The organism is Kribbella sp. NPDC104740 (assembly GCF_055583505.1).
On record NZ_JBVJNV010000002.1, the window covers coordinates 804,337 to 859,054 of the forward strand.

The 54,718-nt window shown below is 70.2% G+C and carries 59 protein-coding genes and 1 pseudogene (1 of these 60 cut by a window edge); 27 read left to right on the forward strand and 33 right to left on the reverse strand.

Annotated elements, in window-relative coordinates; genetic code table 11:
- The first annotated feature begins 33 nt into the window (after positions 1-33).
- From nadC to ACZ6Z4_RS13370, 4 genes are read left to right on the forward strand one after another with little or no spacing between them, the layout of a single operon-like run.
- Positions 34-906, forward strand: a complete 873-nt coding sequence (gene nadC, locus ACZ6Z4_RS13355) for a carboxylating nicotinate-nucleotide diphosphorylase (protein WP_465562380.1) — start codon at positions 34-36, stop codon at positions 904-906.
- Positions 907-922: 16 nt separating this feature from the next.
- The gene (gene nadA, locus ACZ6Z4_RS13360) at positions 923-1,894 is read left to right on the forward strand and encodes a quinolinate synthase NadA (RefSeq protein WP_465562381.1); all 972 of its coding nucleotides are present in this window, start codon (positions 923-925) and stop codon (positions 1,892-1,894) included.
- Positions 1,891-3,393 carry an L-aspartate oxidase gene (gene nadB / locus ACZ6Z4_RS13365; protein WP_465562382.1) on the forward strand — a complete coding sequence of 501 codons (1,503 nt, stop codon included), beginning with the start codon at positions 1,891-1,893 and terminating at the stop codon, positions 3,391-3,393. The genes nadA and nadB overlap by 4 nt, the downstream gene beginning before the upstream one ends.
- Positions 3,394-3,421: 28 nt before the next feature.
- Positions 3,422-3,841, forward strand: a complete 420-nt coding sequence (locus ACZ6Z4_RS13370) for an NUDIX domain-containing protein (protein WP_465562384.1) — start codon at positions 3,422-3,424, stop codon at positions 3,839-3,841.
- Here the strand turns inward: ACZ6Z4_RS13370 and ACZ6Z4_RS13375 are convergent.
- From ACZ6Z4_RS13375 to ACZ6Z4_RS13400, 6 genes are all read right to left on the reverse strand, one after another.
- The gene (locus ACZ6Z4_RS13375) at positions 3,838-4,728 is read right to left on the reverse strand and encodes a M56 family metallopeptidase (RefSeq protein WP_465562386.1); all 891 of its coding nucleotides are present in this window, start codon (positions 4,726-4,728) and stop codon (positions 3,838-3,840) included. The two genes, ACZ6Z4_RS13370 and ACZ6Z4_RS13375, sit on opposite strands and share 4 nt — an antisense overlap.
- Entirely contained in the window at positions 4,725-5,102 is a 378-nt protein-coding gene (locus tag ACZ6Z4_RS13380; RefSeq protein WP_465562388.1) for a BlaI/MecI/CopY family transcriptional regulator, read from the reverse strand. Before ACZ6Z4_RS13380 ends, ACZ6Z4_RS13375 begins: the two co-directional genes overlap by 4 nt.
- A 64-nt stretch (positions 5,103-5,166) precedes the next feature.
- Positions 5,167-7,851, reverse strand: a complete 2,685-nt coding sequence (locus tag ACZ6Z4_RS13385) for a phosphoesterase (RefSeq protein WP_465562390.1) — start codon at positions 7,849-7,851, stop codon at positions 5,167-5,169.
- Between the two features lie 85 nt (positions 7,852-7,936).
- The gene (locus ACZ6Z4_RS13390; RefSeq protein WP_465562392.1) at positions 7,937-9,286 is read right to left on the reverse strand and encodes an ABC transporter permease; all 1,350 of its coding nucleotides are present in this window, start codon (positions 9,284-9,286) and stop codon (positions 7,937-7,939) included.
- The gene (locus ACZ6Z4_RS13395; protein WP_465562394.1) at positions 9,283-10,215 is read right to left on the reverse strand and encodes an ABC transporter ATP-binding protein; all 933 of its coding nucleotides are present in this window, start codon (positions 10,213-10,215) and stop codon (positions 9,283-9,285) included. The genes ACZ6Z4_RS13390 and ACZ6Z4_RS13395 overlap by 4 nt, the downstream gene beginning before the upstream one ends.
- A 93-nt stretch (positions 10,216-10,308) precedes the next feature.
- Positions 10,309-11,166 (reverse strand): helix-turn-helix transcriptional regulator, encoded by an 858-nt coding sequence (locus ACZ6Z4_RS13400; protein WP_465562396.1) that lies wholly within the window; start codon positions 11,164-11,166, stop codon positions 10,309-10,311.
- A 165-nt stretch (positions 11,167-11,331) separates the two neighbouring features.
- On the opposite strand from ACZ6Z4_RS13400, the gene ACZ6Z4_RS13405 reads away from it, so the two are divergent.
- From ACZ6Z4_RS13405 to ACZ6Z4_RS13415, 3 genes are read left to right on the forward strand one after another with little or no spacing between them, the layout of a single operon-like run.
- Positions 11,332-12,117 carry an SDR family oxidoreductase gene (locus tag ACZ6Z4_RS13405; protein WP_465562398.1) on the forward strand — a complete coding sequence of 262 codons (786 nt, stop codon included), beginning with the start codon at positions 11,332-11,334 and terminating at the stop codon, positions 12,115-12,117.
- A gap of 49 nt (positions 12,118-12,166) precedes the next feature.
- Complete coding sequence (locus tag ACZ6Z4_RS13410; protein ID WP_465562400.1) at positions 12,167-12,742, forward strand: helix-turn-helix domain-containing protein; 576 nt, start codon at positions 12,167-12,169, stop codon at positions 12,740-12,742.
- A complete protein-coding gene (locus ACZ6Z4_RS13415) occupies positions 12,732-13,952 on the forward strand; it encodes an MFS transporter (RefSeq protein ID WP_465562402.1) in 1,221 nt (406 codons plus the stop codon). The genes ACZ6Z4_RS13410 and ACZ6Z4_RS13415 overlap by 11 nt, the downstream gene beginning before the upstream one ends.
- Before the next feature lie 87 nt (positions 13,953-14,039).
- Here the strand turns inward: ACZ6Z4_RS13415 and ACZ6Z4_RS13420 are convergent, their stop codons facing one another.
- The 5 genes from ACZ6Z4_RS13420 to ACZ6Z4_RS13440 form a co-directional block, all read right to left on the reverse strand.
- On the reverse strand, positions 14,040-14,615 hold the full coding sequence (locus ACZ6Z4_RS13420) for an Asp23/Gls24 family envelope stress response protein (RefSeq protein ID WP_465562404.1): 576 nt from the start codon (positions 14,613-14,615) through the stop codon (positions 14,040-14,042).
- 1 nt (position 14,616) lies between these two features.
- Positions 14,617-15,147 (reverse strand): DUF6286 domain-containing protein, encoded by a 531-nt coding sequence (locus ACZ6Z4_RS13425; RefSeq protein ID WP_465562406.1) that lies wholly within the window; start codon positions 15,145-15,147, stop codon positions 14,617-14,619.
- Positions 15,144-15,536, reverse strand: a complete 393-nt coding sequence (locus ACZ6Z4_RS13430) for an Asp23/Gls24 family envelope stress response protein (RefSeq protein ID WP_465562408.1) — start codon at positions 15,534-15,536, stop codon at positions 15,144-15,146. Before ACZ6Z4_RS13430 ends, ACZ6Z4_RS13425 begins: the two co-directional genes overlap by 4 nt.
- Complete coding sequence (locus ACZ6Z4_RS13435; protein ID WP_465562411.1) at positions 15,523-15,705, reverse strand: hypothetical protein; 183 nt, start codon at positions 15,703-15,705, stop codon at positions 15,523-15,525. Before ACZ6Z4_RS13435 ends, ACZ6Z4_RS13430 begins: the two co-directional genes overlap by 14 nt.
- Positions 15,706-15,883: 178 nt before the next feature.
- Complete coding sequence (locus tag ACZ6Z4_RS13440) at positions 15,884-16,372, reverse strand: Asp23/Gls24 family envelope stress response protein (RefSeq protein ID WP_465562413.1); 489 nt, start codon at positions 16,370-16,372, stop codon at positions 15,884-15,886.
- 204 nt (positions 16,373-16,576) lie between these two features.
- Here ACZ6Z4_RS13440 and ACZ6Z4_RS13445 point away from each other — a divergent pair, with 204 nt between their 5' ends.
- Genes ACZ6Z4_RS13445 through ACZ6Z4_RS13455 form a run of 3 tightly spaced genes read left to right on the forward strand, consistent with a single transcriptional unit; the run spans position 16,577 to position 18,134 of the window.
- Positions 16,577-17,194 carry an RNA polymerase sigma factor gene (locus ACZ6Z4_RS13445; RefSeq protein ID WP_465562415.1) on the forward strand — a complete coding sequence of 206 codons (618 nt, stop codon included), beginning with the start codon at positions 16,577-16,579 and terminating at the stop codon, positions 17,192-17,194.
- Positions 17,185-17,754 carry a hypothetical protein gene (locus ACZ6Z4_RS13450; RefSeq protein WP_465562418.1) on the forward strand — a complete coding sequence of 190 codons (570 nt, stop codon included), beginning with the start codon at positions 17,185-17,187 and terminating at the stop codon, positions 17,752-17,754. Before ACZ6Z4_RS13445 ends, ACZ6Z4_RS13450 begins: the two co-directional genes overlap by 10 nt.
- Positions 17,751-18,134 (forward strand): hypothetical protein, encoded by a 384-nt coding sequence (locus tag ACZ6Z4_RS13455; RefSeq protein WP_465562420.1) that lies wholly within the window; start codon positions 17,751-17,753, stop codon positions 18,132-18,134. Before ACZ6Z4_RS13450 ends, ACZ6Z4_RS13455 begins: the two co-directional genes overlap by 4 nt.
- Positions 18,135-18,473: 339 nt before the next feature.
- Here the strand turns inward: ACZ6Z4_RS13455 and ACZ6Z4_RS13460 are convergent, their stop codons facing one another.
- Positions 18,474-20,234 carry an ATP-dependent metallopeptidase FtsH/Yme1/Tma family protein gene (locus tag ACZ6Z4_RS13460; RefSeq protein ID WP_465562422.1) on the reverse strand — a complete coding sequence of 587 codons (1,761 nt, stop codon included), beginning with the start codon at positions 20,232-20,234 and terminating at the stop codon, positions 18,474-18,476.
- Between the two features lie 114 nt (positions 20,235-20,348).
- Positions 20,349-20,576 carry a hypothetical protein gene (locus ACZ6Z4_RS13465; protein ID WP_465562425.1) on the reverse strand — a complete coding sequence of 76 codons (228 nt, stop codon included), beginning with the start codon at positions 20,574-20,576 and terminating at the stop codon, positions 20,349-20,351.
- A gap of 169 nt (positions 20,577-20,745) precedes the next feature.
- Between ACZ6Z4_RS13465 and ACZ6Z4_RS13470 the strand changes: the two genes are divergently transcribed.
- The 3 genes from ACZ6Z4_RS13470 (at position 20,746) to ACZ6Z4_RS13480 (ending at position 22,847) form a co-directional block, all read left to right on the forward strand.
- Complete coding sequence (locus ACZ6Z4_RS13470; protein WP_465563763.1) at positions 20,746-21,240, forward strand: hypothetical protein; 495 nt, start codon at positions 20,746-20,748, stop codon at positions 21,238-21,240.
- 121 nt (positions 21,241-21,361) lie between these two features.
- Entirely contained in the window at positions 21,362-22,009 is a 648-nt protein-coding gene (locus ACZ6Z4_RS13475; RefSeq protein ID WP_465562427.1) for a P-loop NTPase family protein, read from the forward strand.
- Positions 21,996-22,847 carry a phosphotransferase gene (locus ACZ6Z4_RS13480; protein WP_465562429.1) on the forward strand — a complete coding sequence of 284 codons (852 nt, stop codon included), beginning with the start codon at positions 21,996-21,998 and terminating at the stop codon, positions 22,845-22,847. The genes ACZ6Z4_RS13475 and ACZ6Z4_RS13480 overlap by 14 nt, the downstream gene beginning before the upstream one ends.
- Here the strand turns inward: ACZ6Z4_RS13480 and ACZ6Z4_RS13485 are convergent.
- On the reverse strand, positions 22,776-24,353 hold the full coding sequence (locus ACZ6Z4_RS13485; RefSeq protein WP_465562431.1) for a serine hydrolase domain-containing protein: 1,578 nt from the start codon (positions 24,351-24,353) through the stop codon (positions 22,776-22,778). The genes ACZ6Z4_RS13480 and ACZ6Z4_RS13485 overlap by 72 nt on opposite strands.
- Before the next feature lie 24 nt (positions 24,354-24,377).
- A complete protein-coding gene (locus ACZ6Z4_RS13490; protein WP_465562433.1) occupies positions 24,378-25,361 on the reverse strand; it encodes an alpha/beta fold hydrolase in 984 nt (327 codons plus the stop codon).
- Between the two features lie 53 nt (positions 25,362-25,414).
- Here ACZ6Z4_RS13490 and ACZ6Z4_RS13495 point away from each other — a divergent pair, with 53 nt between their 5' ends.
- Positions 25,415-26,017 (forward strand): TetR/AcrR family transcriptional regulator, encoded by a 603-nt coding sequence (locus ACZ6Z4_RS13495; RefSeq protein WP_465562435.1) that lies wholly within the window; start codon positions 25,415-25,417, stop codon positions 26,015-26,017.
- A 30-nt stretch (positions 26,018-26,047) separates the two neighbouring features.
- Here the strand turns inward: ACZ6Z4_RS13495 and ACZ6Z4_RS13500 are convergent, their stop codons facing one another.
- Complete coding sequence (locus ACZ6Z4_RS13500; RefSeq protein ID WP_465562438.1) at positions 26,048-27,160, reverse strand: winged helix DNA-binding domain-containing protein; 1,113 nt, start codon at positions 27,158-27,160, stop codon at positions 26,048-26,050.
- Between the two features lie 39 nt (positions 27,161-27,199).
- The gene (locus tag ACZ6Z4_RS13505) at positions 27,200-28,159 is read right to left on the reverse strand and encodes a helix-turn-helix transcriptional regulator (protein ID WP_465562440.1); all 960 of its coding nucleotides are present in this window, start codon (positions 28,157-28,159) and stop codon (positions 27,200-27,202) included.
- Positions 28,160-28,221: 62 nt separating this feature from the next.
- Between ACZ6Z4_RS13505 and ACZ6Z4_RS13510 the strand changes: the two genes are divergently transcribed.
- A complete protein-coding gene (locus ACZ6Z4_RS13510; RefSeq protein ID WP_465562442.1) occupies positions 28,222-29,367 on the forward strand; it encodes an epoxide hydrolase family protein in 1,146 nt (381 codons plus the stop codon).
- A 103-nt stretch (positions 29,368-29,470) separates the two neighbouring features.
- On the opposite strand, the gene ACZ6Z4_RS13515 is transcribed toward ACZ6Z4_RS13510, so the two are convergent.
- The 4 genes from ACZ6Z4_RS13515 to ACZ6Z4_RS13530 form a co-directional block, all read right to left on the reverse strand.
- Complete coding sequence (locus ACZ6Z4_RS13515; RefSeq protein ID WP_465562444.1) at positions 29,471-30,427, reverse strand: TIGR03557 family F420-dependent LLM class oxidoreductase; 957 nt, start codon at positions 30,425-30,427, stop codon at positions 29,471-29,473.
- Between the two features lie 118 nt (positions 30,428-30,545).
- A complete protein-coding gene (locus ACZ6Z4_RS13520) occupies positions 30,546-31,439 on the reverse strand; it encodes an SDR family oxidoreductase (protein ID WP_465562446.1) in 894 nt (297 codons plus the stop codon).
- Positions 31,440-31,635: 196 nt separating this feature from the next.
- Positions 31,636-32,388 carry an ANTAR domain-containing protein gene (locus tag ACZ6Z4_RS13525; RefSeq protein WP_465562448.1) on the reverse strand — a complete coding sequence of 251 codons (753 nt, stop codon included), beginning with the start codon at positions 32,386-32,388 and terminating at the stop codon, positions 31,636-31,638.
- A gap of 87 nt (positions 32,389-32,475) precedes the next feature.
- Complete coding sequence (locus tag ACZ6Z4_RS13530; RefSeq protein ID WP_465562450.1) at positions 32,476-33,033, reverse strand: hypothetical protein; 558 nt, start codon at positions 33,031-33,033, stop codon at positions 32,476-32,478.
- Between the two features lie 147 nt (positions 33,034-33,180).
- Here ACZ6Z4_RS13530 and ACZ6Z4_RS13535 point away from each other — a divergent pair, with 147 nt between their 5' ends.
- Positions 33,181-33,975 carry an SDR family NAD(P)-dependent oxidoreductase gene (locus tag ACZ6Z4_RS13535; RefSeq protein WP_465562452.1) on the forward strand — a complete coding sequence of 265 codons (795 nt, stop codon included), beginning with the start codon at positions 33,181-33,183 and terminating at the stop codon, positions 33,973-33,975.
- Between the two features lie 12 nt (positions 33,976-33,987).
- Here the strand turns inward: ACZ6Z4_RS13535 and ACZ6Z4_RS13540 are convergent, their stop codons facing one another.
- The 3 genes from ACZ6Z4_RS13540 to ACZ6Z4_RS13550 are packed head-to-tail and all read right to left on the reverse strand — an operon-like array spanning position 33,988 to position 35,622.
- Positions 33,988-34,596, reverse strand: a complete 609-nt coding sequence (locus ACZ6Z4_RS13540; protein WP_465562455.1) for a DUF3618 domain-containing protein — start codon at positions 34,594-34,596, stop codon at positions 33,988-33,990.
- Positions 34,572-34,976 (reverse strand): phage holin family protein, encoded by a 405-nt coding sequence (locus ACZ6Z4_RS13545; RefSeq protein WP_465562457.1) that lies wholly within the window; start codon positions 34,974-34,976, stop codon positions 34,572-34,574. Before ACZ6Z4_RS13545 ends, ACZ6Z4_RS13540 begins: the two co-directional genes overlap by 25 nt.
- A gap of 1 nt (position 34,977) precedes the next feature.
- Entirely contained in the window at positions 34,978-35,622 is a 645-nt protein-coding gene (locus tag ACZ6Z4_RS13550) for a hypothetical protein (protein WP_465562460.1), read from the reverse strand.
- A gap of 134 nt (positions 35,623-35,756) precedes the next feature.
- Here ACZ6Z4_RS13550 and ACZ6Z4_RS13555 point away from each other — a divergent pair, with 134 nt between their 5' ends.
- The gene (locus tag ACZ6Z4_RS13555; RefSeq protein ID WP_465562462.1) at positions 35,757-36,590 is read left to right on the forward strand and encodes a sigma-70 family RNA polymerase sigma factor; all 834 of its coding nucleotides are present in this window, start codon (positions 35,757-35,759) and stop codon (positions 36,588-36,590) included.
- Positions 36,591-36,663: 73 nt separating this feature from the next.
- Here the strand turns inward: ACZ6Z4_RS13555 and ACZ6Z4_RS13560 are convergent, their stop codons facing one another.
- A complete protein-coding gene (locus ACZ6Z4_RS13560) occupies positions 36,664-37,095 on the reverse strand; it encodes a hypothetical protein (protein WP_465562464.1) in 432 nt (143 codons plus the stop codon).
- A 157-nt stretch (positions 37,096-37,252) separates the two neighbouring features.
- Here ACZ6Z4_RS13560 and ACZ6Z4_RS13565 point away from each other — a divergent pair, with 157 nt between their 5' ends.
- The 5 genes and pseudogenes from ACZ6Z4_RS13565 (at position 37,253) to ACZ6Z4_RS13585 (ending at position 40,368) form a co-directional block, all read left to right on the forward strand.
- On the forward strand, positions 37,253-37,957 hold the full coding sequence (locus ACZ6Z4_RS13565; RefSeq protein ID WP_465563766.1) for a GAF and ANTAR domain-containing protein: 705 nt from the start codon (positions 37,253-37,255) through the stop codon (positions 37,955-37,957).
- A 105-nt stretch (positions 37,958-38,062) separates the two neighbouring features.
- Positions 38,063-38,611, forward strand: coding sequence for a GAF domain-containing protein (locus ACZ6Z4_RS13570; RefSeq protein ID WP_465562466.1), 549 nt, complete (start codon positions 38,063-38,065; stop codon positions 38,609-38,611).
- Between the two features lie 208 nt (positions 38,612-38,819).
- Positions 38,820-39,509, forward strand: a complete 690-nt coding sequence (locus ACZ6Z4_RS13575; RefSeq protein WP_465562468.1) for a hypothetical protein — start codon at positions 38,820-38,822, stop codon at positions 39,507-39,509.
- 406 nt (positions 39,510-39,915) lie between these two features.
- Positions 39,916-40,158, forward strand: a pseudogene (locus ACZ6Z4_RS13580) (GAF domain-containing protein); the annotation flags it as partial.
- A complete protein-coding gene (locus ACZ6Z4_RS13585) occupies positions 40,138-40,368 on the forward strand; it encodes an ANTAR domain-containing protein (protein WP_465563769.1) in 231 nt (76 codons plus the stop codon). The pseudogene ACZ6Z4_RS13580 and the gene ACZ6Z4_RS13585, both read left to right, overlap by 21 nt.
- Before the next feature lie 101 nt (positions 40,369-40,469).
- Here ACZ6Z4_RS13585 and ACZ6Z4_RS13590 read toward each other — a convergent pair whose 3' ends face one another.
- Together ACZ6Z4_RS13590 and ACZ6Z4_RS13595 are read right to left on the reverse strand one after the other, a co-directional pair.
- Entirely contained in the window at positions 40,470-41,462 is a 993-nt protein-coding gene (locus ACZ6Z4_RS13590) for a ferritin-like domain-containing protein (protein ID WP_465562470.1), read from the reverse strand.
- 361 nt (positions 41,463-41,823) lie between these two features.
- Complete coding sequence (locus tag ACZ6Z4_RS13595; RefSeq protein ID WP_465562473.1) at positions 41,824-43,059, reverse strand: Nramp family divalent metal transporter; 1,236 nt, start codon at positions 43,057-43,059, stop codon at positions 41,824-41,826.
- Between the two features lie 170 nt (positions 43,060-43,229).
- Here ACZ6Z4_RS13595 and ACZ6Z4_RS13600 point away from each other — a divergent pair, with 170 nt between their 5' ends.
- The 5 genes from ACZ6Z4_RS13600 to ACZ6Z4_RS13620 all read left to right on the forward strand — a co-directional run bounded on the left by ACZ6Z4_RS13600 (position 43,230) and on the right by ACZ6Z4_RS13620 (position 46,440).
- Positions 43,230-43,934, forward strand: coding sequence for a class E sortase (locus ACZ6Z4_RS13600; RefSeq protein WP_465562475.1), 705 nt, complete (start codon positions 43,230-43,232; stop codon positions 43,932-43,934).
- Positions 43,935-44,014: 80 nt separating this feature from the next.
- Entirely contained in the window at positions 44,015-44,674 is a 660-nt protein-coding gene (locus ACZ6Z4_RS13605; protein WP_465562478.1) for a ferritin-like domain-containing protein, read from the forward strand.
- Positions 44,675-44,686: 12 nt separating this feature from the next.
- Entirely contained in the window at positions 44,687-45,316 is a 630-nt protein-coding gene (locus tag ACZ6Z4_RS13610; protein WP_465562481.1) for a ferritin-like domain-containing protein, read from the forward strand.
- A 214-nt stretch (positions 45,317-45,530) separates the two neighbouring features.
- Positions 45,531-45,857, forward strand: a complete 327-nt coding sequence (locus tag ACZ6Z4_RS13615; protein ID WP_465562483.1) for a hypothetical protein — start codon at positions 45,531-45,533, stop codon at positions 45,855-45,857.
- A gap of 73 nt (positions 45,858-45,930) precedes the next feature.
- A complete protein-coding gene (locus ACZ6Z4_RS13620; RefSeq protein WP_465562485.1) occupies positions 45,931-46,440 on the forward strand; it encodes a hypothetical protein in 510 nt (169 codons plus the stop codon).
- Between the two features lie 100 nt (positions 46,441-46,540).
- Here the strand turns inward: ACZ6Z4_RS13620 and ACZ6Z4_RS13625 are convergent, their stop codons facing one another.
- The 6 genes from ACZ6Z4_RS13625 to ACZ6Z4_RS13650 form a co-directional block, all read right to left on the reverse strand.
- A complete protein-coding gene (locus ACZ6Z4_RS13625) occupies positions 46,541-47,059 on the reverse strand; it encodes an anti-sigma factor family protein (RefSeq protein WP_465562488.1) in 519 nt (172 codons plus the stop codon).
- Entirely contained in the window at positions 47,056-47,589 is a 534-nt protein-coding gene (locus ACZ6Z4_RS13630; RefSeq protein ID WP_465562490.1) for a sigma-70 family RNA polymerase sigma factor, read from the reverse strand. The genes ACZ6Z4_RS13625 and ACZ6Z4_RS13630 overlap by 4 nt, the downstream gene beginning before the upstream one ends.
- Positions 47,586-48,101, reverse strand: coding sequence for a DUF4394 domain-containing protein (locus ACZ6Z4_RS13635; RefSeq protein ID WP_465562491.1), 516 nt, complete (start codon positions 48,099-48,101; stop codon positions 47,586-47,588). Before ACZ6Z4_RS13635 ends, ACZ6Z4_RS13630 begins: the two co-directional genes overlap by 4 nt.
- A 247-nt stretch (positions 48,102-48,348) precedes the next feature.
- Positions 48,349-49,083, reverse strand: coding sequence for a thioesterase II family protein (locus ACZ6Z4_RS13640; RefSeq protein WP_465562493.1), 735 nt, complete (start codon positions 49,081-49,083; stop codon positions 48,349-48,351).
- Positions 49,073-54,268 carry a type I polyketide synthase gene (locus ACZ6Z4_RS13645; RefSeq protein ID WP_465562495.1) on the reverse strand — a complete coding sequence of 1,732 codons (5,196 nt, stop codon included), beginning with the start codon at positions 54,266-54,268 and terminating at the stop codon, positions 49,073-49,075. The genes ACZ6Z4_RS13640 and ACZ6Z4_RS13645 overlap by 11 nt, the downstream gene beginning before the upstream one ends.
- Positions 54,265-54,718: the 3' portion of an SDR family NAD(P)-dependent oxidoreductase gene (locus tag ACZ6Z4_RS13650; protein ID WP_465562497.1), read on the reverse strand. The gene runs 7,652 nt beyond the window's last position; 454 of the gene's 8,106 nt are visible here — the last part of the coding sequence; its start codon lies beyond the right edge, outside the window — the gene reads right to left on this strand; the stop codon is at positions 54,265-54,267. The genes ACZ6Z4_RS13645 and ACZ6Z4_RS13650 overlap by 4 nt, the downstream gene beginning before the upstream one ends.

Below are 54,718 nucleotides of genomic sequence, written 5' to 3' on the forward strand. Positions count from 1 at the left end.
CAGGCGAAAACATGATCGAGATCGGAGTACGCCGTGCAGCCAACGATCGAGACGGTCCGGACCGCGGTGACGGCCGCCCTGGCCGAGGACCAGGCGGTGGACGACGTCACGACGCGGTGGAGTGTCCCGGCCGAGCTCCAGGTCGAGGCCACGGTGGTCGCCAAGCAGGCCGGTCGCGTGGCCGGCCTGCCGCTGCTGGAGGGCGTGTTCGCCGCGATCGACCCGACCGTCACCGTGCGGCCGGCGGTCGCGGACGGCGACCTGGTCCGGCCGGGACAACAGCTCGCGTCGATCAGCGGCGCGGCCCGCTCGATCATCACCGGCGAACGGGTGGCGCTGAACTTCGTCCAGCGGATGTCCGGCATCGCGACCCTCACGGCCGCCTTCGTCGCCGCGATCGGGGCGCGCCCGGTCCGGCTGCTCGACACCCGCAAGACGGCACCCGGCCTGCGGGCCCTGGACAAGTACGCCGTCGCCTGCGGCGGCGATACGAACCACCGGCTCGACCTGGCCGCCATGGTCCTGCTCAAGGAGAACCATCTCGCCGCGGCCGGCGGCATCCTCCCCGCCGTACGCCGGGTTCGCGACGGCATGGCCGCGGAAGGCCGGACGCCGGCCATCGAGGTCGAAGTCACCACCGCGGCGGAAGCCCAGGAGGCGCTCGACTGCCAGGTCGAGTGGATCCTGCTGGACAACATGCCGGCCGCGGAGATGGCCCGGATCGTCGAGCGGCGCAACCACTCCGGGTCCGCCGCACGGCTCGAGGCCTCCGGCACCGTCACGCTCGACACCGTCGCGGACGTCGCCGCCACCGGTGTCGACGCCGTCTCGGTCGGCGCGCTGACCCACTCCCCCACGGCACTCGACATCAGCCTGCTGGTCGCCCGCGACCACGGCGCCAACTGAGGAAGAAGGAACCGTTGTGACCATCGGTCAGACGACTTGGCAGGACGAGGTCCGCCACCTCGCCGCGGAGCGCGACGCGGTGATTCTCGCCCACAACTACCAGGAGCCGGCGATCCAGGACGTCGCGGACCACGTCGGCGACTCCCTCGCCCTGTCGCGGATCGCCGCCGAGACGGACGCCTCCACCATCGTGTTCTGCGGTGTGCACTTCATGGCCGAGACCGCCAAGCTGCTCAGCCCGGACAAGACCGTGCTCATCCCCACCGCCCAGGCGGGCTGCTCACTGGCCGACACCATCGACGCCGACCAGCTCCGGGCCTGGAAGGCCGAGCACCCCGACGCCGCGGTCGTCGCCTATGTCAACACCACCGCGGCGGTGAAGGCCGAGGCCGACGTGTGCTGCACGTCGTCCAACGCGGTCGAGGTGGTGAACTCCATCCCGGCGGACCAGCCGATCCTGTTCCTCCCCGACCAGTTCCTCGGCGCCCACGTCCGCCGGCAGACCGGCAGGGACAACATCGAGGTGTGGATGGGCGAGTGCCACGTGCACGCCGGCATCAGCGCGGCCGACCTGCGCGCGCAGGTGGCGGCCGATCCCGAGGCCGAAGTCCTGGTCCACCCCGAGTGCGGCTGCGCGTCGTCCGCGATCTGGCTGGCCGGGGTGGGTGACCTGCCGGCCGAGCGGACCCACATCCTGTCCACCGCCGGCATGCTGGACACGGCCCGCGACCTGACCGCGAAGACGGCCCTGATCGCGACCGAGATCGGCATGCTGCACCAGCTGCGCAAGGTCAACCAGCAGACGAACTTCGTGCCGGTGAACCCCAAGGCCTCGTGCCGCTTCATGAAGATGATCACCCCGGAGCTGCTGGTGCGGTGCCTGCGCGAAGGCCGCGACGAGATCCAGCTGCCGCCCGAGGTCGTCGAGCGGGCCCGCCGCTCGGTCGAGCGGATGGTTGCCATCGGCAAGCCTGCGGGTGCTCGATGACGCGCACCGTCGACGTGGTCGTGATCGGCTCCGGCGTGGCGGGCCTGTCGGTGGCGCTCGGTCTCGCCGCGACGCGCGACGTCCTGGTGCTGAGCGCGGGCGACGGCAGTACGCCGTGGGCGCAGGGCGGCGTCTCGGCGGCGTACGGCGAGGACGATCCGCTCGACCACGCGCGCGACACCGACATCGCCGGCGCCGGATTCTGCGATCCCCGCACCGTCCGGGCGCTGGTCGAGGAGGGGCCGCAGCGGCTGGCCGAGCTGATCGCCCACGGGGCGCGGTTCGACCGCAACGCCGACGGATCGCTGTCGAGAACGCTGGAGGGCGGCCACAGCCGGCCCCGGATCGTGCACGCCGGCGGCGACGCGACCGGAGCGGAGGTGCATCGCGCGCTCCTGGCCGCCGTACGGCGAACCGGTGTCGAGACGATGACCGGCCGGACCGTCGGCCTGCTCCGGTCGGACTCCGGAAGCGTCGTCGGCGTGCTCGCCGAAACGGGCGGCCGGCTCACCCGGATCGGCGCGCGCGCCGTCGTCCTGGCGACCGGCGGGATCGGCAACGCCTACCTGGCGAGCACCAACCCGTCATCGGTGCGCGGTGACGGCATCGCCCTGGCCTTGCGCGCCGGCGCATCGCTGGTGGACATGGAGTTCGTCCAGTTCCACCCCACGGCGCTGCACACCGGTGAGACGAGCGGGCAGCTGCCGCTGGTCACCGAGGCCGTCCGCGGCGAAGGTGCCGTGCTGCGCGACGCCCAGGGCCGCCGGATCATGGACGGACTGCACCCGCGCGCCGATCTGGCGCCGCGGGACGTCGTCGCACGGGCCATCGAGGCGACCATGCGCCGGGACGGGTCCGACCACGTCTGGCTGGACGCCACGCGGGTCGCGCCCGACCTGCTTCGGCGGCGGTTCCCGACCGTGCTGGCTTCCTGTGCCCGCATCGGCGTCGACCTGGTCTCCGAGCCGATCCCGGTCGCGCCGGCCGAGCACTTCCTGTGCGGCGGCGTACGGACCGACCGCGACGGCGCCACCGACGTACCAGGCCTGTACGCCGTCGGCGAGGTCGCCGCGACCGGTGTGCACGGCGCCAACCGGCTCGCGTCGAACAGCCTGCTGGAGGGACTGGTCTTCGGCCGGCGCGTCGCCACGGCGTTGACCCTCGACCTTCCGCCCGCGGACCACGGCCGCTCGCACGAGATCACGCTGGGCGAGGACCGCGAACCGGAACGGATCCGCACGATCCTGAGCCGGTACGCCGGCCTCCGCCGCGACGCCGCCGGCCTGCACGCCGCCGCCGACGAGCTCGCCACCGCGGGCACCGGACCGCTCGCGACGGTCGCGCGGTCGGTCGTCGTCGCCGCGACCACCCGCCAGGACAGCCGCGGTTGCCACTGGCGCTCCGACCATCCCCACCCCGACGACCGCTGGGACGGCCACGTCGTCGTACGCCTCGACGAGGAAGGCCGGCCGACGACCCGCGAGCTTCAGCCCTCGTAGTGTCGGCGCCGGTCGCTACGGTTCGTCCGTGGCTGCCACCGAGGTTCCCCGGATCCAGATCGCGACCGCCGTCCTCGTGCGCGACGGCCTGCTCCTGCTCGCCCACCGCCACCCCCGGCGTCACGCGTACGCCGACCGCTGGAGCTTCGTCGGCGGCCACGTGGACCCCGGCGAGTCACCCCGGCAGGCGGTCGCCCGCGAATGCCTGGAGGAGATCGGCGTCCACATCCACGACCCCGCGCCCTTCCCGATGACGGTCGACAACCCCGCCCTCCAGATGCACGCGTTCGTCGTCACCCTCTGGACCGGCGAACCGGCCAATGCCGCCCCCGAAGAGCACGACGACCTGCGCTGGTTCCACCCGAGCGTGCTCGCCACCCTGCAGATGGCCCACCCGGAAACCGTCCCGGCCGTCCTGGACGCCGTCCAGCAGGGTCGTACGACCTAGCGAAGGAGCATCCCCAGCCAGGCCTGCGCCACCGCGACGAACTCGTCGACAGCGAGCGCCGTGACCAGCACCATCCCGACGCTCAGCGTCAGCACTCCGGCGAGGCCCTGCCAGCGGCTGGTCGGCTGCGGCCCGGCGATGGCGGCGACTCGCTCGACGACCTTCGAGCCGTTCAACCCGAGCGCCGGGCTGCGACCCGAAGCGACCAGCGAAGCCTTCGCCACCGCGCGGGCAACGAGCTCGCGGTTGCCGATCTCGTCGGCGGCATCCTCGTCCGCGGCACGCTCGACCAGGAACACGACGAGCGTGGCGAGCTTGCCCAGCAGCGGATTCACCGCGGCCGCGTACGCCGCGACAGCCACCAGCCGGTGGTGCCGCCGGTCGAGATGCGAGTGCTCGTGCGCCAGCAACGCCCGCCGCTCGGCACCGTCGAACAGTTGCAGCATCCCGGACGTCACCAGCACATGCCCCGGACGCCCCGGAACCGCCACAGCGAACGGCTCCGGCAGATCAGCAACCGCCAGACCAGCCCGCGGTACGCCGATCGCACGCAGCTCCCGCACCACCCGGTGCCGACGAACGACCTCCCGCACGAACCGGATCGCCCCACCCAGCAGGATCAGAGCGGCAATCGACGCCAGCCAGTCCGGCACCGGCTCGGGCAGGCCGAGCTCGGGCCGTTCGTCGAAGGCCGAAAGCGGCGGCAGGTCGTCGAAGAGCGTCAACGACAGCAGCGTCAAGCAGCAAGTGGAGGTCAGTGCCGCAACCACAGCACCGAGGGTCGCCAGTCGCGCCGCGGCGGTCGGCCGCAGCATCATGGCCATCCTCCGCGCGGCCGGCGGGACCAGCACACCCAGGACCAGCGGCAGGTAGACCCAGACCCTCACGACTCCTCCTTCGGCCGGTTCGCCAACCACTGCCGCAGGATCTGCGCCTCGTCGTCGTCCAGTACGGCGGCGAACTCACGCAGGACCTGTTCGCGGTCACCGACTCCGCTCAGCGTCGTCCGCAGCTGCGCGGCCACCGACGCGGCCTCGTCCTTCGTCGGCCAGTACACGTGCGCCCGCCCCCGCTCGGCGCGTTCGACGACGCCCTTGGCCGCGAGCCGGGTCAGGATGGTCTGGACGGTGTTGTAGGCGAGCCCGTCGCCCACCTGCGCCTGCACCTCGGACGCCGACAGCGGCGTACGGGACGCCCACAGCGCCGCCATCACCTGGGCCTCCAGCTCACCGGCGCCCCGGCGGCTGCCCTTTTCAGTCACGACGAAGCCCACCTCTCGGCCCGGCGCCAGGCCCTGGAGCCTGGCGCCGGACAGCTGCGAGTCGTCAGCCGTCGTTCTCTGCTGACGGGATCACGGAACCCGGTACGTCAGCCGGCGCGAAGATCCGGCTCTCACCCGGGTACGGCGTGGACCAGTCGTGCGCCTCGTACCAGTCGAAGTGGTTCAGCTGGGCAGGGTTGGCGAAGTCGGCCCGGGCGTCCGGACCGGTCAGCTTCTGCTGCGTCTTCCAGCTGTCCCACTGCGCCGCGACCGCCTGCTGAGCCGCCGGTACGACGGCCTGCGGCGCGGGAGCGGCGTTCGGGTTCTGCGCCGCCGGGGTGTCGGCACCGCACGACGGCGGCGTCGGCAGGCCCGCGGTCAGCGAGGTCCGGTTCGGCACCGCGTTGTACGGCGTGAAGTTCGGCGCCGTGGTGAACGCGCCGGTCATCGGCGTCGCCGCGGTGTCCTTCTGGTTCATCGGCTTGATCCCGAGGATCTGCTCGATGGTCCGGATCATCGTGATCTGCGTGTAGTACCGGCTGTCCACCACGCCCCGCCGGGCGTACGGGCTGATGATCTGGATCGGCGCCCGGTGCCCGTCGACGTGGTCCAGCCCGGCCTGGGAGTCGTCCTCGACGACGAAGATCGCGGAGTCCTTCCAGTACTTGCTGTGGGTGATCTGGTCGACCATCTTGCCGACCGCCAGGTCGTTGTCGGCGACCTGCGCGGCGCCGTTCGGCGGGCCACCGGTGTGGTCGCTGGACAGCCAGAACATGTTCAGGTTGGCCGGCCCGTACTTCGCGAAGTCCCGCTTCCAGATCTCGTAGCGGTACAGGTCCGGCACCGCGGTGTCGAACTTCGGGAAGGTGTGCACCGACACGTTGTTCAGCGACGGGATCGGCGACGACGACACCAGCGGGTACGCCGTGCTCTGCCCGGTCGCAGCCATCGCCAACGTGTCGCAGTACAGGTTCTGCCAGGTCGCCCCGGCGGGCTTGGTCAGGAACTGGTGGAACTCGCCGAAGTCGCGCACCGACTTGCCGGCCGCCTGCGCGCCGGTCCAGATGAAACCGGTCTGCTGGTGACCCAGCGCGTCGTCCTCGGTGTCGTAGCTGCGCAGGTACTCCCCCGCCGACGACTCGGTGTACTCCGGGTTGTCGGCCTGCATCAGCCAGTTGTGCCCCTCGGCGGAGTTGGTGCCGATGTCGTAGGTGTTGTCGTACAGCCCGAACTGGCGGGTCAGCTCGTGCTGGTTCGGCGTCACGTTCTCGCCGTACTGCGCGAGTGCCGGGTCACCGTTGCCCTCGGCAATGTCACCGAAGAGCTGGTCGTAGGTGCGGTTCTCCTTGACGATCAGGAACACGTGCTTGATCGTCGACGGGTCGCCGAGCTTGACCGGCACCGGGACCGGCTTCGGCTTCGGCTTGCCCTTCTTCGCGGCCTGGGCGGCGTTCGGGGTCCAGCCGTTCTGCTGGAACACCTTCTCGGTGCCGGCCTTGATCGCGTGGTCGTCCGGCAGCCGGAACCTGGTCAGGCTGGACGTCGTGTCGTGCGTCCCGTGGCCGGCCGCGGTGGTCTCCCGCCGGGCGTCGACGCCGCGGGTGTTGGAGACGATCACGTCCTTGCCGACGGTGGTGATCTCGGCCGGGAAGTAGTCGGTCGGGATCAGGCCGACGTAGCTCACCGGCTCGAGCGCGTTGCGGTACTTGTAGACCGCGACGGCGTTCGCGCGGCCGAGCGTGACGAGCAGGTGCCCGTCGTCGGTCAGCGTGACACCGTTCGGCTCGTAGCCGACCGACGCCTCGGTCCACGGCTGGGTCGCGATCGTCTGCAGCACCTTGTCGCGCTTGGTGTCGATCACCGACACCGAGTTGGTCGCGGTGTTGGTGACGAACAGCGTGCCCTGCTTGGCGTACAGCGCGGTCGGGTGCAGCCCGACGGTGATGCTGCCCGGGACCGCGGCCGGCTTGGCCAGGTCGATCACACTGACCGTGCCGGTCGTGGTCGCGGCGGTGATCTGCGACGCGAGCACCTGGGTGCCGTACGAGTTGATCGTCGGCTCGCCGACCTTCGCCGGCCGGCCGCCCTCGTTGCTGACGTACAGCTTCGAGCCGACCTGCAGCAGGTCGCGCGGGGCGTTGCCGACCGCCCAGCTCTGGGTGATCGCGCCGGTCGCGGTGTCGATCGCGACGACGCGGTTCTGGCCGTTGACGGCCGAGTAGACGGTCGCGCCGTCGGCCGAGAAGACGGCCTCGCCGACCAGCGCGTGCTTCGCGCCGTCCGCGGCGATCGGGACGAACGTCGGGTTCGTGAGCGACCCGTCCGGCTGCACGGAGAACCGGCGGTAGCCGTCGGCCTGCCCGAGCCAGAGCTGGGTGCCGTCGGGCGAGTACGTCGGGCCTTCCTGGCCGACGTCGTTGCCCGGGATCTTCAGGTCCGCGGCGGCGTTGTTGCCGGCGTACTGCTGGACCTTCCAGGTCTTGAGGTCGATGATCGCGAGCGCCATCCCGCCGTCGGTGACCGACGCGGCGAGGTGGGTGCCGTCGGGGCTGACCGTCGACGACATGATCTTCCCCTTCTGGAGGAGAAGGCGGTCACCGAGTGGCGCGATGTACTGGTCGCTGGAGACGACCTGGCCGTCGCCGGTGACCTGACCGACGCGGTCGGTGCCGAACTGCTGAGTGGAGGCGACGGCGGTCCCGGCCAGGGCGGCGGCGAGTGCCGTCGTCCCTGCCGTGACCACGGTCACCCGTCGGCCGGTGCGCCGGCCGAGGAGGGTTAGCGGACCCTCCTTGGCACGCCTGCGGCGTGTTACCTGCATGGGTTGGTTCCCTTCAGGGAGTGGACGGAAGCAGTTCGATCAAGCCGTCGAACTGCCAGAGCGGGTTCGGCTCGTCGCCGGCCGGCGTGCGGACCAGGAAGTAGCCGTTGACTTCCTTCGGCCCGTCGCCGTCGGCGACGTACCGGCCGACGGGGTTGATGTCGAGCTGGTAGATGGCCGAGCCGGCGGCCTCGACACCGGGGACACGCCAGCTCACGACGCAGCGCCAGTCGTTGCCGGGTCCCTGCGCGGCGACCTGGTCACCGCCCTTGGTGCAGGCCACGGAGGTCTGCAGCTGGTCCTCGGCGACGGCCGGGCGGTTGAGCTGCTGGGTCTGCAGCCGGTAGAGGTGCGCGAACTCGGTGGCCAGCGCGCGCTGCACCTTGTCCTGGTCGATCCCGGAACCGGTCGCTCCGGCTGCTGGGCCGACGACCAGGCTGGTCAGGCCGAACAGTACGACGAGCGGCAGCGCTCCGGCGACCAGCGCCAGCTGGCCGGAGCCGTCGTGCGACGGGTTGGTGAAGTCACGGCGTACGAAGAGGAAGTAGGCGAGCGCGGTCGCGACGACGGCCCAGACCAGGCTGACCACGATGCCGATCACCAGCGGACCGACCTGGCCGGGACTCGTGAACAACCCGTTCCAGCTGATGAACGCGTACCCCGGCAGGGCGAGGCGGACGGCGACCGGCACCGGGAGCATCTGGATGATCTGCATCGCCAGCGCGACGAGGGCCGGGAGCAACAACCCCATCGGCGACCGCCCGAGCGCGACCGACCCGAGCAGACCGATCGCGGCCAGCGCCAGCGTCGGCGCGAGCGCGCAGGCCCAGGCGAGCAGCACCCGCCCGGCGGCGTCACCGGGTGACAGCACCCCGCCGTCCAGGCCGATCAGCGAACGGTTGCCTACGACAACAACTCCGGCGATCGCGCTCGACACCACCAGCCCGGCCACGAGCAGCAGGATCACGGTCAGGCTCGCGAGCGACTTGGACACGAAGATCCGCCGCGGCGACCGTACGGCGACCAGCAGGTGCCGCCAGGTCCCGAGCCGGTCCTCCGACGCGAACACGTCACCGGCGACCAGCGAGGTCAGCAGCGGCAACGCCCACGAGCCGGAGAAGCCGAGCAGCACCAGCGGACCGGCCCAGCCGGTCGCGTGCATCCACCGGCCGAACAGGGTGTCGACCGGCAGCGACGCCTGCTGGCTGACCACGGCGACGAACACCGCAGGCGCGAGCCAGCACGCGATCACCAGCAGCCGCACACGCCACTGCGAGAGCAGCTTGACCAGCTCGAACCGGTAGCCGCGGCCCACCGAGACCTGGTGGACAACGGGCGGTGCTCCAACCACGGCGGCGGTCATCGGTCGATCTCCTGGTCCTGCTCGGTGAGCGCGAGGAAGGCGGCTTCGAGCGGCGACACCACCGGCGCCAGCTCCCGTACGGCGACGTCGGCGTGCACCAGCCGTCTCACCAGCTCGTCGAGAGCGGCGACCAGGCCGGACACGACCAGAACCCCATCCCCTTGCTCGGCGGCGACCCGGATCCCGTCGACGTCAGCCGCGACCTTGCGCGCGGCGTCCTGGTCGGAGGTGACGATCCGGTAGTCGAGCTCGCTGTTCTCGTTCGCGAGCTTGCCGAGCGGCCCGGAGAACGCGACCCGGCCGGTGGACAGGATGGTGACCTCGGAACAGAGCGCCTCGACGTCGTCCATCCGGTGACTGGACAGCACGACGGCGGTGCCCTCGGCGGCCAGCCGCGTCAGTACGCCGTACACGTGCTTCTTGCCGGCCGGGTCGAGACCGTTGGACGGCTCGTCGAGGATCAGCAGCCGCGGCCGGGTGAGCAGCGCGGCCGCGAGACCGAGGCGCTGCCGCATGCCGAGCGAGAAGCCGCGGGTCCGGTCGTTCGCGACATCGGTGAGGCCGACCTGGGCGAGCACGTCGTCGATGGTCTTCGCCATCGCGTCGTCGCCGCGCAGCGCGGCCAGCGCGGCGAGGTTCTGGCGAGCGGTCAGCGACGGGTAGAGCCCAGGCCCGTCGACGAACCCGGAGACCCCGGCGGGGACAGCGAGCGCGCGGCCGACCGGCGTACCGAGGATCTTCAGGGTTCCGCTGTCGGCGACGGCCAGACCGAGCAGCAGCCCGAGCAACGTGGTCTTCCCGGCCCCGTTCGGGCCGACCAGCCCGTGGATCTGCCCGGCCGGAACGGTCAGCTCGACCCCGTCCAGGGCGACGACCTCACCGAACGTCTTCTGGATCCCTCGAGCGTGGACAGCGAGCGGTGCGTCCATGGTTCCCTTCCCGGGCGAATGCCTGACCAGAAAACATTAGGCACTGATACATCCCCCGCCGGGAACGGGAAGTTGAACGATCGAAGAACACCCCTACACCGTGTAGGTGGAGCAGGGTGCTCCGATCGAGGTGATGAGCTTCAGGGCGTGCTCGGACGGCGAACCGGGCTTGGCGAGGTAGACGAACAGGACCTGGTCGGGATCGCCGGGGAAGGTGACGACCTCGGACTCCAGCGTGAGGTCGCCGACGACCGGGTGGTGCAGGTGCTTCGTGTGGTGGCTGAACTCGACGACCTTCTGCTCGGCCCACCACTTGCGGAAGTGCTCGCTCTTGATCGACAGCTCGCCGACCAGCTCGGTCGTCTTCGGGTCGTCGGGGTGACGGGCCGCGTCCATCCGGAGCGCGCCGACGAGCTCGGCGACGATGCGCTCCCAGTCGTCGGCCCACAGCAGCCGCGCCGCTTCGTCGAGCAGCACCCAGCGGACCGCGTTGCGGTGCCTGGCCGGCATCGACGGAAAGTCGGCGAGCAACGCCCGCGCCGAGCGGTTCGCGGCGAGAACGTCCGTACGACGACCGAGCACGTACGCCGGCGCATCCCCCAACTGCTCGATCAGCGCGAACACTCCCGGCCTGACCACCTGCCCCGACCGCGGCGTACGGCCGCGTGCAGGCCGGGCCCGTACGGCGACAGTCTCGAGATAGTTGCGCTCGGCCCGATCCAGCTGCAGCGCGCCCGCGATCGCATCCAGTACGGCGTCCGACGGCTCGATCGGCCGCCCCTGCTCGAGCCGCGTGTAGTAGTCGACACTCACCCCCGCGAGCTGAGCCAGCTCCTCGCGCCGCAGCCCGGGAACCCGTCGCTTCTGCTCGTCGAGGATCCCGAGCGCGGCCGGATCGAGCGCCGCCCGCCGTGCCCGCAGGAAGTCTCCCAGCTCTTCGTTTCGGGTCATGTCGCCATCATCCTCCGCCGGCCGCTCGTCGACCGGCGTGTGCCTGGCCCTCCGCGTCCTAGGCAGCGCCAACCCAGGACGCAGCGGGCTCACTCCGACGCCCAACAGGGCCGTCCCGCCGCTTTGACTGGATGCCATCAGCAACCATCGTGAAGGAGATCCACCATGTCCACCTGGCTCATCACCGGCGCCACCTCCGGCTTCGGCCGCCTCGTCGCCGACCGCGTCCTGGCCACCGGCCACCACGTGATCGCCATCGGCCGCCGCCGCGACCGCCTCGACTCGCTCGCCGATTCAGCACCCACCGGCCAGGTCACCGCACTCCCCCTCGACGTCACCGACGACTCCGCCGAACAGGTCATCACCGACGCCGTCCGCACCGCGGGCGGCCTGGACGTCGTCGTCAACAACGCCGGCTACGGCCTCTTCGGCGCAGTCGAGCAAACCGACGCCAACACAGCGAAGGCGATCTTCGACACCAACGTCCTCGCCAACCTCGCCGTACTCCGAGCCACCCTCCCCGCGATCCGCGCCTCCAAAGGCCGCATCATCCAACTGTCGTCACTGCTCGGTTCCTTCTCCTGGCCCTCATCCGGCCTGTACTCCGCCTCGAAGGCCGCCGTCGAAATGCTCAGCGAGGCCCTCGCCCACGAACTGGCCCCAACCGGCGCAAAGGTCACCGTCATCCAGCCCGGCACCTTCGCCACCGAGTTCGTCGGCACGGCGCACGTCGTACCCCCGAACGAGACCTACCAACCCACGGTCGGCGCGTTCCTCGAGCACATCTCGCAACTCCCCACCGAGTCCCTCGGCGACCCCAACACCGTCGCGGACACCATCCTCACCGTCGCCACGATGGACAACCCACCTCTGCGCCTCGCCGTCGGCCAGGACGCGATCGACGCCATCCGCACCGCCCTGCAAACCCGCCTGGACGATCTGCCGGAGTGAAACCCAGAAGAGTTCTTCGCGAAGAACTCTTCTGGGTTAGGCTGTGCCCATGAGCGATCGGGAGCCGGCAGGTGACGTCGTCCTGGATGTGGCTGCATTACGGGTGCTGGCGCACCCGATGCGGCTGACGTTGCTGGAGCACCTGCGGCAGCGTGGTGCTGCGACGGCGCGACAGCTCGCCGAGCACTACGAGATCGACTCTGGTGCAGCGAGCTATCACCTCCGGCAGTTGGCAGCCGGGGGTCTGATCGAGGAGGACACCCAGCGGGGCACCAGGCGCGATCGCTGGTGGCGGGCTCGGCACCGATCGTCGGTGCACGATCCTGCACGCGGCGGTCCAGACGAGCGAGAGGACAGTCGTGGCTACCTGCACGCGGTGCTGCTCGCGTACAGCGAGCAGCTGCGACGGCTGGCGTACACCGCACCGCTTCTGCCCGACGAGTGGTACGAGGCGTCGACGTTCAGCAACTACACGCTGCGCTTGACTCCGGACGAACTGAACGAGCTGAAGTCAGAGCTCGCTACGGTGATCAACAAGTACCACCGCCGCGACGACGCAGCTGGATCGCCAGTGGCCCTGCAGCTTCACGGGTTTCCACTGCTCGAACCGGACGATGACATATAGCCGCGCAACGCCAACGGCTGCCTACCGGGACCGCAACGTCCTGCGCTGGGCGGCGGCGTACACCGCATCGGTCAGCGGCGACATCGTCTTCTTCCTGACCCTGTCCTGGGCGGTGAGCCAGGTCGCCGGACCGGCGCAGGTCGGCGCGGTGCTGGCCGTCGGAGCCATTCCCCGGGCGCTGCTGATGCTGGCCGGCGGAGTGGTCGCCGACCGGTACGGCCCGCGCCGAGTGGTGATCGGCAGCGACTTCGCGCGCTGCGTGATCATCGCCTGCGCTGCCGCGCTGGCGCAGTTCACCGCGGGCGGACTGCCATTGCTGTACGCCGTCGCGCTGGTCTTCGGCGTGATCGACGCGCTGTTCATGCCGGCTGTGGGGGCGCTGGCGGGCCGGCTCACCGATCCAGGACAACTCGGCCGGGTGCAGGGACTGCGGGTGCTGGCCGTCCGGGTCAGCAACGCGGTCGGTCCGATGATCGCCGCGATCGTGCTGGCTGCCGCCGGAGTCGCCGCAGGCTTCGGTCTTGCCGGGCTGCTGTTCAGCCTGTCCTTCGGTCTCCTCCTGGCGGTCCGGATCGATCGAGGACAGACCATCGAGCCTTCGACCGGCTCACCGTTGGACGATCTCCGCGCCGGGCTGCGCTACCTCTGGAGCAACCGTCAACTGGCCCGCCTCGTCGTGGTGGTCGGATTGAGCGAGCTGTGCTTCAGCGGTCCGGTCGGAGTCGGTCTCGTTCTCCTGACCGCCGAACGGCAATGGAGTCCGGCCGTCCTCGGCTGGGCCCTGAGCGTGTTCAGCATCGGAGGTGCACTCACCGGAGTTTTGCTCACCGCGCTGCCCCGCGTCCCACGAGCGGGCGTCGTGCTCGTCGCGAGTCTGCTTGCGACCGCCGTACTGGTCGGCGCCTTGGGCCAGGTCACCTCGACCGAAGCCCTGATCGCCGATTCGGCCGCCCTCGGAACGATCAGCGGCGCAGCGATGGCCATCGCCAACGCTCTCCTCCAGCGTTCGACCGAACCCCGGTATCTCGGCAGGGTCGGATCGGTCGCCTCCCTGTGCACCCTCGGCCTGAGCCCTCTGCTCTACCCGATCACCGGCCTGGTCACGGCCGCTTGGGGCACCGGCGTCTTCTTCGCCGGTTGCGCCTTGGTGTGCGTGCTGGCCGCACTCACCGCCGCGACGGCCAGAGCCATCCGCAACTCCGAACTCTGACGCCACCGATCTGCGCCGCCGCGCAGCCGGATCCAACCACGGGCTCAGACACAACTGACAGTCAGACCCGACCGCCGGCTGTGCGGGCTACCGAACCCGGGCCACGCCCGACGGCTTCGTCGTACGGGCCACACGGAGCTCGACGCGGTGCCGGAGATCATCGCGCCCGATGGCGTCGTAGAGCTGACCGGCAGTGTCCTCCGCCGCCGCGCGGACCGTGTCGAGGTCGGCGGTAGGTTCGAGGGTTGCGGTGAGCTGGGCGACGAGCTCGCCGCGGTCCAGCGCGATCCGGCCGGTCGCGGCGCGCACGCCAGGAGTCAGCGCGAGGGCGTTGCCTGCGGCGCGTACGGCGGCGTTCGCGTCGACGGTGAGCCGGCCGGTGGAGTCGCTGCCGGGGAGGCGGAGTTGACCGGTGCCGCGGCGTGGGAGGTGTCGCGCGAGCCAGGTCAGGCCGGCGACGAACAGCAGGGCGCCTGCACCAGCGGTTGCCCAGGGCCACCAATCTGTGGTGGGCAGCTCGGCGAGGCCGGTGATCTCGATCCGCTCGGGGGCGCTGGGCAACAAGTCGTAGCGCCAGGCGAGCGCGGCGGCACCGGCCGCGAGCAGGGTGATCGCGAGGACGACGGCGGCGAGGCGGTCGAAGGCGATGAGTCCGCGGCGCACGTCAGTTCTCCTCGACAGTGACCCGGGTCCGGACCCGGAGATTCGGTACGACGGCCCGCAGCCGCTGGTCGATCGCCGCGGTCAGGTCGTCGTGGACCCGGGGCTCCGCGCTGATCGCGGTCGCGACGACCCGCACCGAGCGGCGCCCGGCCTTGGTGGTGGCCGCGGTGACGGAGTCGATCGTGGTCGCCGTGTCGGCCGCCAGACGGGCAGCGTCCGAGCCGCGGATCCAGACTCCGCCGTCGCCGACGGCCAGGTGGGTCGCCCTGCGGGGCTTGACGGCCGCGATCAGGATGCACAGCCCGGCGACGAGCGCGACGATCCCGGCCGGGATCATCCAGTCGACGGGCTTCAGCACCGCGGCCTTCCCGATCAGCCACTCCAGCCACGGTTCACCGGTGACGGCACCGGCGGACACCAGAGCTTCCCGTACGCCGACCGCGCCGAGGGCTGCGGTGGCGAGGGCGGCAACGATCCCGACGGTCGCGACAGCCGGTGCCGCGACCGGCTTCTTCGCAGGTGTGCTCGTCATACGACCCTCCGCGGACGCTGTCGGTCGGGGCTGGGCAGCTCGACGGCGGAGATGTCGACGCTGACGCTGTCGACTCCCAGGCCGGCCAGATCGGTGATGGCCCGCGCCGCCTGCTCGCGGACCTCGGCGGCCAGGTCAGCCAGCCGGTAGCCCCACTCGGCGGCGATCTCGACGCCGACCTGGACGCACCGCCCGGCCACCTGGGCTTTCGCCCTGGGCAGGCCACGTCCGAAGGTCGAGTCCTGGCGGACGACTCCCGCGACCCGGAGCGCGGTGATCTCGGCGATCCGCTCGACCGCCCGCGGGCTGATCTCCAGCGTGCCCCGGTTCGCCGCGTCCACCACCGGCGCGTCGGCCGGCGCGAGGGTGGCGAGGTCAGCCACGGCCACGGCGGGACATCAGGTCGTCGAGGCCCTTGCTGCCGTCGGACAGGTAGCGCCCGGCGACGAACCCGACCGCGCCGAGGACGAGCGCGAGGAGGAACCCGGCGAAACCGCCGGCCGCGGCGGCGATCGCGATCAGCAGGCCGGCGAACAGGCCGATGGTCGAGGTGCTCACGAGGTCTCCTGGAGAGTCGGTCCGGGCACGGGCGCCGGCGCGTTCGGGGAGCGAGAACTTCGGTGCTGCAGGCAACCGCCCGGGTCCGGCCGGCGCCGGTCCCGCCGCGCCGCGACCCCTTGCGCCGCGCGACCGTGCTGAAGCAGGCGCGGATCGAGGTCCTGACCGCGTACGACGGTCACCGGACGCGGCGTTCGACCGGTTCGGCGTCGAGGTCGGCGGTGTCGTCGTCCTCGCCCTCGAGGTGGATGTCGTTGACGGCGATGTTGACCTCGGTGACCTCGAGCCCGGTCATCCGCTCGACCGCGCCGATCACGTTCTGGCGGATCGCGGTGGCCAGCTCGGCGATGCTCACGCCGTACTCGACGATGATCTGCAGGTCGATCGCGGCCTGGGTCTCGCCGACCTCGACGGTGACGCCCTGGGACAGGTTGGTCTTGGAGCCGGGGATCCGGTCGCGGATCATGCCGACGGTCCGGGCCGCCGTACCGCCCAGGTCGTGCACGCCGCCGACCTCGCGGGTCGCGATCCCGGCGATCTTGGAGACCACCTGGTCGGCGATCGACGTCCGGCCCTGCGCACCGGTCAGGTTGCCGTCGGCAACGTCGACCGGGGCGGCCGACTTGAGCGTCTTGCCGGTCGCGGCGGTGGTGCTGGTCTGCGTCATCGTGTCGTCCTTCGGTTCGCTGGGTTCGACTGCGTGGTCTTCGGTGTGACGACGGCTCCGGATCGTTCGTCACGTTACGCTCGGTGTGATCAGCCTCACGCGACGCATCGCGGGCGGAACCGTGACTTCCGTGCGATTGCCGTCGTCTGTTCAGCAACGCACCCGGGCCACGGGCGCGCGGACGAGACCCGGAGGAGGACATCGGTGAGTGCGGCAGGACCGGACGCCCCGCGGGCACTTCCTGCGCCGTCAGCGGCCGGCGTACGAGCGGGTCTGGCCGAGCTCGACGAAGCGACGCTGGTCGCCCGCGCGCGCAACCGTGACCCCGCCTCGTTCGAGATGCTCGTCCGCCGGTACCAGCGCCGGATCTACGTGTTGTGCCTGCGGATGCTCAACGGCGCCAGCGGCGAGGCCGAGGACGTCGCCCAGGAGGTCTTCGTCACCGCCTGGCGGCGGCTGCCGGAGATCCAGTACGACGGCGCCTTCGGCAGCTGGCTCTACCGCACGGCCACCAACAAGTGCCTGACGATCCTGCAGCGCCGCAAGCCCGTCGACGAGCTCGACGAGCGCCACGACCCGCCGGAGACCGGCGCCGGGAGCGACCCGGCCCGGGCGGCGCACAACAGCGAAGCGATGAAGGCCCTCACCCTGGCGCTCGCGCAACTACCGCCACCGCAGCGGGCCTGCTGGCTGCTCCGCGAGGTCCACGGGCGCTCGTACAACGAGATCGCCGAGCTGGTCGACGCGACGCCGACAGCGGTCAGAGGACGAATTGCCAGAGCCCGGGCCGAGCTAGCGGAGGTGATGAAACCGTGGAGATGAACCCCACCCAGGAGACCGGACACCCGCTGCCCTGCGGTCGCAGCGTCGAGGACGTCTGGGACGACATGGAGGCCGGCCGGGTCACCGACCACGCACTGACCTGCCCGCACTGCAGCACCGCCCGGACCAGCCTGGACGAGCTCACCGAGGCCACCCGAGCGCTGATCGACGACCCCGCCGTACCGCCGGCCGGTTTCCTCGACAAGATCATGACCGCGGTCCGCGCCGACCTGAGCCTCGGCGCGACGATCGCCCTGCCGAGCAGCACCGCGCAGGTCGACATCTCGACCTCGGCCCTGGCCGCCGTACTGCGGTACGCCGTCGACGGCGTCGACGGCATCCGCGCCCATCAGTGCCGCATCACTCCCGCCGCTGACCACCCAGGCGCGGTCGCGGTCTGGATGTCGGTCGCGCTGCGCTTCGGCTCGGGCCAGGTCACCGCGCTGGACGAGGCCCGCCGGCGAGTCGCCGCCGCTCTCCCCGAGCGCATCGGGCTGGCGCTCGAATCCCTCGACTTCGAGGTCGTGGACGTCTGGATCGACCGGGAGGACCCGCGATGACGACCCCGTGGGCCCCCGGCGGTCTCGTCCCGGCCACCCTGCTCACCGAGATCCGCGCCGCCGAGTCCGCCGCCAAGGCCGCCCGCGCGGTCCCCGGCGTCGTCCGCCTGCAACCAGGCGTCTGGGGCCTGCTGCGGCGGTTCGCGGCACAGGCCTGGACCCAGGCCACCGGCAAGACGCTCCCCGACATCGGAGGCGTCGACGCCGGCTTCACCCCCGACCGGCAACACCTCCGCGTCGACCTGCGCATCGTGGTCAGCATCACCCACCAGGCCGCCGAGGTGGCCCAAGCCGTCGCCGACGCCGTCACCGCGGCACTGCCCGAACACCCGACCCAGGTCCGGGTCCACATCGTCGAGATCGACCTCGAGCCCCAGTAGGCACCTGCCCCGCGCTACGGCGTCTCGCGGAGGGCCGCGCCACGGAGTACATGCCCAGGGCAACGGTGACGCGATGTCCCTCGAGATCTGGACCGTACTCGCGGCCCTGGTCGCGTCCGGCCGCCTGGTCGTGCCGATCGAGGCCGAGTACCCGCTGGAGGACATCGCCCACGCGTACGCCGACGTCGCGCCCCGGCACGGCTTCGGCGAACGCGTCGTCCGGCTCCGCGCGGACCCGCCGGCGGTTGTAGTCCCGACCGGTACGACGGTCTTCTCCAACCAGCTCGGTGAGCACCTGTCGGCTCGAGCCGAGGGCGTGATCGCCACTCCCCCGGCGAATCAGGTCCGCGCGACACCCGCCGCCGCGTACGCGTCGGCCTCGTCGAGGGTTTCGTGCAGCAGGAGTTGTTCCGCGATGCCGTCGAGGTGGGTGCGGTTTTCGCGGAGCAGTCTTCTCGCTTCCTGGTAGCACTCGTCGATGAGGCGGCGGACTTCCTCGTCGACGGTGTTGAGGAGCGAGTCCGACGCGACGGCCCGCGGGTCGCCGTCGGCGGGGAGGACCGAGACCGGGCCGACAGCCGCCGACATTCCCCAGCGGCCGACCATCGACCGCGCGATTCGGGTCGCGGTCTCGAGGTCGCTCTCGGCGCCTGTCGTCACCACGCCGAGGACCTCCTGCTCCGCGGCCATGCCGCCGAGGGCGCCGATGATCCGGCCGCGCAGGTAGTCGACGTCGTAGCCGTAGCGGTCCATCTCCGGTGTCGACAGCGTGACGCCCAGGGCGCGGCCGCGCGGGATGATCGACACCTTGCGGACCGGGTCGGCGCCGACCTGGATCATGCCCAGCAGGGCGTGACCGCCTTCGTGGTACGCCGTACGCCGCCGCTCCTCCTCGGGCATCACGACGTTGCGCGCCGTACCGAGCTGGATCTTCTCCAGCGCCGTGGTCAGGTCATCCTGGCGGACCTCCGAGCGCCCGGACCGCGCCGCGGCCAGCGCCGCTTCGTTCAGCAGGTTCGCCAGGTCCGCGCCGGTCATCCCGGGGGTCGACTTCGCCATCGCAGCCAGGTCCACGTCGGCGGCCAGCGGCTTGCCGCGGGCGTGCACCTTCAGGATCGCCTCGCGGCCCTTCTGGTCGGGTGCGTGCACGGTGATCGTCCGGTCGAACCGGCCCGGCCGCAGCAGCGCCGGAGCCACCTTGCGGGCCTCCTGGAACAGCTGCCGGACCCGGCTCGCGCCGACCCCGACGATCGCCTCGATGAACTCCGACGCGCTCGCCGAGAAGAACGGCACCCCGGCCTCCCCCGCGGTCGCCCGGGCGAGCAGCGTCTTCCCGGTCCCGGGACTGCCGGCGAGCAAGGCACCTTTGGGCGCCCGTGCGCCCAGCCGCCGGTACTTGTCCGGATCCTTCAGGTAGTCGACGATCTCGGCGATCTCCGACTTGACCTCGTCGATGCCCGCGACGTCGGCGAACGTCGTACGGACCGTCTCCGGATCGACCGGCTTCTTCTGGCCGCCGCCACCGAGCAGACCACCGAGCCCACCCGCGGCCGAACGCTGCTGGCGACGGAACAGCCACAGGTAGAAGCCGACCAGCAGCAGGATCGGCGCGAACGAGATCAGCAGGTTCCAGAACGCGCCACGCGTCTGGACGACGGGCGTCGCCCGGACCGTCGTGCCGCTCTTCTCCAGCGCCTCGTACAGGTTGTCGTTCGCGAACGTCGGCCGCTCGGTGGTGAACTTCGTGTACGACGAATCCGTCTGCCCCGGCACCGACGCGGCGTCCTTCAGCCGCCCCTCGATCGTGTCACCCCGCGCGAACACCTCGGCGACGTTGCCCTTCTGCACCTGCAGCGTGAACTCCGTGTAGGCGATCGTCTCCGCCCGCCCCGACATCTCGTCCTGCACGCTGGTGAGCACGAACAGCAACAGGTACCCGCCGGCGATCCAGGCCACCACCTTCAACCACCGCGGCCGCCGCGGCCTCCCGCCGCTACCCGCCGGGAGCCCCTCGGTCCGCCACGGCGGCACCGGATGCCGGCGCGATCCCCCCATCCGCTCGTCACGCTCCGGCGTACGCTCGTCGCCCTGTCCACTCATCGAAACCTCCGTCTGCCGCGATCCCTTCACCATCGCTCACCGAGCCCCGATCGAGACAGAGCACGCAGGCCGACGATGGTGGTGGTTCAGCTCGACAGAGGAGTCTGACCCGTGTCAGCTCTGGTCGGTCTTGTCCGGGCCTCCGCGACGGCTGTACGGCGCCCGGATCGACAGGGCGATGCACGGACCGACGAGGACGCCGAAGATCACGGAGCCCCAGACCGACGACGGAAAGTACGACGGCAGCAGCGCCCTGCCGATCAGACTCAACACGAAGCACACGCCACCACCCCACAGCACAAGAAGCCACCACGGAGCCTTGAACCTCAAGTAGTTGCGCATCCGGACGTTATAGCCGACCCACAGGCCAGCACCGGGCCGTCGCCTCGCTGGCGCCCGATCTCAACGGGATTCGCCCGACGTTGGTTGCACGGGTCACCTGTCTGCACGAGGCTGGAGTCATGAACCGCTCCGAGGAAGTTCGGGCGATCGCCGAGGCCACCTGGTCGTCATCGGACATGACTGGGGCGGCGTCCTCGGTTTCGACTGGGCACGCCGCCACCCGTCATCGGTGCGGGGAATCGCGTATCTGGAAACACTGATCGCGCCCGTCTCGTGGAGTGACGAGAACGCGCCTGCTCCCGTGCTGTTCAAAGCCCTGCGCAGTACTGCCGGTGAGCAGTTGGTGTTGCTGCACAACGTCTTCGTCGAGAAGGTGCTTCCTGCCGGCACTCGACGGCAGCCCCAACCAGCAAGAAGTCACCGTCCCCGGTCTCCACTTCCTCCCCGAGGACTCCCCCACCGAGATCACCGCCGCCCTCACCAACTGGCTGGCGACTCTGCCTTGAGCATGCCGGCCCCCGACCGGCTTCCGCGGCAGCGGCTGGAGCTACTCTGGAGGAGCGGCTCGCGGTTGCGGGCTCGCTTCGTGGAGAGGCTCAGGATGGCTGACGGCGCCTGGGGTCGGGTGCATCACGACCTGCCCGGTCGGCGGGGCACGCGCTGACACGGTAGGTACGGACGTGTCGTCGCGTGCTGCGCGGGACTGCAGCAGTGCGATGCCGCCGGAAGCTTCCTGATCACGGGAAGGCTGCCCGGCGGTGGCTTCGTGCACCCTTGATCCTGCCGTGTCGCAGAAGGTCCTTGCCGGCTTCGACACCACGGCCAGACAGCGCTCAGGCTTGTCGAACCTGGCACCCCTGCGATCCTGCGAAGGTGTCATGTACCCCTACGAAACGCAACGCCGCATCATCGTCACCGGAACGGCCGGGTCCGGGAAGTCCACGTTCTCCCGGGCACTTGCGGCCAGATCCGGTCTACCGCTCATTCATCTGGACCTGCACTTCTGGAAGCCAGGCTGGACCGAACCGTCGGAGGCCGAATGGCGCGAGAAACAACGCGCCCTCCTCGCCGACGACGCGTGGATTGCCGACGGCAACTACACCGAGACACTCGATCTGCGGCTCGAACTCGCTGACACCGTGGTGGTTCTGGCCACGCCGTGGTGGCGGTGCGCAGGACGCGCGTTGCTGCGCGGCTGCCGAATGCCGGACAAGCTGCCGGAAGGATGCGAGTACACGGCGTGGCAGCGGCTGCGTGACGAGTGGCGCCTCGTCCCGCGCATCTGGCGGGAGCGGCACGTGAAACTCGAGCAGGAGCTGGAGATCGTGGCCCGCCGAGGGCAGCACGCTGCCCAGCACGTGCTGAAGTCCAAGCGCGCGATCAGGAAGTTCGTCGATGTGACTGCGAAGGGGAACGGCGATGAAGGCAACTGAAGCGCACCTTGCGGTGGCCGCGGCGATGTCGATCGCCGCGGACCTCGACCTGGCCGTCGACGAAGCGGTCGTTCTCAGCGACTCCAACCGGCTCGTCGTCCGCTTGATGCCCTGCGACACCGTCGCCCGAGTCACGCCCATGACGCATTTCGCCGACGCAGAGCAAGAAGTCGAGCTCGTGCGGCAGTTGGAGCAGACGGACAGTCCGGTCGCTCCACTCGATCCCCGGGTCGCACCACGCGTCTTCGTGCAGGACGGCTTCCAGGTCACGCTGTGGACCCACGTCCCGACTAGGCAATCCGGAATCCCTCGGTCGACCGGCTACGCACAGGCGCTCGCGCGCCTTCATGCCGGCCTGGCGCGGATCGAGATCGCAACCCCACACGTCATGGATCGTGTGAGCGCTACTCAGCGAGACGTCGCCAGCCGCGACGTCACTCCCGAACTCGCGGAGACGGATCGGGAACTGCTGGCCGGCACCCTGCACCACCTGGCCCGATCGATCGTGAGCAGGGACGACCAGCTCCTGCACGGCGAGCCGCACCCGGCCAACCTCCTCGACACGAAGGATGGGCCGCTGTTCATCGACTTCGAGAACGCCGCCCGCGGGCCGGTCGAGTACGACCTGGCGTGGGTGTCCAGGGAAGTCAGCCGGCACTATCCCGACGCCGACCACAACCTGGTCGGCGTTTGCCGAGGGATCGTGCTCGCGATCGTCGCGACACATCGCTGGAGCCTCAACGACCAGCACCCGAGCGGCAGGAGATCAGGAGTAGCGTTCCTCCGCGCCCTGCGGCAAGGCCCACCGTGGCCGGCGCTCGACGAGGTCGCCTGGTAGACCGCTCCGGTACTCCAATTCACGCCGCCGCGCCGACCGGCTCACAACCGCCGGCCGGCCGACCGCACATCCCGCACCGTCGCCAGAACACGAACCACGGCCAGTACGGCGCTGAGGACCAACGCGGCGTGCACCAACCAGGACACGTCGGGCGCCCACAGGCTGAGCTGTCCTAGCGAGACTCCTGCCAGGCCGGGCAGTACGACGGCCAGCGCATACGCGAGCACACCGAGGACGATGAGGCTCAGCGCCAGCCCGACCACGCGACGTCGGGTGCTGCGTTGCTTGGGGCTCCGGCGTAGCTGGAAGTGCGGTGACAGTCAGCAGGGTGAGCGCCACGAGGCCGAGGACTACGAGGAGCGCCAGGTAGATCGGGTCGGTGCCGTGGGGCTCCGGCTCGGCGCCGGCCAGGAGGGCGGCAGCACCCAGGGCAGTGTCCATCAGCTCGGTGTCGTGGAACGGGCTGTAGGCGTTCTGCAGAACCACCAGCGCTTGGTCGCGCTTGGGCAGCAGGACGATCGCGGCCTGATACCCGGGCGCGGCGCCGCCGTGCCAGATCATCGGCTCCTCCGTGCCCGGGACCTTCGACACCCGCCAGCCGAGCGCGTACCCGTTGCCGTCGCCGACCGCGACCTGGGAGGTGTGGAGCAGGCTGCGTTCCTTCTCGCCGAGCACAGGCCCGCCCGCCAGCTGGGTTCGCGCGTACGCCGCGAGGTCGTCCACGGTGCCGACCAGGTAACCGGCCGGGACCGTTGCCGGGTCGACCTCGGTGTCGAAGGCGCGCGGGCCACCGAACACGAACCGATGTCCGGCCGGCAGCACCTGGCCGGTCCGGCTCGCGTCCGCCAGGGGGCTGTTCACACCGGCCGGCGCGAGCAGACGCTCCGACAGCACCTGTGCGAACGCCTTACCGGTGACAGCCTCGACGACGGCTCCGAGCACGATGTAGTTCAGGCTCGAGTAGTGGTGCTCGGCGCCCGGCGCGGCGACTGGTTCGAGCCCAGCGATTTGAGGGATCAGCGAACTGATGCTGCGGCCGGCGTCGTACCGGTCGGTGTGTTCGAGGCCCTCGGGCAGTCCGCTGGTGTGATCGAGCAGCTGCCGCACGGTGACCTGACTCGCCGTCCCGAACGGCGGCACCAGCTTCGCCACGGCCGCATCGAGATCCAGCACTCCGTCTCGGGCCAGCAGGGTCACCAAGGTCGCCGTGATCGGCTTGGACACCGAGCCCCACAGGAACGGGGTCTCGGCACTCACCGCGCGGCCGTCACCGTCCTGGCCGAAGGTGGCTTGGTGCTGCACACCTTCGGGGCCGACCACGGCGTACGCCACTCCCGGCACACCAACCGTGCGGCTCCGCTCGGCTACGAAGCTGTCCAACGTCGCTGCATCACCGGCACCAGCCGCGGCAAGCGCGCTCTGGCCCAGCACCACCGCCAGGAACACACCCAGCGCGCGCCGTGTCCAGCGGGCCTGTCCACGCAGGAAGAACGTCATCATCGGCATCCCCTGTTCAGCTCTGTTGCGGCCTCAGCGCTGGGCGGCGAGGAAGGCCTGCAGGTCGGCGGCGAGCTGGTCGGGGTACTCGCCGTTGATCGCGTGCGAAGCATCGGGGTAGAGCTTCACCGTCTTGTTCGGCAGCGCGCTCTCCGCCGTACTGCGCGCCTTCGGCGGGTCGTGCATCACCGACTTCCCGGCGATGAACGCGAGGACCGGCATCGTCAGAGCGCCGAGCTGCGCCTCGGTGATCCGCTCCGGCTGCGGCTGGCGCATCGTGTAGTTCTTCATCCCCGACTCGATCATGTCCGCGACCGGCACGTCCTCGACCGGGGCACCGCCGGCGGTGTAGGAGTTGAAGCTGTCCCGCCAGGAGCGCGGCAGCCATTTCACCGCGGCCGGGATCGAGCGGACGACGGTCTCGAGCGGCATCCCGTCGAAGACGTTGACCGGTTCCAGCAGCGTGAGGGTGGCGACCCGGTCGGGGTGTCTGAGGGCGAAGTTCGTCGCGGTCCAGCCGCCGATCGACAGGCCGACCAGGTCGAACTTCTTCTCGGGGAGCTCGGCGAGGGTCTGGTCGAGCCAGGCGGCCTTGTCCTCGGACGTCGTGATCGGGCGGCTCTGGATGCTCATGCCAGGTTCGCCCAGCAGGTCCACGGTGTAGACGTCGCCGATTCTCAGCAGCGACGGCAGATTGTCGGCCCACACCGGCGTACCGGACGACGTACCGGGCAGGAGCAGGAGCGGCGTACTCGATCTCGCGCCGGCGCCGTTGAAGCGATAGACCCGAACCAGCCCGTACGCCGTACGGATGTCGCGGACCGCCGTCGGAGCCGGCACGTCCTTCATCGCCAGGTCGTACTTGTCGAGGTAGTCCTGGTAGCCGTCGGCGCTGTTCCAGTGACCGACCGGCGAAGGAGAACGCACGACCAGCGCGACCGCGACGCCGGCCACCACGAGCACCCCCAGCACGACCCGCGGCCAACGGCGCTTCTTGTCTCCGGAAGAATCCGTCATCTCGGCTCCTAACCGCTTGGTAGGTAAACTAACCATACGGTAGAATTCGGGTCATGCCGACGTTGCCGCCTGACCGGAAGCTGACACTCACCGAGCAGGCCCGTCGCGCGCAGCTGATCGCGATCACCGTGGAGCTGGTCGCGGAGGTCGGCTACGCGGGCACGTCGCTGGCCAAGATCGCCGAGCGGGCGGAGGTCACCAAGGCCGCGGTGCTGTACTACTACCCGTCCAAGAACGCCCTGGTGGAGACCGCGCAGGCCGAGGTCCTGGCGGCCCTCGTCGCCGCCGTCGGCAACGCCATCGACGCGGCACCACCCGAGGACTGGCCGGCGGTCTACGTGCGCTCGATGATCGGGCACCTGCGCGACAACCCCCGGCACACCCGGATGATCATCGAAGCCGCCATCCACACCGGCGGAAGACCTGACCCCGCCGCCCGGTGGGGACCCCTCGCTCAGGTCCTCGCAAGCGCTCGCGAAGCACGGAACCTGCCCGCGGAGATCGACCTCCGCTCCCCCGCGATCATCATCGGCGGCGCCATCGACGCGATCGTCTCCGAGCACGTCAACGACCCCACCTACGACACCGGCCCACCCACAGAGCTCCTGGTCACCATGATCGAACGAACCGTCCTGTCCCCCGATCAGGCCAACTGACCAGCGCCTTCTGAGCCCGGCCGGAGTCGACTACCCGTTCGCCACCTCCAGCTGTACGTCGTGGTGGTCGGCGTCCGCAGCGGCGAACGCGAGGAGGTGAGCACCCTCGGTGGTGAGTGCCGTGGCGAGTTCGGCGGACGGTTTGCGGTAGGTGCGGACCCGAAGGGTCGCGCCGGCTCCGGTTCGCTCCAGCGTCCAGTCGCCGCCGGTCTCGCCGTCGATCAGTACGACGGATGGCACGGGCCCGTGCGGGCGGAATGAGTGGCGGTGGAAGTCGTCGGTGATGACGCGGGTCCGGTCGGCGTGCGAGAGCAGCAGGTTGTCGAAGTCGTACAGGTAACGCGGCGGCGCGGGCGTGGCGGCATCGGGGCGAGGAGCATCCGGGAGGTCGAACAGTTCGCGGTTGTCGTCGTCGCGGTGGACGAGCAGTTCGCCGCGCATCGGCTCGATCACCTCCGCCAGCCTGGTCAGGCCTGACCAGGTCTGGACGTCGCGCACCGTCGCGGGGCCGAAGGCACCGAGGTAGCGGCGAATCAGGCCGGCGAGATCGAGACCACCGGCGGTCAATCCGCCGAGCCAGGACTCCGCGGTGGTGTGCGCGATCGTCCCGCTCCGGCCCCACAACCCGCGCGGCGGTACCTGCACGAGCGGCACCAGGTTGCGTACGGCGTACGCGAGGCTCCCCGGCGCGACGTCGGGCCAACGCTGGTGCAGCAGCGTCCCGAGCTCCCGCTGGGTTCTCGGGCGCTCGGCGAGCAGCTCGCGGCCGGCGGCGGTGACCGCCTCCACGTCGAGATCGCGGACCGCGTCGCGGTGCGTGTGATTGCTGAACAGGTCGCGATCCAGGACCGGCTGGACCAGCGGGCGCAGCGCGGCGGCGTCGCGTGCGGTGACCAGATGAATCGTCGACCTCATCACCGCCATCCGGACCAGGGCTCGCGACGTCAGCCCGTCGGCGGCGAGTTCGGGGCGGAAGCCGTCGATGCGGGTCCACAAACCGGCGTACCAGGTGTGCGGTGTCTGCGCCTGGAGGCCGACGAGATGTTCGATCACGTCGGGGACCGGCCGGTCGGTCCGGGCGAGCAGGAACTGGCGGGCGAGGGTGGCACGGTTCAGGTCACGCCGACTCAGCAGGCTGGGCATCGGGTCGATCTTCTCCTTCTGAGGCAGGTGTTGGAGTGTTCAGCGCGAGGCCTGGCGGTACCGCTCGGCAAGCCGCTCGAGGTACGCGTGCAGCTCGGGCGGCCCGTCCTGGACCTCGAAGTCGAAGTCGAGCAGCCCCAGATGCACCGCGAGGCCTTTGACGGAGCTCGACCCGGTACTGAACAGACAGGTGTGCTCGTCGATCGGTTCGATGGTGCCGGCCGCCGGTGGCAGCCGAGCGGCCGTGATTTCTGCTGGTGCGTGGATGACGATCCGGGCGCGGTGGCGCCAGGCCGCGGCCGACACTCGCCGGGAGACATAGGCGGCGAGGTCACCGTCTTCGGGCAGCGGGCGCGGCGTGAACCGGGGCCCGGTGGGCACCCGGGGCGAGATCCTGTCGACCCGGAACGTCCGCCAGTCCTGCCGCCCGAGGTCGTACCCGACCAGGTACCAGCGGCGCCCCCAGTTGACCAGACGGTACGGCTCGATCTCGCGCCTGGTGGCGTCGGCGCCGTGCGACAGGTAGTCGAACCTGAGCCGCTCGTGGTCGCGGCAGAGCGCCGCGAGCTGGGAGAGCAGCTCAGGATCGATCCGCGGCGCGGCCTCGTCAGGCGGCACCTGGACGGTGTAAGCAGCCACAGAGCTGACTCGGCGGCGCAACCGGGACGGGAGGACCTGCTCGAGTTTCGTCAGGGCCTGCACCGAGCTCTCCTCCAGTCCGCTCATCTCGGCGGCCTTTCGGAGCCCGATCACGACAGCGACGGCCTCCTCGTCGTCGAGCAGCAGCGGCGGCAGCGACCCGCCGGCGCCGAGGCGGTAACCACCGACGGAGCCTCGAGTGGCGTCGACCGGGTAGCCCAGGGTGCGCAGCCGTTCGACATCGGCGCGGATGGTCCGAGAGCTGACCTCGAGCTTCGCCGCCAGCTCGGCACCGGTCCAGTCACGGGGCGACTGGAGCAACGCGAGCAGCTTCAGCAGCCGTGCCGAGGTCTCGATCATGCGGAAAGTCTGCCCGTTCATTAGGAAGCTGGCTCGCCTAATGGGCTCATAGTGTTCTGGACATGACGACAGCTACCGACATCCGCCCGTTCCGGATCGACATCCCCCAGGCCGACCTCGACGACCTCCAGAGCCGGCTGGCCCGGACCCGCTGGGCCAACGAGCTCCCGCTGAAGACGGAAGGCGTGGCACAGACCGGGCCGGTGCCACCGGGTTGGGAGTACGGCGTACCGGTCGGCTACGTGCAGCGACTCGTCGAGACGTGGCGCACCACCTACGACTGGCGCGCGTGGGAAGCGCGCCTGAACGAGTACCCGCAGTTCGTCACCGAGATCGACGGCCAGCAGATCCACTTCCTGCACGTCCGATCGGCCGACCCGGACGCCGTTCCGCTGCTGCTGACGCACGGCTGGCCGAACAGCGTGATCGAGTTCCTCGGGCTGATCGAGCCGCTCACCGCGCCCGCCGAAGGGCAGGCCTTCCACCTGGTGATCCCGTCCCTGCCCGGGTTCGGGTTCTCCGGCCCGACCGCGGAACAGGGCTGGAACAGGTACCGGACCGCGCGCGCCTGGGCCGAGCTGATGCGTCGCCTCGGCTACGCCAAGTACGGCGCCCATGGCAACGACGCGGGCGCGTACGTCGTACCGGAGCTGGGCCGGATCGATCCCGACCACGTCATCGGTGTCCATGTGACCCAGCTGTTCTCGTTCCCGTCCGGCGATCCGGCCGAGCTGGAAGGACTGTCCGAGCACGAGATCGGATACCTGAACTTCCTGCAGACCTTCCGCGACAGCATGTCGGCGTACGCCAAACTGCAGGAGACGCAGCCGCAGAACCTCGCCCACGCCCTGGCCGACTCCCCAGCAGGCCAACTCGCCTGGATCGCCCAACTGCTCGGAGGCACCAGCGACGAGCACGTGCTGACCAACGCGACGATCTACTGGCTGACCAACACCGGCGCCTCCTCGGCCCGCTTCTACTACGAGGACCACCACGCCGAGCATCCCGCCACACCGACCACCACACCGACAGCCCTGGCCAGCTTCGCCTACGACTTCCGGCCACTACGACGATTCGCCGACCGCGACCACGCGGCCATCGTCTCCTGGAACGAGTACGACCGCGGCAGCCACTGGGCCACCCAGGACGCCCCCGACCTCCTCGTCGAGGACATCCGGGGCTTCTTCGCCAAGCTCACGACCGCCTAGGTCACGCTCCGCGCGAGGACGGCGAGGAAGGAACCACCTTCCTCGCCGTCGGCTCGATGGCCGTCCTGAGCATCTATCTGCGCCTTCCCTCTGTTCGCCTGCCTCACAGAGCACGCAGGGCAGGTCCGAGCTCCTTGGTGAAGAAGTCGAAGAACCCAGCCGTGTCCGGACCGGCGTTGATCAACGCGAGATGGTCGTAGCCGGCCTCGACGAACGGCTTGGCGATCTCCACATGCCGATCCACGTCGGGCCCGCACCCGAACTGATCGCGCATGTGGTCGGCGGTGATCAGCTCGGTGGCAGCATCGAAGTTGACCGGATTCGGCAACTCGGCTTGCACCTTCCAGCCCGTCAGCCCGAAGCGGAACAACTTTCGCGCCGATTCCGCCGCCTCGTCTTCCGACCGGGCCCACGACAGCGGAACCTCCGCGTAGCGGCTCCCGTTCCCACCAGCTTTCTCGTACGCCGTGACCAGATCCGCCCGCGGCTCGGTGACGAACAAGGCGTCCCCGAGCTCACCGGCCAGCTGCGCCGATTCGGGCCCGCCGGCGGCGACCGCGATCTCCGGCAGCTCGTCGGGCAGGTCGAAGACCCGGGCGTCCTCGAGTCGCAGGTGCTTGCCGTCGTACGAGTGGTACCCGCCGCTCCACAGCAACCGGATGATTTCGATTGCCTCCCGCAACATCTCGTGCCGCGTGGCCACCGCCGGCCAGCCGGCACCGACGACATGCTCGTTGAGCCGCTCACCCGCGCCCAGGCCCAGCGTGAACCGGCCGCCGGACAGCAACGCGACGGTCGCCGCGGCCTGTGCGACGATCGCCGGGTGGTACCGAATGAACGGGCAGGTCACCCCGGTCGCCAATCCGATCCCCGACGTCCGCGCGGCGATCGCCGCCAGCATCGAGAACGCGAATCCTGAGTGCTCGTGCTCACCGACCCACGGATGAAAGTGATCGCTGACCTCGACGAAGTCGAACCCAGCCTCCTCCGCCCGCACCGCCTGCTCGACGATCTCGACCGGACCGTACGCCTCCGCGATCAACTTGAACCCGAGCTTCACGACACACTCCTCTGATCAGGCACGACAAGATCCGGCTCTTCGGTCACAGCTGCCCGGTAGCCAGCACCGGCTCGCTGAAACCAGGCGGTCCTCCTTCAACTCCGAGGACGCCGGACGTCTAGGGCAGCGGCTGCCCTCCCGTGACGCCGATCCGCTCGCCGGTGATGTAGCTCGACTCCTGCGAAGCGAGGAACACGTACGCCGGCGCCAGCTCGGCCGGCTGACCGGCGCGTCCGAGCGGGGTGTCGGCGCCGAACTCGTCCACCTTCTCCGCCGGCATCGTTGCCGGGATCAACGGAGTCCAGATCGGGCCCGGAGCAACGGTGTTGACCCGGACGCCCTTCGGCGCCAGCTCCTGGGCCAGCCCCTTGGTGAAGTTCACGATGCCCGCCTTCGTGGTGGCGTAGTCGAGCAGGTTCGGCGACGGCTGGTAGGCCTGGATCGACGAGGTGTTGATGATGCTGCTGCCGGGCTTCAAGTACGGTACGGCGGCCTTGCAGAGCCAGAACATCGCGTACAGGTTGGTCTTCAGCACCCGGTCGAACTGCTCGGTGCTGATCTCCTCGATGCCCTCCTGCGCCATCTGGTACGCCGCGTTGTTGACCAGGATGTCGAGCCCGCCGAGCTCCTGCACCGCACGGTCGACGATCTCCGCGCAGTGCGCCTCCTCGCAGATGTCGCCCGCGACCAGCACCGCCGTACGCCCCTCGGCCTCGATCAGCTTCCGCGTCTCCTGCGCGTCGGACTCCTCGGACTCCAGGTACGAGATCAGCACGTCGGCACCTTCGCGGGCGAACGCGAGCGCCACCGCCCGGCCGATCCCGGAGTCGCCACCGGTGATCACGGCTCGCTTGCCGGTCAGCTTCCCGGAACCGCGGTAGGTCTCCTCACCGTGGTCGGGCCGCTGATCCATCTCCCCCGTCCGGCCCGGGTGCGGGATCTGCTCCGGCCCCTGAGCGTCGGCCCCGGGGTGCTGCGTGGTCGGGTCGCCGGGCTGGTGCTGGTCGGACATCGTCAGGGCTCCTTCGAACGGACGGCGTTGACGTCCCGGCGGTACCCACGCCGTCCACCCCGTAGTCCGCGCGGGCGCAACGGATCGGGCGCGGAGTAATCTCGGAGCACGTCGCCGGGCGCTCGAGAGCTGTGGCGAGGCAGGCCCCGGCCGTTATGAAGCAGCGGCCGGGGCCGTCCGCGACCGAGCCGTGGGCTCAGCGCCCGGTACGCCGCTTTCTCGGCACCAGCGGGAGCTTCATGGTGACGGCGACCTCGGCGGCGATGTCGCGCAGCCGGCGGTTCAGCCCCTGACTGGCGGCCACGAGACGGTCGAAGGCCTGGGACTGGGTGGCTTGTTCGCGGGCCATCAGAATCCCGATCGCCACGCCGATCTCACGGTTGCTCTCGAGCGCCCGCTCCAGATGCATGATCCGGTCGCGGTGCACGTGGTTGATCAGCGTCAGCGAGGCGTACGACGCGAAGATCGCCGCCAGCGGGACCACACCCTCCCGAGCGAACGCCGCCCGCCGGTCGGCGTACAGGTTCAGGGAACCGCGCTCGTCCTGCGACAGGTACAGCCGGATGGAGAGCAACGAGTGCACCCCGCGCTCGACGGCTTGCGGCGAGAACTCGGGCCACTGCTGATCAGTGGTGAGATCGTTCGACCACACCAGGTCGCTCTGCGTCAAAGCGTCCGTGCACGGCCCCTGGCCGGTGCTGTACTGCAGCGCCTCCAGCTCGACCGGCAACTCGTCGGTGTGGACGATCGTCTGCGGCTCCCGCCCGGCGTGGGTGAGCGAGATCGACGCGTGATCGACGCCCGGAATCGCGGCCTTGGCGTAGTGCACGACCGGTTCCATCTGCAAGCCGGCGTCACCGCTCGTCATCGCGCGGGCCAGGTCGCGGAACTGACCGGCCATCGCCTCCATCGCCTCTCCAGGCGAGACACCACCGCCCGAGCTGTCCACCGTCGCACCCCCTCCTGGAGATCGAGTCCGCCGACCGTCCGTGGTCCGGCGAACTCACATTAGCTCCAGCGAGCTTGTCCGTCCTGATCAGCTCCGGAGCCGCTTCAGGAACCTCTTGACCGCGGCCAGCAGCGGGGCAAGAGCGCCGGACCGATCCTTGGACGACCGCCCCGCGAGGAGATCGTGACCGGAGAGCTCGTGCCGGATGGTTGCCGGCCGCACCGGAGCCCGCCTGCCAGGCCGTACGCCGGCCCGCGCGGTGCGCCGCCTTCGACGCAGCGGCGCGTGCGCCGTCGTACGGCGTGGATGCACCTCACGCCCGACCGGCCGGTGTTTCGCGACCGCGTCCTGCCCGTAGTGCTCCTCCAGACGAGCTAGCCCCGAGCCGGACAACGGCCCGTCCACCTGAATCCGCGGAGCTGACTTGATCGCCCGCTTGTCCACCCGCAACTGGACGCCTTCGTCGGTCAGCTCCGCACCGCTCAGCGGCACCAGCACCTGCTTCGCCCCCGCAAGCCCGCGGACCACCGTCGCCCACGCGATCTCCCCGGTGGCCGAACAGCTGTGCAAGCTCACCACAGCGCCGACGCGCGCGCCTGCCGCGTCGAACGCGGTCATGCCGAGGAATCCCTCGACTCCGCCCATACGATCACCCCGTCCAGGTCGGCTACCAGTACCCTGCGTAGCGACCAGCAACGCGCTGTCACCGAGTCGTGATCTCCGCCGGATGTTCCGGCGCCGACGCCGCGGGTACCGGGGACTCTCCGAGCGACAACCGGGAAGGGACGAATCATGACCGAGGACCGACCGCTCGCGCTGGTGACCGGAGCTTCGAGCGGGATCGGGCTGGAGCTGGCTCGGCTGTTCGCCCGCGACGGCTACGACCTGGTCGTCGTCGCCGAGGACGACGCCGTCGAGCTCGTCGCCCCCACCCTGCGGACCGCGGGCGACCACCCCGTCCAGGTCGAGGCGGCGCAGCTCGACCTTGCCACCTCCGACGGCGTACGACGTCTGCAGACTCTCGTCGGCGACCGGCCCCTCGCTGCGGCGGCGCTCAACGCCGGCGCCGGGCTGGGCGGAGCGTTCCTCGACAACGACCTGGCCGACGCTCTCAGGATCATCGACCTCAACGTGAAGTCGACCGTCGTCCTGGCGCAGTCCGTGCTCAGCGGGATGGTCGCGCGGAACAAGGGCCGGGTGCTGGTGACCTCGTCGATCGCTTCCACGATGCCCGGTTCGTACCAGGCGGTCTACAACGCCAGCAAGTCGTTCCTGCAGTCGTTCACCGAAGCCCTCCAGGACGAGCTGCGCGAGTCCGCGGTCACCATCACCTCTCTGATGCCCGGCCCGACCGAGACCAACTTCTTCCACCGGGCCGGCATGGACGACACCCGGGTCGGCCGCTCCGACAAGGGCGACGCCGCCGAGGTCGCCCGGCAGGGCTTCGAGGCGATGCTCGCCGGGAAGGACCGGGCCGTCGCCGAGTCCCTCAGCACCAAGGCCCAGGAACTCGCCAACAAGGTCCTCCCCGACAAGCTCAAGGCCGCCGTCCACCGCAAGATGGCCGAACCGCTCGACAAGCACTGAGCTCAGCGGGCATCAGCTCGACGAACCTGCCTGCCGTACGTTGTCCGCAGACTGCTTCGTCTCGTGGGCGACCTGCTGCGCCGCCGCGCGGCCCTCGTCAGTCACGTCGGTCGCCGCCTGCGCTGCCGTCTCCTTCACGTGTTGGACAGCTTCCTGAGCCGGTTGCTGCAGGTTGTCCTTCACCTCGGCAAGCTGTTCCTTGACCGGCCCCGCCGCCTCCATCGCCTTGTCCTTCGCCTCCTGCGCGAGCTCACGCTCCTGCGTCGACGCCGGTACGGCGGCCGCCACGATCCACCCGGCCGCGAACGCGATCAACCCCGCCGCGAGCGGCGTACCCCGGGTCTTCTCCTTCGCGACACCCGGCGCCGAACCGACCGCGTCACCGACTCGCGCCCCCGCATCCTGCACCGACGACGCCGCCGAACCGGCCGAGTCACCGATCGACCCCGCCGACCCCATCACGTGTTCCTTCAACCGGTGCACACCGCCGCGAGCACTTTCGACCCTCCGGCCGACCACCCGGCTCGGGCTCACCTTCTCGGTCAGCGCGTCGACGTCACGCCCGACGTCACGCCGGGTCCGCTCGATGTTCCGCTTCAGCTCTTCCGGGTCTTCAGCCATTGCGCATCCTCCTTCAGCGACTCCACCGTCTGCTCCGGTTTCGGATCGACGTCCTGCAACTCCTTGCGCCCACGCACCGCCAGTACGGCGGCCACCAGCGCCCACACCACCGTCACGATCAGCGCGGCCCAGACCAGATCCATCGCCTCGCCCAGCGCCCACATCACCGTCAGCGACAAGAACAGCGCGACCATCCAGCCCGCGAACGCCGCGCCACCGAGCATCCCGGCGCCCTTGCCCGCCTTCTTCGCCTCCGCCTGCAACTCGGCCTTGGCCAGCGCCAGCTCCTGCCGCGTCAACTGCCCCAGGTCAGTGGTCAGCTGCGACACGATCTGCCCGACCGAGTCGTCGACCGACGGCCGGTCCGGATGCACGGTCATCTCACCGCTCCCCGTTCGGCCCGAACCTCGGCGTCACCGGCGCACCCGGATCGAGATCGGGCGCGACCGGCGTCGGCACCGGCGGCACCGGGTCCGACACCTGCGGGGCCGGCGGCTGCACCGGCGGCGCGACCGCAGGCTCCACCGGCGGGACGAGGTACGACTCGTCGGCGTACGACGCGACGTGGCCGTTCGCAGCGTCCGTCGTACCGGCTGTGTCCGCTGACCTGCTCTTACCGTCAGCCGCTCCACCGGCCAGCGCCCGCGTCATCCGGCCGGCCACCACCCCGGCAGTTGCCGCCAGCAACAAGAACGTCCCCGGCCGCCGCCGCGCGAACCCACGCACCTCCTCCAGCAACTCCCCCGGCTCGTGCTTCTGCAGGAAGTCCGCCGCCTGCTCCGTGAAATCAGCGCCGTGATGGGCCAACTGCGCGCCCCACCCCGACTGCCCGTGCTGCGCCATCCCCCGCAGCTCGTCACCGACCGACCGCAGCCCCTCCGCGGCCCGGTCCTTCTGCTGCCCCGCCTGCTCGACCAACTGATCCCGCGTCTGCCCCGCCAGCGCCCGCGTCTGCTCCCGTACGTCGGACGTCACCTCGGACGCCTTCTCCTTGACGGTCCCCGCGACCCCACCAGCCGCGTCCACCGCCGTCTCCGTCGCCCACGCACCCGCCCCACGACCAAACGGACGTTTGCCGGGTGGGTACACCCTGCGCGAAGCACTGACCGCGGTCCAGGGAAGCGGCCGCGCCGTGATGAATCCATCGCGAGGTCACGATCATGCTCACGCTCACCACTCTTGACGGCACCGACGTGCCCACCCACTGCTCCACGGCCGACGACCGCGCCCGCCGCGACCAGGCCACCCGGGAGCTCCTCACCACCAGAGCCGCGTCCACCGACGAGGCCGAGCGCCGACGGCTCCTGGAACAGGCCGTGGAGCTCAACCTCGAGCTCGCCCGCGGCATCGCCCAGCGCTACCGCGGCCGTGGCGCGGAGGACGAGGACCTCGAACAGGTCGCCTTCCTCGGCCTGATGAAAGCCGCCGCCGGCTACCGCACCGACACCGACGTCCCGTTCATCGGGTACGCCGTACCGACGATCCGCGGCGAGGTGAAACGCTACTTCCGGGACTGCGCCTGGACGGTCCGGATCCCCCGCGGGCTGCAGGACCTGCAGGGCAAGATCGCCGGCGTCATCCCATTGCTCGTCCAGGAACTCGGCCGCGAACCCACGCTCGACCAGATCGCCGCCCGGCTCGGCGTCAGCCCCGCCGACGTCCAGGAAGCCGAAGCCGCCCGCGGCTGCTTCAGCGTGATCTCCCTCGACCGCCCGGCCACCGACAACGACCTACCGCTCGGCGACTCGGTCGCCGCCCTCGAAGACCCGTACCTGCACCACTTCGAGACCGTCGACATGCTCGGCCCGCTGCTCGACGACCTGCCCCCACGCGACCGCAGGATCCTGGAGCTGCGGTTCATCGAGAACCGCAAACAGGCCGACATCGGCGCCGAACTCGGCGTCAGCCAGATGCAGGTCTCCCGCCTGCTCACCCGCATCCTCGCCGACCTCCGCACCCGCCTGGCCCCGACCACCGCGGCGGCTGCAGCCTGACCGGCCAGCACTGAGGGCGGCGCCCAGTGCGCCTCCCTTTCGGCCGCGATCAGTCCCACGAAGCGGGCAGCGCTCAGTCGCCGGCGCTCGGCCCCTGGGCCGCGCGCGAGCGCGCCGTACTGTCGCTTCCCGGCTCCGCCGACGCGTCCTGCTGGTCGAGCTTGCGCTGGTAGAAGTCGTACGCCGCCTGCTTGCTCATCCCCATCGCGCCGCCGACCTGGCTCCAGCTCGAACCCTCTTCACGGGCCTGCCGGATCATGTGCCAGCGCGCGCCGGTGAGCAGCTCCACGACGCGGCGGCTCGCTCGGAGTGCCTCCAGGCCCGTGACGCCGGGGAGCTCGCCCAGAGCTTTCACGAGGACCGCGACCGGGTGCCCGGCTTCGCGGCCTTCCTCGATGTCACGCTCATACCGCTCCCGCTGGTCACTGACTCGCAGTACGTCGAGCAGTTCCTCCAGGCCCCTGCTGTCCGAAGGCACCGGAGGCTGGACTACATCGCCACCCATGGCGTCAAGATAGCTTGACGATCCCGGATCGTCAAGCTGCCTTGACGGGTCATCCTCGTCAAGCTACCTTGACGATATGACCACAGGTGCACTGGCAGGACGACGAGGCCCGGAGCCCGCCGACGAGCCAAGCGGCGCGCCCACGATCCGGCCACGCATGCTCGCGATCCAACCGCCGCCCGACGACACCCTGGCCGACCGATTCGCTCGACTCGCCCTGGAACTGCACGACTCCACCGGGATCGAGGAAACCGTCGGCGCGGTCGTCGAGTTCGCGCTGCAGGCGCTGGACTGCTCGCACGCCGGCGTGGCGCTGACCTCGAAGCGTGGGCGGCAGCTGGAGATCCCGGCGGTCACCCATCCGGTCGTGGCCGAGATCTACCGGCTGCAGGTCGGGGGCGGTAAAGGCCCGTTGACCGAGTCGCTGCGCGACCACTCCATCGTGCGGGTCAGCGACACCGCGACGGACCAACGCTGGCCCGAGTGGGCCGCGACGGTCCTCCAGCTCGGCGTCCGCAGCGTGCTCGACGTACCGCTGGCGACCGGAACGTCATCGGTGGTCGGCGTCCTCGGCCTGTACTCCGCACGCCCGGACGCATTCGGCCCCGACGACGAGGCCGTCGCGCACATCCTGGCCCGGCACGCCTCGGTCGCCGTCGCGACCGCCCGCCACGAGATCACCCTCGCCGCCGCCGTCGACGCCCGCAAGCTGGTCGGCCAGGCGATGGGCATCCTGATGGAACGCTTCGACGTCGATGGCGACCGGGCGTTCGCCATCCTCAAGCGCTACTCCCAGGACACCAACACCAAGCTGCGCGACGTCGCCCAGGACCTGATCGACACCCGCAAACTGCCGCACTGAACGGCGCCGGGGCGCTCGGGGTGTTGCGGCTCCCCCAGGTCCCCGACGTTCAGCCGGCAGCGTCGAGGCGGTGGGTGATGAGCACTATCCGAGCGAGGGAAACCGATGACCGGAGGCAAAGCTCGCGACCACGCGGCTGAGCGTGGCCCTCCCCCGCAGCTCAACACCGGTACGGCGGAGGGTTCGGTCAGCCAGATCGTTCGCAAGCACCACATCGAGCACCACGCCGCCTCCAGCGACCTGCCCGTCCGCATCGACGCGTTGATGCTCGAGGTCGGTCAGGGCCCGTGCCTGGACGCGGTGTGGAAGCAACGAACCGTCCGCGTCGACGACCTCAGCACCAACGAACGCTGGCCCAAGTTCTGCCGCCAGGCCGCCGCGCTGGGGGCACACAGCATGCTGTCGTTCCAGTTGTTCGTCCAAGGGCACAACCTCGGCGCCCTCAACCTGTACGGCGCTCGCCCGTACGCGTTCACCGACGAGTCCGAACACATCGGCCTGCTCTTCGCGACCCACGCCGCGATCGCCTTCGCCGGCGTGCAGAACTCGGACAACCTCGAAGCCTCGGTGCAGAGCCGCGGCGACATCGGCGCCGCGATCGGGATCCTGATGGAGCGCTACGACCTCACCGCGGACGCGCCTTCGCCGTCCTGACCCGGTTCAGCCAGCAGTCCAACCGCAAGCTGCGCGACATCGCCGACGAGATCGTGAACGGCACCGCCCGGCCTTGCTGATCCACCAACGTGCACAAGTTTCCCGGCTTGAACTTATGCACGGCACCCGCGTAGCGTTCGACGGGTCGCAGGCAAGGGCTCCGGAGTGTGGGCCCGTCTGGCGTGCGACTCCTGGGTTGGAGCTCCTGATGAGCACCACGCCGTACCGCCTCGACCACCTCCGTCGTGACGGCCGCTTCGTCGCCCGATTCGTCCATCAACTGACCGTCGCCTCTGGCGTGCCGATCGGTTCGCGCTGGAACCCTGTCCACCACGACGCTGCCCGAGGCTGGCAGGTCGCGTGGACCGACGGCCCGAGCGTCGCGCTGATGCGCTACCTGGCGGCCGATCTGCGGGGCAGTGTCGCCGGCGTCAGCGTCGAGCAACTCCAATGGGACCGGACCGTGTCTCCGGAGGCGTTCGCTCTGGCACTGATCAGCAACGTTCGCGCGGGTCTCCCGCCGCTTGGCAGGCACCGTAGCTGTGACGCGCTGACGCTCTGCCTCGCGCAGGTCGACCATCCGCAGCACGGCACTCCACGCGACGTCGAACTCGCCCGCCGGCTGGCCCGGCTCGGCGAGTTCGGCGAGCGCGACATGGTCGGCTTCCTCCAGCTGCACGGCCTGGCAGGCCTCGGCGAAGGCACTTTGCATGCCGACGGCAACCTCTCGGTGCTGTGGCAGCTCCAGAACGACGCCCGGACCCGCCTCCGCCCGACCCAGGCCTCGCTCCCAGAACTCGTAGCCGACCGACGCGCGGCCCGACAACCGAGCGAGCAGGACACAACGGCAATCGACCCGTCGTCGTGCCGCCAGGGTGCGTGGGTGAAGTTCACGTAGTACGCCGTCACCGCCGAGCATCCCGTTCGCTCACCGAACGGCCGCCGGTCGACAACCGCTTTCGGGATGGTGCAGGGTGGGGAACGTCTCGACAGACGGGAGGCGACTCGATGCCCGAGAGGAAATCGAACGTACCGGACCGCAACGCCGGTGAGCCGTCCAACCAGTACGCCGGCGCGTCTCCTGCCGACGACCGGCTCGCGCAGGAGCTGAGCGCGGTGGCCAGGTCCTTGCAGGCATCTCCTGACCAGGCCACCGTTCTGCAGGACATGGTGAAGGCCGCGCTGCAACTGATTCCCGGCGCCGAGGACGCCTCGATCGCCGACCTGACGACGCCGGGCCAGATCGTGCACCGCGCCGCGTCGGGCGACCTGCCCCGGCGCGTCGACGCCGTGATGGCGGAGCAGAACCAGGGCCCTGCGTGGAAGCCGTACGCCGTGAGCGGACCATCAGGGTCGACGATCTGGACACCGACGAACGCTGGCCGAAGTTCGCCCGGCACGCCGTCGACCTCGGCGCGCGCAGCATGCTGTCGATCCAGCTGTTCGTCGAGGACGAGAACCTCGGCGCACTGAACCTCTACAGCAGCCGTCCGCACGCCTTCACCGACGAGTCCGAGCACATCGGCCTGCTCTTCGCCGCGCACGCCGCCGTCGCGCTCGCCGGCGCGGAGAGCAACAAAGACCTCCAAGCCGCCGTCAAGACCCGCGGTCTGGTCGGCACCGCCGTCGGCCTGATGATGGAGCGCTACCACCTCACCCACGCCGCGGCCCTGGCCGCACTGACCCAGCTCAGCCAGGAGTCGAACCGCCCGATGCGCGAGATCGCCGAGGAGATCATCACCGACAGCCAGGCGTGACCACCTGAACGTCGTACGCCGCCCGGACCAGGAACTCGCCCACGTTTCGCGCTGGGCTGAGCCGCTGAGCACCAGGTCGGCGCTCAGCGGCTCAGACGTGCTCAGCTGTTGGCGCGGCTGGTGTTGATCTCGCCGTTCACACCGGCCGGGAAGAAGCCGCCCTTCGTGGCCTTCTTCGGGGTCAGGTAGACGACGTTCAGGACCTGGTCGGCACCGCGGCTGAACGCGATGCCGTTGGCGTCGGTCGGGACGATGTTGGTCTTGCCCTGGTAGGTGACGCCCTGGTCGAGGTCGGTCTTGCCGTCGAGGCTGTCGCGGGCGTTGGAGATGGCCACCGAGGGAACCTCCAGGCCGGCCGCGACCAGGCTCGTGCGGATGTTGGCCGCGTGGTACGCCTCGACCGCGAGGATCCCCGCCGCGGCCTCCAGGTAGGTTTTGTTGGAGATCAGCGGAGCAGCGCCCTTGTACGCCGTGACACCGACGTCCTCGAACACGTACGCCGCCAGCAGGAAGTTGTTCTCGTTGGCGTAGGCGTCGAACTTCTGCCCCGGCTTGATCAGCCCGGCCGCGGTCGCCGCCGCGGTGAAGGCCGCGTCGATGTCGATCGCCGGACGCGCCACCGCCGCGCCGCCGAGCGCCTTGCGCAGGAACCGGACGTGCGCGAGCTCGTCAGCGGCGATCTCCTCGGCGTACGCCTTGACGGCCTTGGTCTGGAACTTCACCTTCCGGCCACCGCGGACGGCGCCCGGCTTGCCCTTGCCGAGCACCTCGGTCGCCGCCAGCCCGTACCCGCGCACCGCGCGCAGGTAGAACTCGGCCTCCAGGTACTCGAGGTTGAGCGCGAAGTTCAGCACAGCGCCGTCACTCGGCTGGCTGCCGTGGTGGTCGTCGTGACCGAGCCCCAGGTCGAGGTCCAGACCCAGCGGGCCCGTCTCGGCCGAGGCCGGGCTGAGGACCCCACCGGCCAGCAGGCCCCCACCGGCCAGGCCAACGCCCGCGGTGGTGACCCCGGCTGCCCGGAGGAACTTGCGCCGGTCGACGCCGTTCTCGGCGCTGCGGTCGATCGCGTTACGGATGAACAGTTTGTCGAACATGTGCGGAGACTCTCCGATGTTCCGATGCGCCCAGCTGTTCCGCCGGGCAGTGGATTGACGATCCGTTGAGATCAACGAACGAACCCGCCGAAAGCCACTCCGTGTTGCGAGACCACCCAGTTCGTAATGTGCGGCAGGCCGTTGTGCACACCCTGGCCGGCGCCGCCCACAGGGATCGTCAGACCGCAGACGGCACCAGCACAGGACCGATCAGCGGCCGACCCCGCCTGAGCCCGGCGTCCGACGTACCGAATCAGTTGACCAGGCAACGTCGTCCGCCGCGCACAGTTGCCGGCCGCCGACCGACAGAGGTGCTTCGCAGCCGACCGTGCCGCGGATGGGTGGTGATCACCAGCCGAGTTCAGCCGCGCAGCGTGAGGACGATCAGTACGACGTTCAGCGCGCTGACCGCGGCAGCGACCAGGCAGGCAGCCACGGTGGTGACAGGCCGGTTCACGAGGGCGCCCATGACTCGCCGTGAGCCGGTCAGGCGGACCAGCGGCCACAGCGCGCACGGGATGCCGAAGCTGAGGACGACCTGGGACACGACCAGAGCGCGGGTGGGGTCGATGCCGACGGCCAGTACGGCGAGCGCCGGGAAGAGCGTGATCAGCCGACGGGTCATGACGGGTACATGACGCCGCAGGAACCCGTCGAGGATCACCGACCCGGCGTACGTGCCGACGGACGACGAGGCGAACCCGCTCGCGAGGAGCGCCAGCGCGAACAGCAGGGCGGGCGTCTCCCCCAGCCGTACGCCGAACGCGGCGTGGGCGTCGCTCAGGCTCTCGACGCCGCTGCCGGTGAGCGCGGCCGCGGCGACGACGACCATCGCGAGGTTCACCGCCCCGGCCAGCGCCATCGCGATCGCGACGTCGAGCCGGGTCGCCCTCAGGACACGTTCGCGGCCGCCCGGCGTACGAAGGGTCTTGCCGTGGCGGTCGGTGATGAGCGAGCCGTGCAGCCAGATCGCGTGCGGCATCACAGTTGCGCCGAGCATGCCCGCGGCGAGGACGAGCGAGTCGGTGCCGTCGAGGCGTGGGACGAGACCTCCGGCGACACCTGCCGCCGATGGCGCGGCCTCGATCGTGGAGACGACGAAGCCGACCAGGACGACAGCGAGCAGGCCGATGATCGCGGTCTCGAACGGCCGCTGGCCACGGCGAGACTGGTAGAGCAGCAAGCCGAACGACACGACTCCCGTGATCACGCCGCCGAGCAGCAGCGGGATGTCGAACAGCAGGTTCAGTGCGATCGCGCCGCCGACGACCTCGGCGAGGTCCGTGGCCAGCGCGACGAGCTCGGCTTGTCCCCACAGGCCGAACACCACCGGGCGCCTGAAGTGGTGGCGGCACAGCTGCGGCAGCGTCTTCCCGGTCGCGATGCTCGCCTTCGCGGCGAGGTACTGGACCAGTACGGCGAGGAGATTCGCGCCGACGACGACCCAGCACAGCAGGTAGCCGTAGTCGGCGCCCGCCGCGATGTTCGTGGCGAAGTTGCCCGGGTCGACGTAGGCGACCGCCGCGACGAACGCCGGGCCGAGCAGCAGGAGACCGGAGCGGTTGAGTCCTCGCCGCAACGGCGCGGGTGCGTACATGGGCCGGCCTTCCGGTCGCGAACACGTCCGGGGGCCTTCGGAGCGGTCTGCCGGGCGGATCGGTGCGAACGAATCTTCCTGCTGCGGAAGAAAGTTTCGCCATCGACCCATCCACTCCGCCGCCGCGCTCCGAAGCCCGAGCTGAGTCCGTCGTGAGGAGATGGTCGGAAGTGCGAGCCTGGAAACCTGTGTGGCGCTGGATCGGCGCGAGCGTCGGATTCGCCGTCCTGGTGGCAGTCGGCGTGGTGGTCTTCGGTTCGCGCGGCTCCGACGCACCGGTCAGCCAACCTCCAGCGGCGAGTTCCGGAACGTCACCGAGCGCGACACCGTCGACAGACGGTGACGACGAGGCGCTGGTGAACCGGATGCTCGACCAGCTCCGTGAGGGCAAACCGGTCGAACCGCAGTTCGCTGCCGGGGACAACCCGGCAACCGGAGTACCGATCGCGGCGATCAAGGCCAAGCCCGGTGAGCAGCTCCGGCTGGGCCGGCTGCAGATCCCCAAACTGCGGGTCGACCGGGTCCTGAACAACGGAGTCGACGAAGCCGCGCTGGTCAAGGGCGTCGGGCACTGGCCCGGTACGCCGTTGCCCGGTGCCGTCGGCAACAGCGTGGTCAGCGGCCACCGGGTCACCAACGGGCAGCCGTTCCGGTATCTCGACCGGCTCCGTGCCGGCGACCCGATCACGGTCACGGTCGGCGCGAAGAGCACGACGTACAAGGTCGTGAAGACCACGATCGTGCCGCAGGCCAGCTACGTGCCGTTCGTCCTGCGCAAGCCGGCGCAGCCGGGCGCCAAGGTGCTGACCTTGTTCGCCTGCAACCCGGTCACCGACCACTACCAGCGCATCGTCGTCGAGGCGCGTGCCACCTGAGGAGGTCGATGTCCCCTGCACTCTCCAGCGACACCCCGGGGCGACCGTCCCGGACCTGATGCGGTCAAGGAGAACAGTTCATGGGTATCAAGTCATTGTTCGGGGGCCGTCCGGTCCTCGAGTTCGCCGACGAGCACAGCCGGCGCAGCTTCCTGCGCAACGCCGCCCTGATCGGCGTCGGCGTCACCTACGTGGCCACCCGGCCCGGCGATCCCGTTGCCTTCGGCAACGCCGATCGCGGGTTCGGGACCGAGGTCGCGAAGAGCGATCTGGACATTCTGAACTACGCGCTCACCCTGGAGTACTTGGAGTCGGCGTTCTACACCGCTGGACTGAAGGCCAACCTGCTGAAGGGCCGCGAGCAGGAGCTGATCGACCCGATCCAGCAGCACGAGGCCGACCACGTGAACGTCGTACGGACGACGATCACCGATCTCGGCGGCCGCCCGGTCGCGCAGCCGAAGGTCAAGTTCCCGGCCGGCACGTTCGCCAGCAGGGCCGCGTTCCTGAAGACCGCGGCGACCTTCGAGGAACTCGGCGTGAAGGCCTACCACGGTCAGGTCACCCTCGTGAAGAACCCCGACCTGCTCGCCGCCGCGGCCTCGATCGCCGGCGTCGAGTCGCGGCACGCCGCGATCATCGCCCAGATCAGCGGCGGGAACCCGTTCCCGGCGCCGATCGAGGCCAACCTCGGGATGGGCCCGGTCCTGAAGGCCGCCATGCCGTTCATCGCGAAGTGACAGGAGCGACCGATGACTGACACCACTGCAGACCTGATCCACGGCAACGCGTCCGCCGTACCGGCCGGCGTCGCGATCGGTGCCCTGAACAACGGGTTCCACCTCGCCTCGGCCAAGGACTTCGGCAACGACATCGAGGTGCTGAACTACGCGCTCACACTGGAGTACCTGGAGGCCGAGTTCTACCGCCAGGGCAACGCGGCCAACCTGGTCTCCGGCAAGGAGAAGCAGTACCTGATGCAGATCGGCGCCGACGAGGCCTCGCACGTCGCGACCCTCACCGCCACGATCCAGAAGCTCGGCGGTACGCCGGTCGGCGCACCCGCGGTCGACTTCGGCGGCGCCTTCGAGTCCCGCAAGTCGTACCTGACCACCGCGCACGTCTTCGAGAACAAGGGCGTCGGCGCCTACCTCGGCGCGGCCGGGTTCGTGAAGGACAAGATGATCCTCCAGGCCGCGGCCGGCATCTTCGGCGTCGAGGCCCGGCACGCCGCCGTCGTCGGCAACCTGCTCGGCCTGAAGGCCGAGGGCGGCGTCTACAACGGCTCCTTCGAGAAGCCCGCCTCGAAGACCAACGTCCTCACCGCGGTCGCACCGTTCCTGGTCGACCCCGACAAGGTCGTTGCCGCGATCACCTACTGACCTGGGGGCGGTCCCGGCACCAGGTGAGATGGTGCCGGGACCGTTTTCCTTTCACCGCTGGACTGAGCTCGCGTGCAGGACGTATCACTGCCGAGCCGCTGGACGAAAGCATTTGCGTGATCGTGAGATAGCTGTTGCCCTACCCCCCTTTCTCCGTACGGTTTCAGTCGACCTCCGCAGCAGCGAGGGTCGTCTCACAACCTCAGGGGAAAACATGTCCATCCTTCGCAGAGTTGCCGTCGCCACCGTTTCCACCGCGGGCCTCCTGGCGGTCGGCGTGTCCATGCCCACCTCGGCCGCCGCGGCAACCACGGGAACCACCGGAACCGCGGCCGTCAACTGCGAGGTGTCTCCGAACGGCTCGACCGGCCTCCTTCGTTGCTACAGCGGCCCTGACGGCACGTCGCAGTTCCGGGCGATCGTTCAGTGCGCCAACGGCTCCTACCAGTACGGGAACTGGAACCCGTTCGGCAACCTGACGTCGGCGAGCTGCCCCGCAGGCGCAGGGATCGTCACCCGGATCCTCGCGGAGTTCCGGTGACACCTCCGCTGAAGCGTCCGTGACAGACCAGCACTGAACGGCTCTGATTCCCAACTACGTCGATGGAGAGATGATGAGGACTCGCGCACTTGCTGTCGCCGCAATCGTGGCCGTCGCGCCGTTGATCACGGTCGGCCAGGCCGCTGCCGCGCCCCCGACCGCCGACCTCGAGGTCGGCGACACGGTGACGCAGGTCCTGGACGGCACGGCGGCGTCCTACACACTCGTTTCCGAGAAACCGAACTGGGGACAGCGCGTTCGCCTCTGGCGCAACACATCCACCGGCAGCCTGCACGGCCAGATCGCGTTCTCGAAACCTGGTGACGCAGTCTGGCTGTCAGGCCCCGGCTGTCCCGGCTCCTACTGCAACGTGGCCTACGTGACAGCCGGCGGCACCGAAGCCAGCACCGCCTCGGTCAGCAGGTCCGTCGACGTCTGCGGGCAACACCGCTACAGCGACCTCCCCGGCACCACCACCGTGTGCACCTGCATCGTCTGCAAGACCGAGCCACGCGAGGCGGCAACACGTCCCGCGGCAACAGCCCCGGCCGCTCGCACCGCAAACTCCCGCCTGTCACGGTAACGGCAAGTTCGACAACTGGGTGGAGTGCGACTGAGTTCGGTCTGCACCGCGGACGAGACCTCGGCGGCGTCTCGAAGGGACGCCGCCGGGGCCGTTCGGTCTACAGCTCCGCCGTCGCGACGTTGCGCCCACGGTCGTCCAGCACCCGGAACCCTGTCGCGGTCAGCTTGATCTCCATTCCCCAGGTGTGCGGTACGACGTCGGCGGTCGAGTGCACGGCCGGATCGGCGACTGCGACGGCGACCGGCTCCAACGGGATCTCCGGCGGCTTCGGCGCCACGACGTACCCGATCCCCGCTCCCCCAGCACCGACCACCACAACCGCGGCTGCAGCGACCAGCCACCTCCCCATCGGCCGGCGACGCCGTGGCTCGCGCCCGATCGCGGCGAGGATCGACTCCTCCAGTGCCGCCGGAGGCGCGGCAGGCTCGGCACTGACCCGGTCAGCGTCCACCAGTCGCAGTGGCTCCGCGAGCGGCGCGATCGCCGCCAGCTCTGCGCGACAGTCCGGACAACCGTCGAGGTGCGCCTGGACCGCTGTCGCCTCGGCAGGAGTCAGCTGCCCGAGTGCGTACGCGCCGAGCTGCTCGCGCAGTGCTCTGTGTTCCTCGGGATTCACAGTTCGACTCCCATCTCGTCCATGGCCAGGCGCAACGCTTTCAGCCCGTAGAAGACCCGGCTGCGCAGCGTCCCGATCGGAACCCCTTGCTCGGCCGCGACTTCGGCGTACGGGCGCCCGCGCAGATAGGTCTCCACCAGCGCGCTGCGCGCCTCCGGCCGGATCCGCTGCAACGCCTCCTCGATCAGCCAACCTGTGACGGTCTTGTCGTCATCGGCCGCGGTCGCCGGACCGAGCGCGGTCAGTACGTCGAGCGGCTGCGGGCTCGCCGGCCGCAGCGAACGCCGGCGGGCCTCGTCGACGACCACGTTGCGGGTGATCGCGAACAGCCAGACCCGCAGGCTGGCGAGCGACGGATCGTAGCGGTCCGCCGCTCGCCAGGCCCGCAGGAACGTCTCCTGGACGACGTCCCGTGCAGCGCCCTCGTCGTCGAGCTGCCGCAACGCGTACCGGTACAGCTCGGCGCCGTGCTCGGCGTACGCGGCCCGTACGCCGTCCTCACGGCTGAGGTCGTGCACGGCTCTCGTCATCGCGCCGCGAAGGTCAGCCCGACCACGTCTCCCAGCCCGAGCGTCAGCAGCGGAGTGGTCCGGCCGGCGCGCAGGTCGACCTCGACCAGCTTCGACCCCGCCAGCAGCCCGCTCGTCCGGACGGCGGCGATCGCGGTGTAGTCGCGGGCGTCGTACGAGCCGGAACCGCGTCCTTCGATGTCGAAGCCGTTGACCGCGCTGACATCGCGGCCGAGGTAGCCGACGGTGAACAGCTGACCGGTGTTCGGCGAGACCACCGGTGTACGGCCCGGCAACGAGCCCTGCGTCACGAGGGTGTCCTTGGCCGCGTCGAGCCCGTACAGCCCGGTGCTTGTCGCCCCGGCGAAGCTGTCCGTGTACGCCGACGCCGTGACCCGAGGCTTGCTCCCTGAGGCGTAGGACAGATCGGTGTCGACGCCCGCGACCGCGCCGGTGTCCGGGTGCAGGCGCAGGTTGCGGCCCGACGACGATCCCACCCGGCTGGGCGTGGCCGCGGCAGGCTGGACCGCCACAATCCCTGCTCGGCCTCTTCTGATCACCAGCCGCGCCGGAGCCTCACCAGCCGCAGCCCACCGATCCGCCGGAAGCTCCCCGGAGCAGCGAGGACCTTCCGGCATTCCGACCTGTCGAAGTTCAGCGGCCGACCGAACCAACTCCCAGCCCGGCGCTCGGACTCCGGGTGGCCCGCGCGAGATCCTCCGAACGATCGTGTCCAGTCACGCCGCGCTCTACCGGTGAGCACAACGAGACCTCGGGCCGTCAGGTGTCGGATCGGAGCAGGGCGGTGACTGTGGTGACGACCTCGTTGAGGTGGGTCACGAGGTGGAAGTGGTCTCCGGGGAAGACTGTCAGGTCGAATTGGCCGGTTGTGGTGGTGGCCCAGTCGGCGGCTTCGGAGATGGTGGCTTGGGGGTCGCGGCTGCCGATCATGGCGCTGACGGGGAAGGACGGGAGTACGGCAGGAGGCTCCGGGTGGTAGCCGCGGAGGAGGTTCAGGTCGGCGGAGAGGGCCTGGATGATCAGGGCTCGGGACTCGGGGTCGTCGAGGAGTTCGGGTGGGGTGCCGCCGAAGTGATCCAGTTCTGCGAGTACGGCGTTCTCGTCGGTGGGGTCGACCGGGCGGGGGTTGTGGTGGATCGGCGCTTCCCGGCCGGAGACGATCAGCCGGGTCGGTGGGCGGTGGTGCAGTGCCAGGGCTGTCTCGTGGGCGACAGCGGCTCCCATGCTGTGGCCGAAGAGGGCGTAGCGGTCGTTGGTGACGTCTGCCAGCGCCTCGACGATAGTGGCGACCAGTTCGGGCATGGTGGTGGTTGGAGCGTCGTGGCGGCGGTCGCCGCGGCCGGCGTACTGGACGGCGACGAGTTCGATGTCGTCGGGGAGACGAGCGGCCCATGGTGTGTAGGCCCCAGCCCCGGCGCCCGCGTGGGGGAAGCAGACCAGGCGGAGTCTGGGTGCGCGGCGGCGGATGGGGACGTACAGCAGGTCAGACGTCATCAGGTGTCTCTTCTTCGGTGAGTGCCGAGCTGAGCATCTCGGCCAACGCGCGTGGAGTGGAGTGCGACAACAGGGCTGTCAGGGGCAGTGGGTGATCGACGGCGGCAGCCAGCCGGTTGCGGAGGTCGACTCTGCCGAGCGAGTCGAGTCCAACGGCGACCAGGTCGTCGTCGGGTGACAGCCGGAGCGGATCGTCGAAGCCGAGTACGGCGGCGGCCTCGGCGCGCACGAGGTTGATCAGGGGCGCATGCCCCGCCGGCTCTTCGGCGGGCCGGTCGACGAGGACGGGCGGTGCGGAGTAGCGGGCGGCGAGCAGCACGGGGATGGTGCTCTCGATCGCTGCGTCGAACAGGTCCAGCGCCTCCGGCGGGGACATGGTGGACAGACCGAGCTTGCGGAGCCGGATGGCGTCTGCGCGGCTCAACCGTTCTGTCATTCCGGGGCCGTCCCACCATCCCCAGGCGATGGTCAACGCCGGTAGGCCGTTCGCGTGGCGGTGCCTTGCGAACGCCTCCAACGACGCGTTCGCTGCTGCGTAAGCGCCCTGGCCCGGTGTCCCGAGCAGCGCCGCGGCGGAGCCGTAGAGGACGAAGTGAGTGAGAGGCAGGTCGCGGGTGCGATCGTGCAGCAGCCAGGCTGCTGCGGTCTTCGGCCTCAAGACTCGGGTCAGCTGATCAGGGCTGAGGTTCGCCGTGGTGGCGTCGTCCAGTACGCCGGCCGTGTGCACGACCGCGCGCAACGGGTACGCGGGATCGATCCCGGCCAGGAGTGCGTCGAGCTCAGCCGGGTCGGCGATGTCGCACGCGACCGCGGTGGCGTGCGCTCCGGCGGCTCGCAGCGTCGCCAGGAGATCGGCGGCGCCTGGAGCATCGGCACCTCGCCGGCTGCCCAGGAGGAGCCGGGTCACGCCGTGGTGGCGGACCAGGTGTTGGGCCAGTTGGCGCCCGAGTCCTCCGGTGCCGCCGGTGACGAGAACGGTGCCGTCGGCATCGAATCCGCGGCTCAGCACGCGAGCCGGTGTGGGCGCGGACGGAATAGGTGCTGGGGGCAAGGGATGTTCCGGGCGATCGGGCGGGTCGAGGAGGGCTGGGCGGAGCGGTTGGCCGGAGTACGGATCGAGGGTGGGGGTTTGGACGGCTCCTGCTTCCAGCTTGAGGTCCGGCCCTGGTGGATCCGCGCACAGCGCGGGGAGGAGGCTGACGGAGGACGGATGCTCGTCGTGGTCGAGCAGTGTGATGCGCCTGGGGAGCTCGGTGGCGGCCGATCGCCACAGGCCGCGGAGTGCGGCACCGACCGGGTCGGGATCGTCAGCGGTGGCATTGGTCGTGAGCAGGACCAATCGGCTCGCAGCCAGGCGTGGATCGCTCTGGCAGGCGCGAAGGATCGCAAGGTGATCGGTGGCGGCGAGCTTGATCGCGCAGGTGACGTCGTGGTCTCCGGAACGTCCGGTCACGATCACCAAGTCGGGCCTCGCCGCTCCGCTGAGGAGGTCTGCGAGTGTCGACTGCGGTAGGTGGCTCAAGGATTCCGAGCCGGAGCCGACGACGACTGTCGCGGGTGGCAGGGCCGCGTCGCTCGCGGAGGCAGCGCCAGCAGCAGGCTCGACGTGCACGTGCGGGGCGGCGTCCTCAGCCCCGTGCGTGCGAGCCATGACCTTCCAGCCAGGCACCAACAGCTTGGGCGGTGCGGTGATCGGTCGTACGCCGAGCGAGTCGGCGCTGAGGACCGGCCGGCCGTCGGGGCCGGCGATGCGCAGAGCCCAGCCGCCGTCGGCACGTGGATCGAGCCGCGCGATCAACGGACCACGCCAGGTGCGGTGCAAGGTGACGCCGGACCAGACGAACGGCAGCGCCGGCTCGGCGTCGGCGCGGTCGACCAGGATCGCCTGCAGTACGGCGTCCAGGACCGGCGGCGCGAACAGCTCCGGCCCCGCCGTCTCGGCGGCCTTGGCCGCCGCATAGACAACGCCGCACATTCGGCGGACCTCCTCGAGGCCACGGAACGCCGGTCCGTACTCGAGACCGCGGGACGCGGAGTGCTCGTAGTGCTTGTCGAGGGCAACGACTTCGCTCTCCGGCGGAATCGTGACGAGCCCCGGCCGCGGCGCGGCCCCGGCTGCGAAGCGGCCTTCGGCGTGCACCGTTCGGCCACCCGGACCACGGACCTCGACCCGGAACGTCAGTTCATCGGGGACGCTCACCACCCGGATGTCCGAGGGAACCGGGATCGGCGCCTGCAGGACCAGTTCCGCGACGCCAGGATGCCCGGCGCGCTGAGCAGCGCGCAGAGCCAGGTCGAGCAACGCAGTCGCCGGTACGACGTCCACGCCGTCGACTACATGGTCCAGCAGCCAAGGGCGGGTCGCGGGGTCGAGCCTCTCGGCCAGCACCGCCGGACCTTCGTCGGCGCCGAGCGAAGGAGTCGCGGCGAGGCTCCGAGGTGTGGTCGCCGGCAACCAGCAGCTCTCCCGCTGGAACGCGTACGTCGGCAGCGAGACCACCGATCCAGGCAGGACTGTCGGCCAGTCAGGCGAAGATCCCTGAACGTGCAGCGTGGCCAGAGCCCGGAGGGCAGCCACCGGCTCAGGCGTCCCGGGCGCAACGAACGCTGTCGCCGTGATGTCCGCCGACGCAGCCTGCGGGGCGAGCGCGGCGCTGGGACCGAGCTCCAGCAGCTGCCGGGCGCCGTGATCGACAGTCAGGGTCCGTACGGCGTCAGCGAATCGCACCGGCTCCCGAACGTGGCGCACCCAGTGCCCCGGATCCGCGAACTGCGAAGGATCGCTGGTGGCAGTGAGGCTGGAGATCAACGGGGTCGCCGCGGGGCGAAGCTCCAGCCCGTCGGCGACCGCCTGCAGGTCGGCAAGCACCGGGTCCATCAACTCGGAGTGGAAGGCGCGGTCCACCGATAGCCGCCGGGTCCGCAGCCCTGCGCCCGTCAACCGCTCCTCCGCAGCGGCAACGCCCGCCTCCGTGCCACTGATCACGAGAGCAGAAGGCGCGTTCAACGCCGCGATCTCGACCGGCAGCCCGGCCAGGTGTGTGAGCACATCCTGTTCCGTGCCTCTCACGGCGGTCATCGCACCGCGCGGTGAGAGTTTCTGCATCAATCGGCCCCGAGTCACCGCCAGGCGTACGGCGTCCGCCAAGGACATCACCCCGGCGAGGTGTGCCGCGGCAACCTCACCCGCGGAGTGACCGAGCAGCGCTCCCGGCCGGAATCCCCACGCTTCGAGGAGGCGGAACTGCGCGACCTGGAGGGCGAGCAACGCCGGCTGGGCGAAGTCCGTAGTCGCCGGCGCTGTGCTCGCGAACATGACGTCGCGCAGCGAACGGCCGAGCAACGGGTCCGCCAGATCGCAGACCTCGTCGAGCGCCCGTCGGAAGACCGAATGGGCGGCATAGAGCTCGCTTCCGGCTCCTGGACGCTGGCCGCCTTGCCCGGAGAACAGGAACGCGGGCAACTGAGAGCCGCGCGCCGTACCGCGGATCATCGCAGGATGCGGACGATCGGCTGCCAGCGCGTCGAGTGCTGCCCGCAGCTCCACCGCGTCCGTGGCGACCAGCGCGGCGCGGTGCTCCCACTCGGTGCGCGCGGTGGCGAGGGTGTGGGCGACGTCCGCGACGTCCAGCTCAGGATGGCGGACCAGGTGGTCACTCAGTCGCCGTGCTTGGGCGCGCAACGCCGGAGCCGATCGCGCCGACAACAGCCAGGCCGAGCCTGCGGCCCGGCGCCGCTCGGGTGCGCTCGGCTCCGATCCCGCGGCGAGCGGCGACTCCCCGAGATTGACCAACGGCGACTCCCCGGCATCGGCGAGCGGCGGCTCCCCGAGATCCGCGAGCGGCGGCTCCTCGAGGATGAGGTGCGCGTTCGTCCCGCTGATCCCGAACGCCGAGATCGCGGCCCGCCGTACGCGCTCGGGGTCGCGGGGCCACGAGCGGTCCGCGGTCAGCAACGAGACGCCCGCGTCCCAGTCCACGTGCGGACTGGGTGGGTCCGCATGCAACGTGCGCGGCAGCCGGCCCGCAGCGAAAGCCCCGACCAGCTTGATGATCCCGCCGACGCCGGCCGCAGCCTGGGTGTGGCCGACGTTGGACTTCAGCGAGCCGAGCAGCAGCGGACGCCGCGCGGCCCGGCTGGGCCCGTAGACCGCGGCGAGGGCACCCGCCTCGATCGGGTCGCCGAGCGGCGTGCCGGTGCCGTGCGCTTCGACAGCGTCGACGTCGCCAGGTGTCAGACCTGCGTCGGCCAGCGCGCGCCGGATGACATCTTCCTGCGCCAAGCCGCTGGGCGCGGTCAGCCCGTTGCTGGCGCCGTCCTGATTCACGGCACCGCCGCGGATCACCGCATGGACCTGGTGGCCGTGCCGCAGCGCGTCGTCGAGACGTTCCAGTACGACGACTCCTGCGCCTTCGCTCAGTCCGGTCCCGTCGGCACCGGCTCCGAAGGCCTTGCAGCGACCGTCGTCCGCGAGCCCGCCTTGGCTTCCGAAGGTGAGCTGCGTCCCCGACGTGCTCATCACGGTGACACCACCGGCCAGGGCGAGCTTCGTCTCTCCTGAACGCAGGGCACGGCAAGCCAGGTGTACGGCGACGAGCGACGACGAACACGCGGTGTCCACCGTGATCGCCGGTCCCCGCAGACCAAGGACGTAGGCAAGGCGTCCGGACAGAACGCTCCCGGACGAACCTGTCAGTCGATGGCCGGCGAGCCACTCCGGCGACTCCGCCAGCGGCGGACCGTACTCCTGCTGGTTGGCCCCGATGTAGACCGCGGTGTCGCTGCCGCGCAGCCGCGCCGGATCCGTCCCCGAGTGCTCCAGGGCCTCCCACGTGACTTCGAGGAGCAGACGCTGCTGCGGGTCCATCGACAACGCTTCCCGTGGCGAGATCCCGAAGAACTCCGCGTCGAACCCCGCGACGTCGTCCAGGAATCCGCCACGCACCGCGGGAGGCGTGATCCAGTCCCGGTCCGACGGTGCCGCGCTGGTCGCGTCGCGCCCGGCGGCGACCAGCTCCCAGAGTTCCTCAGGGCTGCTGACGCCTCCGGGATAGCGGGCGCCCATCCCGACGATCGCGATGGGTGCCTGCCGTTCGGATTCCAGCTCGGCCAACCGGTCGCGAGCTGTGCGCAGCTCGGCCGTGACTCGCTTCAGGTAGCTGAGCAGCCGTTCCTCGTCGCTCACGACGCCTCCGGGTCGAGGCCGAACTCGGCGTCGATCATCCGCAGCAGGTCATCGGTACCGGCCGCTTCGATGTCGGTCGGCAGGTCTGCCTCGGGCTCCGCCGCACCGGTTTGCTGCGCTGGGAAGAGCAGATCGTTGACCCGTGAGCCGAGAGCTGCGGCCGTCGGGTGGTCGAAGACGACCGTCACGGGGAGCCGCAGGCCGGTACCGGCGTTGATGCGATTGCGCAGCTCGACCGAGGTCAGCGAGTCGAAGCCCAGGTCCCGGAACGCCTGACCGGGCGGCAGTTCGGCGGCACTCGACAACCGCAGTACGGCGGCCGCCTGCTCCTGGATCCAGCTCGTGGCCATCGCCTGGCGCTCGTCAGGCGACCGGCGCTCAAGCCGTTCGCGCAGCGACGATCCGGGCACACCGTTCCGGGTCGAAGGATCGTCAGCAGGCAACCGCCCA

Excerpts from the sequence above, each read along its gene's own strand:
- nadB (WP_465562382.1), top strand. The coding sequence starts at position 1,891 with ATGACGCGCACCGTCGACGTGGTCGTGATCGGCTCCGGCGTGGCGGGC.
- ACZ6Z4_RS13390 (WP_465562392.1), bottom strand. The coding sequence starts at position 9,286 with ATGACCGCCGCCGTGGTTGGAGCACCGCCCGTTGTCCACCAGGTCTCG.
- ACZ6Z4_RS13395 (WP_465562394.1), bottom strand. The coding sequence starts at position 10,215 with ATGGACGCACCGCTCGCTGTCCACGCTCGAGGGATCCAGAAGACGTTC.
- ACZ6Z4_RS13400 (WP_465562396.1), bottom strand. The coding sequence starts at position 11,166 with ATGACCCGAAACGAAGAGCTGGGAGACTTCCTGCGGGCACGGCGGGCG.
- ACZ6Z4_RS13405 (WP_465562398.1), top strand. The coding sequence starts at position 11,332 with ATGTCCACCTGGCTCATCACCGGCGCCACCTCCGGCTTCGGCCGCCTC.
- ACZ6Z4_RS13410 (WP_465562400.1), top strand. The coding sequence starts at position 12,167 with ATGAGCGATCGGGAGCCGGCAGGTGACGTCGTCCTGGATGTGGCTGCA.
- ACZ6Z4_RS13415 (WP_465562402.1), top strand. The coding sequence starts at position 12,732 with ATGACATATAGCCGCGCAACGCCAACGGCTGCCTACCGGGACCGCAAC.
- ACZ6Z4_RS13425 (WP_465562406.1), bottom strand. The coding sequence starts at position 15,147 with ATGACGAGCACACCTGCGAAGAAGCCGGTCGCGGCACCGGCTGTCGCG.
- ACZ6Z4_RS13440 (WP_465562413.1), bottom strand. The coding sequence starts at position 16,372 with ATGACGCAGACCAGCACCACCGCCGCGACCGGCAAGACGCTCAAGTCG.
- ACZ6Z4_RS13455 (WP_465562420.1), top strand. The coding sequence starts at position 17,751 with ATGACGACCCCGTGGGCCCCCGGCGGTCTCGTCCCGGCCACCCTGCTC.
- ACZ6Z4_RS13460 (WP_465562422.1), bottom strand. The coding sequence starts at position 20,234 with ATGAGTGGACAGGGCGACGAGCGTACGCCGGAGCGTGACGAGCGGATG.
- ACZ6Z4_RS13465 (WP_465562425.1), bottom strand. The coding sequence starts at position 20,576 with ATGCGCAACTACTTGAGGTTCAAGGCTCCGTGGTGGCTTCTTGTGCTG.
- ACZ6Z4_RS13480 (WP_465562429.1), top strand. The coding sequence starts at position 21,996 with ATGAAGGCAACTGAAGCGCACCTTGCGGTGGCCGCGGCGATGTCGATC.
- ACZ6Z4_RS13485 (WP_465562431.1), bottom strand. The coding sequence starts at position 24,353 with ATGCCGATGATGACGTTCTTCCTGCGTGGACAGGCCCGCTGGACACGG.
- ACZ6Z4_RS13490 (WP_465562433.1), bottom strand. The coding sequence starts at position 25,361 with ATGACGGATTCTTCCGGAGACAAGAAGCGCCGTTGGCCGCGGGTCGTG.
- ACZ6Z4_RS13495 (WP_465562435.1), top strand. The coding sequence starts at position 25,415 with ATGCCGACGTTGCCGCCTGACCGGAAGCTGACACTCACCGAGCAGGCC.
- ACZ6Z4_RS13500 (WP_465562438.1), bottom strand. The coding sequence starts at position 27,160 with ATGCCCAGCCTGCTGAGTCGGCGTGACCTGAACCGTGCCACCCTCGCC.
- ACZ6Z4_RS13505 (WP_465562440.1), bottom strand. The coding sequence starts at position 28,159 with ATGATCGAGACCTCGGCACGGCTGCTGAAGCTGCTCGCGTTGCTCCAG.
- ACZ6Z4_RS13510 (WP_465562442.1), top strand. The coding sequence starts at position 28,222 with ATGACGACAGCTACCGACATCCGCCCGTTCCGGATCGACATCCCCCAG.
- ACZ6Z4_RS13520 (WP_465562446.1), bottom strand. The coding sequence starts at position 31,439 with ATGTCCGACCAGCACCAGCCCGGCGACCCGACCACGCAGCACCCCGGG.
- ACZ6Z4_RS13530 (WP_465562450.1), bottom strand. The coding sequence starts at position 33,033 with ATGGGCGGAGTCGAGGGATTCCTCGGCATGACCGCGTTCGACGCGGCA.
- ACZ6Z4_RS13535 (WP_465562452.1), top strand. The coding sequence starts at position 33,181 with ATGACCGAGGACCGACCGCTCGCGCTGGTGACCGGAGCTTCGAGCGGG.
- ACZ6Z4_RS13540 (WP_465562455.1), bottom strand. The coding sequence starts at position 34,596 with ATGGCTGAAGACCCGGAAGAGCTGAAGCGGAACATCGAGCGGACCCGG.
- ACZ6Z4_RS13545 (WP_465562457.1), bottom strand. The coding sequence starts at position 34,976 with ATGACCGTGCATCCGGACCGGCCGTCGGTCGACGACTCGGTCGGGCAG.
- ACZ6Z4_RS13555 (WP_465562462.1), top strand. The coding sequence starts at position 35,757 with ATGCTCACGCTCACCACTCTTGACGGCACCGACGTGCCCACCCACTGC.
- ACZ6Z4_RS13560 (WP_465562464.1), bottom strand. The coding sequence starts at position 37,095 with ATGGGTGGCGATGTAGTCCAGCCTCCGGTGCCTTCGGACAGCAGGGGC.
- ACZ6Z4_RS13565 (WP_465563766.1), top strand. The coding sequence starts at position 37,253 with ATGCTCGCGATCCAACCGCCGCCCGACGACACCCTGGCCGACCGATTC.
- ACZ6Z4_RS13570 (WP_465562466.1), top strand. The coding sequence starts at position 38,063 with ATGACCGGAGGCAAAGCTCGCGACCACGCGGCTGAGCGTGGCCCTCCC.
- ACZ6Z4_RS13575 (WP_465562468.1), top strand. The coding sequence starts at position 38,820 with ATGAGCACCACGCCGTACCGCCTCGACCACCTCCGTCGTGACGGCCGC.
- ACZ6Z4_RS13590 (WP_465562470.1), bottom strand. The coding sequence starts at position 41,462 with ATGTTCGACAAACTGTTCATCCGTAACGCGATCGACCGCAGCGCCGAG.
- ACZ6Z4_RS13595 (WP_465562473.1), bottom strand. The coding sequence starts at position 43,059 with ATGTACGCACCCGCGCCGTTGCGGCGAGGACTCAACCGCTCCGGTCTC.
- ACZ6Z4_RS13605 (WP_465562478.1), top strand. The coding sequence starts at position 44,015 with ATGGGTATCAAGTCATTGTTCGGGGGCCGTCCGGTCCTCGAGTTCGCC.
- ACZ6Z4_RS13610 (WP_465562481.1), top strand. The coding sequence starts at position 44,687 with ATGACTGACACCACTGCAGACCTGATCCACGGCAACGCGTCCGCCGTA.
- ACZ6Z4_RS13615 (WP_465562483.1), top strand. The coding sequence starts at position 45,531 with ATGTCCATCCTTCGCAGAGTTGCCGTCGCCACCGTTTCCACCGCGGGC.
- ACZ6Z4_RS13620 (WP_465562485.1), top strand. The coding sequence starts at position 45,931 with ATGAGGACTCGCGCACTTGCTGTCGCCGCAATCGTGGCCGTCGCGCCG.
- ACZ6Z4_RS13630 (WP_465562490.1), bottom strand. The coding sequence starts at position 47,589 with ATGACGAGAGCCGTGCACGACCTCAGCCGTGAGGACGGCGTACGGGCC.
- ACZ6Z4_RS13640 (WP_465562493.1), bottom strand. The coding sequence starts at position 49,083 with ATGACGTCTGACCTGCTGTACGTCCCCATCCGCCGCCGCGCACCCAGA.